The organism is Sinorhizobium fredii USDA 205 (assembly GCF_001461695.1).
Lineage (GTDB): Bacteria > Pseudomonadota > Alphaproteobacteria > Rhizobiales > Rhizobiaceae > Sinorhizobium > Sinorhizobium fredii.
In genome coordinates this window covers 1-56,416 of sequence record NZ_AUTC01000189.1, presented here as the reverse complement: position 1 = coordinate 56,416, position 56,416 = coordinate 1, and the positions used below count along the sequence as shown (strand labels likewise).

The window sequence follows — 56,416 nt, the reverse complement described above, 5'->3', positions numbered from 1 at the left end:
TCTCCCGAAATCCAAGATGACAAACGTGCGGGCCGCCCGGGCGTTATAGTGCGACGGTTGCATGCAGGCTTGGAGATTTGGGATGGGCGGAATGCCGACTTTGAAGCTGTACAACACGCTGACGCGGGAAAAGGCCGATTTCCGGCCGATCGACCCTCAGAACGTCCGCATGTATGTCTGCGGCCCGACCGTCTACGACTATGCTCATATCGGCAATGCCCGGCCGATCATCGTCTTCGACGTGCTGTTCCGGTTGCTTCGCCACGTCTACGGCGAAAGCCGCGTCATCTATGCACGCAACATCACGGACGTTGACGACAAGATCAATGCGCGCGCCCTGCGCGACTATCCCGGCCTGCCGTTGAACGAAGCGATCCGGCGCGTCACCGAGAAGACCGAGACGCAGTTCCTCGACGATGCGGCGGTACTCGGCTGTCTCGAGCCGACCGTTCAGCCGCGCGCCACCGAGAGCATCCCTCAGATGATCGAGATCATCGAGAAGCTCATCGCCAATGGCCATGCCTATCAGGCCGAGGGTGAAGTGCTCTTCGATACGCGGTCGATGCCGGACTATGGCCAGCTTTCCAGGCGCAATCTGGACGAGCAACAGGCTGGCGCGCGGGTCGCGGTCGAGGCCCACAAGAGAAATCCCGGCGACTTCGTGCTCTGGAAGCTTTCGCAGGAGCATGAGCCCGGCTGGGACAGCCCCTGGGGCCGCGGTCGGCCCGGCTGGCACATCGAATGCTCGGCGATGAGCGGCCGCTATCTCGGCGACGTCTTCGACATCCATGGCGGCGGGCTCGACCTGATCTTCCCGCATCATGAGAACGAGATCGCCCAGTCGCGCTGCGCGCACGGCACGGATGTCATGGCCAATGTCTGGATGCACAACGGCTTCCTGCAGGTCGAAGGCCGCAAGATGTCGAAGTCGGAGGGTAATTTCGTCACCATTTACGAGCTTCTGCACACGGAGAGGTTTGGCGGCCGCAAATGGCCGGGCGAGGTGCTGAGGCTGGCGATGCTGATGACGCATTATCGCGAGCCGATCGACTTCTCGATCAAGCGGCTGGAGGAGGCCGAGCACCTGCTCTCCCGATGGCCGGTGCCGGGCGAGGCGGCGGGCGAAGCGGACGCGGCCATCGTGGCTGCGCTGGCAGACGACCTCAACACCGTCGCCGCGATCCAGGCGCTGCATGCCCTGGCGCAGAAGGCCTCGGCGGATGCGCAGTATCTCGGCGCCTTCGCTGCAAGTGCCGCGCTCCTCGGCGTGCTGCCGAAGGAGATCGAACTCGACGAAGCGGTCGTCGAGGAGATCGACGGCCGCGTGCGAGCGCGCCTCGAACTGTTGAAGGCGAAGAATTATGCAGAGGCTGATGCCATCCGCGCCGATCTCCTGGCGCGCGGCATCCAGCTCAAGGATGGCAAGGATCCGGAAACGGGCGAGCGGGTGACCACCTGGGAAGTGAAACGGTCCCAGACCTGAGCATGCAGTAGGAGGAAGAGATGGCTGACGATTTCCATACCGGCGGATGCCAATGTGGTGCGGTCCGCTTCCGCGTCGAGGGCAAGCTCGGCGACGCATCGGTCTGCCACTGCCGTATGTGCCAGAAGGCGAGCGGCAATTTCTATCTGCCGCTCGTTTCGGTGCGCGGGGCGAAAGTCTCCTGGCCGCGGGGCGAGCGCAAGCGGTTCCAGTCATCCAATGCGGTCTGGCGCGGCTTCTGCGGCGATTGCGGCACGCCGCTCACCTTCGAGGCACCGGACGGCATCGCGCTGGCGATAGCCGCCTTCGACAGGCCCGAAGGCATAACACCGACGATCCAGTGGGGTACCGAGGCGAAATTGCCCTATGTCGACCACGTGCCGAGCCTTCCCGGCGAGGAGACGATGGCCGACGTCGATGCGGCTTCTTACCTGGCCCATCTCGAATCCTATCAGCATCCCGATCATGACACCGAAACCTGGCCCCCGGAGGAGAAACGATGAGTGACGCCACACGAACTGGAGGGTGCCAGTGCGGTTCGGTCCGTTTCCGCATCCGCGGCGACCTCGGACGCCCGTCGATCTGCCATTGCCGAATGTGCCAGAAGCAGTTCGGTTCGTTCTTTTCGGCCCTGGTGACGGCGCCAAAGGACGGGGTCGAATGGATACGCGACGAACCGAGCTATTTCCAATCCTCGGTGAATATCGATCGCGGCTTTTGCCCGAAATGCGGCACACCGCTGACCTATCGGCATCCCGGCGGCTTGGAAATCGCCATCGGCGCCTTCGACGACCGCTCCGATCTCGCACCGCAGATCCAGGTCAATTACCAGGCTCGCCTGCCTTGGGTCGAAACGATCTTCGATCAGCCGGTCCATGATGATCAGGACTATTATGCCCGGCAGGAGCGGATCATCTCCTTCCAGCATCCCGATCACGAGACGGAGCAGTGGCCGTCGGCAGGGCAGTGGACATCATGATCAGGCGCATCTTCACGGGCGGCTGCCAATGCGGCCAGGTGCGTTACCGTGCCGAGGGCACGCTCGACGATCCCCATATCTGTCATTGCCGCATGTGCCAAAAGGCGGCGGGCAACTATTTCCTGCCACTTGCCAATATCGCGCGCGAGAATTTGAGCATCACACGCGGCCAGCCTTCCTGGTTTCGCTCCTCCGATCTGGTGCGGCGCGGCTTCTGCCGCAATTGCGGTACGCCGCTCTTCTACGACATGCCGGATGCGAGCTTTTTGAACATCACACTCGGCTCGCTCGACGATCCCGATGACGTCCAACCCATCTATCAGTCCGGCGTCGAGTCGCGGATGTTCTGGTTTGCGCACCTGCCGAGACTTCCCGAAAGAGACACGGATGATGGCAGTGAAGAAGCCGCCGCGCGCCATCTGTGCGTGCTGGAATCGAACCGCCAGCACCCTGATTTCGACACCGTTCACTGGCCACCCGAGGAAGTTTTGCCGTGAGTGCTGCAGTCAGAACTCTTTATCCGGAAATTGAACCCTATGCCTCGGGTCGCCTCGACGTCGGCGACGGCCATGTGATCTACTGGGAAAAGGCAGGCACATCAGGGGCGAAGCCGGCTGTGTTCTTGCACGGCGGTCCTGGCGGTACGATCTCGCCGAACCATCGGCGCCTCTTCGATCCGGCGCTTTACGATGTCACATTGTTCGACCAGCGCGGTTGCGGCAAGTCGACCCCGCATGCGGAGATCAACGCCAATACGACCTGGCATCTCGTCGCCGATATCGAGCGATTGCGTGAACTCGCCGGCGTTGAGGAATGGCTGGTCTTCGGTGGCTCCTGGGGCTCGACGCTGGCGCTCGCCTATGCCGAAAAGCATCCCGAGCGCGTTTCCGAGCTGGTCGTCCGGGGCGTCTATATGCTGACCAGGGCCGAACTCGACTGGTACTATCAGTTCGGTGTCTCGGAAATCTTCCCCGACAAGTGGGAGCGCTTCATCGCCCCGATCCCGCCGGAAGAACGTCACGAGATGATGCGCGCTTACCACCGCCGCCTGACGAGCGATGACCGCGCGACGCGGCTTGCGGCAGCCAAGGCCTGGAGCATCTGGGAGGGTGAGACGATCACGCTACTGCCCGAGCCGGCGACCAGTACCCGGTTCGAGGACGAGGAGTTTGCCGATGCCTTTGCCCGGATCGAAAACCATTTCTTCGTCAATGCCGGTTGGCTCGACGAGGGGCAGTTGCTGCGCGATGCGCACAAGCTCCACGGCATCCCGGGCGTGATCGTCCACGGCCGCTACGACATGCCGTGCCCGGCCAGATATGCCTGGCAGTTGCACAAGGCCTGGCCGGAGGCCGAATTTCATCTGATCGAGGGGGCAGGCCATGCCTATTCCGAGCCGGGCATTCTCGATCGCCTAATCCGCGCGACCGACAAATTCGCCGGCAAGACCGAATAGCGGTAAACCCCGCACTGATTTCCAGACCTGCATTTTGGACCGAGCCATGACCAAGGAACGCATCTATCTCTTCGACACGACGCTTCGAGACGGGCAGCAGACGCCCGGCATCGACTTTTCCGTCGAGGACAAGATCGCCATCGCCTCGATGCTCGACGAATTCGGCATGGACTATGTCGAGGGCGGCTATCCGGGAGCCAATCCGACCGACACGGAGTTCTTCACGAAGAAGCGCACGCAGAAGGCCTCCTTCGTCGCCTTCGGCATGACCAAGCGCGCCGGCATCTCCGCCTCCAACGACCCGGGTCTCACTGCGCTGCTCGCGGCCAAGAGCGATGCCATCTGTCTCGTCGCCAAGAGCTGGGACTATCATGTGAAGGTGGCGCTCGGCTGTTCGAACGAGGAAAACCTCGAGAATATCCGCGCCTCGGTCGAGGCCGTTGTCGCCTCCGGCCGCGAGGCGATGGTCGATTGCGAACATTTCTTCGATGGCTACAAGGCAAACCCGGCCTATGCGATCGCCTGTGCGAAAACGGCGCTCGAGGCCGGGGCGCGCTGGGTGGTGCTCTGCGACACCAATGGCGGCACGCAGCCGCCGGAAATCCGGGAAATCGTTTCTGCCGTGATTGCATCCGGGGTCCCGGGCGCCAATCTCGGCATCCACGCGCACAACGATACCGGCCAGGCGGTGGCGAACTCCTTGGCCGCGGTCGAGGCCGGGGTGCGGCAGGTACAGGGAACGCTGAACGGCATCGGCGAACGCTGCGGCAATGCCAACCTGGTGACGTTGATTGCGACACTTGCGCTGAAGGAAACCTATTCGGAGCGCTTCGAGACGACCATCGACGCCGACAAGCTGCAGGAATTGACGACGCTTGCCCACGCCTTCGACGAACTCCTCAATCGCTCGCCGGACCCGCAGGCGCCTTATGTCGGCGCGTCAGCCTTTGCCACGAAGGCGGGCATCCATGCCTCGGCGCTGTTGAAGGATCCGCGCACCTACGAACATGTCGCGCCCGAGTCGGTCGGCAATCTGCGCAAGGTCATGGTCTCCGACCAGGGTGGCAAGGCAAACTTCATCAACGCGCTGAAGCGGCGCGGCATCACCGTCTCGAAGGACGATCCGCGGCTCGACAAGCTGATCGAGATCGTCAAGGAGCGCGAGGCGACCGGCTATGCCTATGAAGGTGCGGATGCGAGTTTCACGCTGCTCGCCAGCCGTATCCTCGGCACGGTGCCCGATTTCTTCCATGTGGAAAGCTTCCGGGTCATGGTCGAACGCCGTTTCGATGCGAACGGCAATTTGAAAACTGTATCGGAGGCCGTGGTCAAGGTCATCGTCGACGGCGAAGTGATGATGTCGGTCGCCGAGGGACATGGCCCCGTCAATGCGCTCGACCTCGCGCTTCGCAAGGATCTCGGCAAGTTCCAGTCGGAGATCGCCGATCTCGAGCTCGCCGACTACAAGGTGCGTATCTTGAATGGCGGCACCGGTGCCATTACCCGCGTGCTGATCGAATCGACCGACCGGACGGGCGCGCGCTGGTGGACCGTCGGCGTCTCCGACAACATCATCGATGCGTCCTTCCAGGCGCTGATGGACAGTATCGTCTACAAGCTGCTCAAGAATCGCGACCGGGTCGGGCTGATCGCTGCCGAATAGTCCTGCGCGCCCATCTTCAATATCGTTCACGCATCGGTTCACGGAAATGAATTGGTGCATCACCGTTCGTTGGAGTAGGAGGCAAAGAGGAGAGACGGCAATTCTGCGCTGACGACTGGCCGTCTATTGAGACCGGAGCGATCTCCGCTTGGCTGCGGTCGAGTTTTCAGGATCAGGATCATGGCCGAGCCGAACGCGAAACAGCCCGCAGAGAATACCGATTCCGCGAGAGGATTCGCCTTCGCGCTGACAGCCTATCTGCTCTGGGGTTTCCTGCCCTTTTTCATGAAGGCGGTGGCGCATATTCCTGCGCCTGAAGTTGTCGCGCACCGCATCGTCTGGTCGGTGCCGCTCGCTGGCCTCGTGCTTCTGTGGCTTGGCCGCACGCAGGAGATCAAGACTGCGTTGCGCTCGCCGCGCATGCTGAAGATGGCGACGCTGACGGCCGCCCTCATCACCGTCAACTGGGGCATCTATGTCTGGGCGATCGGTGCCGGCCGGGCGATCGAGACGGCGCTCGGCTATTACATCAATCCGCTGTTCTCGATTTTCCTCGGGGCTCTGCTGCTCAAGGAAAGGCCGAGTCCGACGCAGATGGTGGCGATCGCGCTCGCCGCGCTTGCGGTCGCCGTGCTCGCCTTCGACGCTGGCGGCCTGCCCTGGGTGTCGATCGGGCTTTGCATCTCCTGGGGGTTTTACGCCTTCTTCCGCAAGACGCTGCCGATCGGGCCGAATCAGGGCTTCTTCCTCGAGGTGCTTCTGCTCAGTGTCCCGGCGATCGGCTACATCATCTGGCTCGAGGCGACGGGGCAGGGGCACTTCGGCGACACAAACATGACCGACGTCGTCCTGCTTCTGTCCTGCGGTCTCGTCACCGCCGTGCCGCTGATGATCTATGCCAATGGCGCGAAGCTCTTGCGACTCTCGACCATCGGCATCATGCAGTATATCGCGCCGACGATGATCTTCGTGATCGCCGTTTTCGTGTTCCACGAGCCCTTTGGCGCGGCGAAACTGATTGCCTTCGCGCTGATCTGGGCGGCGCTCTTCATCTATTCGGGCGCGATGCTCGTCGAAAGCCGAGCCCGTCGCGCCGCGCAGCCGACTCCGGCGGAGTAGTTCATTTAGCCAGGCAAGGCTCTCGAGCGGGATGAGGAAAAGTGTGCGCGGTTTTCCGCCCGCATCCCGCTCTAACCTTTTAGATTAAAGTCTGGAAATGATCTCGGTTGCGCCTTCACGGTCGTTCGCGGCGGCGGTGGCGAGGATGCCGGGAACGATGTCTTCGACGCGGTCGATCACCAGCGGCTGGACCAGGTGGGCCGTGTGGACGAAGCCTTGCTCGCGCATATGCGTCAGGAGTTCGAGCATCGGCGCCCAGAAGCCGTTGATATTGCCGAACACCATCGGCTTGCGGTGGCGGCCGAGCTGCGCCCAGGTCATGATCTCGACGATCTCCTCGAGCGTGCCGATGCCGCCGGGCAGCGCGATGAAGGCGTCGGCACGCTCGAACATCGTGTGCTTGCGTTCATGCATGTCGCCGGTGACGATGAGCTCGTTGAGCTGGCCGAGCGAGTGGCGGGTCGCTTCCTTGTCCATCAGGAATTCGGGAATGATGCCGGTAACGTGACCGCCGGCCGACAGCACCCCGCTTGCCACTGCACCCATGATGCCGCGCGTGCCGCCGCCATAGACGAGCTGCAGACCGTGATCGGCGATCGATTTGCCCAGAAGACGCCCCGCCTCGATATGCGCGGGATCGCGTCCAGGCTGTGAACCGCAATAGACGCAAACGGATCGAATCGGGGCAGGGTGCTTGATCATGAAGGCAAAAAAGACATTGCAGCGCAGCATGGTCAAGGAAAATGCGCGAAAATCTGTCGCCCCATTGCTTGCCTGCGCAGTCGAAGCTTGTGCTTAACTACAGGAAACGTTAGCAATTTCAGCATTACATTGAAGAATTCGGACGGCCGACCGCCGTTGCGCTATAATGTAGCAAAGGCTTGCATGTTGCGAGCCGATAAGGGGCATGTGCGGAGCAACGCTCCGCTCCTGTGGAGAGTGGCATGATTAAGAACAAGGCCAGCTGGGTAGCCCTCGGTGTGCTGGCGATTGCGACTGCATTGATGGTCTTCGTGGTTCAGCCGAACCTCGATCTGAAGGAAGATGACAAGGATCGGGCCGCGCAACCGGCAGCAAGCGGCAGTGAGACCGCAGGAGCGGCCCCGGTCAAGGAGCAGGCGGCCGCGACCGCCGCCAGCGCCGCTCCCGCTGCGGCCGCCGATTTGACCATTCCCGGGTTTGATCTTCTTCGCGTCGAGCCGGACGGGTCGACCGTCGTCGCCGGCCGGGCCCAGCCGGGCACGAAACTAGAGATTCTGAGCGGCGATACCGTTGTCGGCACGGCCGATGTAAACGCCGCCGGGGACTTCGCCGCCGTCTTTGACAAGCCGCTTGCAACGGGTGACCACCAACTCACGCTCAGAAGTGTCGGTGCGGACGGCGCCAGCAAGACTTCGGAAGAGGTTGCGACCGTTTCCGTGCCGAAGGAGCCAGGCGGGCAGCTGCTGGCGATGGTCTCCAAGCCGGGCGAGGCGAGCCGGCTGATCACCACGCCGAAGGCCGATGCCAAGCCGACCGAGACTGCCGCGGTGCCCGCCACGCAGAACGGCGCGACCGAGGCGACGCCGGCGCCTTCCAATATCGTGCCGGGACTGCAGGTGACGGCCGTGGAGATCGAAGGCAAGAAGATATTCGTCGCTGGCAATGCGAAGCCCGGAGCGCTGGTGCGCATCTACGCCGACGAAAAGCTCGTCGGAGAGATGAAGGCGGACGACCAGGGACACTTCGTCGTCGATGGTTCGGTTGATCTCGCCGTCGGCAGCCACATCATCCGTGCGGACATGATGAGCGAGGACCCCACCAAGGTCGCGATGCGCGCCTCGGTGCCTTTCGACAGGCCGGCCGGCGCGCAGGTTGCTGCGATTGCCGGCTCCTCCGCGGGCTCCGCTGCCCCTGGCCTCGACGGCCTCAGGACGGAAGCAGGCAAGGCGGTCGCCCTGTTGAAGGGGTTGTTCGCCGATGGCAAGCAGCCCTCCGCCGAGCAGCTTGCCGCTGCTCGTTCGGCAACGGAATTTGCACTGAAATCGCTTTCCGAGTTCAAGCCGGCCGACAGTTCCGACGCGTCGCAGACGGCTACGGCGGCCGAGGCTTCGAAGGCCGCCGCCGAGGGTCTGAAGCTTCTTCGAAATTCGCCGCAGGACCCGGCAAGCATCATCGCGACGCTGGGCAAGGTTGACGGGGTCATCGGACCTGCCTTGCCGCAACAGGCAGCTGGAACTATGGTCGCGGCCTCTGCCAAGCCCCAGGCCACGGCGAGCGATGCGGTGGAACCACCGAAGACCGAGACCGCGGCGAATTCCGCAACACCGCCTGCGAGCGAGCAGGTGGCGGCATCGCCACCTTCCGAGGCGCAGCCTGCGACGATCGAGCAGCCGCCGCTCAAGGAAAGCAAGGAATCGGTGATCATCCGCCGCGGCGACACGCTCTGGCAGATCTCGCGGCGCGTCTATGGCGCGGGGGTACGCTACACGACGATCTATCTCGCCAACCGCGAACAGATCGACAATCCCGACCTGATCCGCCCCGGACAGGTGTTCGGGGTTCCGAACGAGGCCCTCTCCGACGAGGAATCGCGGCAGATCCATCGCAAGCGCGTGAGACACGAATAATTTCCTTCTTCCAACCGCAGTTCCATTGCGGTGGAGCGGGGGGAGACCTATTTGTAAAGGCAGGCGGCGTCCGTCAAAGGACGCCGCTTTTCATTGAGCCGGAAAGGGATCGCGGACGAGCTCAAGCGGTATGCTGACCTCTCGGTTGACGTCGCGCTCACTCTGCATCGCCGCGGTCCGGAAGTATTGGAAGCAGAGACACTTGGCACCCAAGAACCAGAAGAAGACGGTTTCCGCCGATGCCGCCAATCCATTCGGTACGATCGCCAATCTCTGGCCCTATATGTGGCCGGCCGACCGTCCTGATCTCAAGCTTCGCGTCATTTGGGCGACCATCATCCTTGTCGCCGCAAAAACTGTTCTCGTTCTGGTTCCTTATTTTTTCAAATGGGCAACGGATGCGCTGAACAACAAGCCGGACGCGCTCGGCTTCCTGCCGCAATTCCTGACTGGAGCCGTCATGCTGGTGCTCGCCTACAATCTGGCGCGCCTGCTGCAGTCCGGCCTCAATCAATTGCGCGACGCCCTTTTTGCGAGTGTCGGCCAGCACGCCGTCCGGCAGCTCGCTTACAGAACCTTCGTCCACATGCATCAGCTGTCGCTGCGCTTCCATCTGGAGCGGCGCACCGGCGGGCTCTCGCGCATCATCGAGCGCGGCACCAAGGGCATTGAGACGATCGTTCGCTTCACGATCCTCAACAGCGTTCCGACTTTGATCGAATTTCTGCTGACCGCGGTGATCTTCTGGTGGGGTTACGGCTTCAGCTATCTCCTCGTCACCGCCGTCACCGTCTGGCTCTACATCTGGTTCACGGTGCGCGCCAGCGACTGGCGCATCGCCATCCGCCGGTCGATGAACGACAGCGACACCGATGCCAACACCAAGGCGATCGATTCGCTGCTGAACTTCGAGACCGTCAAGTATTTCGGCAACGAGGAGATGGAGGCGAAGCGCTTCGACAAGTCGATGGAGCGCTACGAACGCGCCGCCACCCAGGTCTGGACCTCGCTCGGCTGGCTGAACTTCGGCCAGGCGCTGATATTCGGTGCCGGCACCGCGGTGATGATGACGATCTCGGCGCTCGCCGTCAAAAGCGGCGAACAGACCATCGGCGACTTCGTCTTCGTCAACGCGATGCTGATCCAGCTCGCCATCCCGCTGAACTTCATCGGATTCGTTTATCGCGAAATCCGCCAGGGGCTGACCGATATCGAGCACATGTTCGATCTCCTCGACGTTCAGGCGGAAGTGGTCGATCGTCCGGATGCGAAAGAACTCGAGATCGAGCGCGGCGCGATCGCTTTCAAGGACGTGCATTTCGCCTATGATGCAGCCCGCCCCATCCTCAAGGGAATTTCCTTCGAGGTGCCGGCCGGCAAGACGGTGGCGGTCGTCGGTCCGTCAGGAGCCGGAAAATCCACCTTGTCGCGGCTGCTCTACCGTTTCTACGACGTTCAGCGGGGCTCGATTACCGTCGACGGTCAGGATGTGCGCGACGTCACCCAGAAGAGCCTGCGCGGCGCGATCGGCATGGTTCCGCAGGACACGGTGCTCTTCAACGACTCGATCGCCTACAACATCCGCTACGGCCGCACAGCGGCCTCGGATGCCGAGGTCGAGGCGGCCGCGGAAGCCGCGCAGATCGCCGACTTCGTAGGCGGCTTGCCGGAGGGCTACCGGGCGATGGTCGGCGAGCGCGGACTGAAGCTTTCGGGCGGCGAGAAGCAGCGCGTCGCGATCGCGCGGACGATCCTGAAGGCACCGCCGATCCTTATCCTCGACGAGGCGACCTCCGCCCTCGACACGAAGACCGAGCAGGAAATCCAGGCGGCCCTCGATGTCGTGTCGCGCAATCGCACCACGCTGGTGATCGCCCATCGCCTGTCGACCGTCATCAACGCCGACGAAATCATCGTGCTCAAGGACGGCGTCATTGCCGAACGCGGCACGCATGGCGAATTGATCGACCGCGACGGCCTCTACGCCTCCATGTGGAGCCGCCAGCGCGAGGCGACGCAGGCCGAGGAGCAGTTGAAGCGGGTGCGTGAGCGCGACGATCTCGGCATCGTCGACCGCGGCGCGCCGGCGGCATGATGAGGGTCGCTGCCGGCCGCGCTGCCGCGACCGCCAATTGCCGTTCGCCGTTGCCGGGCCTGCGAATTCGCGCTAGTTCACGTGCGACGTCACATCTGGAGTAAGTTGATGAGCTTGGTCGAAACGGTCCGCAACACGCTGGTCCCGGTGCACAAGGAAGGCTATCGCTTCATTGCGATCTTTTTCGTCGTTTCCCTGATCCTTGGCTTCCTGTGGGAGCCGCTGATGTGGATCGGCTTTCTGTTGACCGCCTGGTGCGCCTATTTCTTTCGCGATCCGGAGCGCATGACGCCGATCGACGAGGATCTCGTCATCAGCCCCGCCGATGGGCGCGTATCGTCGATCGCCACCGTCACCCCGCCGGAAGAACTGGGGCTCGGCTCCGAGCCGATGCTGCGCATTTCGGTGTTCATGAATGTCTTCGACTGCCATGTAAACCGCGCCCCGATGAGCGGCACCGTCCGGCGCATTGCCTATCGGGCCGGCAGCTTCCTGAATGCCGAACTCGACAAGGCAAGCCATGACAACGAACGCAACGGCCTTGTCGTCGAAACGAGCCACGGCGCTATCGGCGTCGTCCAGATCGCCGGCTTGGTCGCGCGGCGCATTCTCTGCTGGACGACCGAGAATGCGTCGCTGGAAGGCGGCGAGCGCTTCGGTCTCATCCGGTTCGGTTCGCGCGTCGACGTGTTTCTGCCGGAAGGCGTGCAGCCGCGCGTCAGTGTCGGCCAGAAGGCTATCGCCGGCGAGACCGTGATCGCCGAATTCGGCTCGTCGAAGGGGCCGGTCATCAGCCGACGCGCGTGAGGAACCGAGATGGAAAATCCCCGGCAGGAAGATGCGGCCGAAAGCCCGGAAGCGGCGATCGACACGAACGACACGCATGACAAGGCCCGCGGCCCGCGGCTGCGGGAGATCCCGCTGCGCCTGATGGTGCCGAACACGATCACCGTTCTGGCGATTTGTGCTGGCCTCTCCGGCATCCGCCTCGCCTTCGAGAATCGTTTCGAACTCGCCGTCGCGATGGTGCTGTTTGCAGCATTCCTGGATGGCATCGACGGCCGCGTGGCGCGGCTGCTCAAGGCGACGTCGAGCTTCGGCGTCCAGATGGACTCGCTTGCCGATATCATCAATTTCGGCGTGGCGCCGGCCCTTGTCCTATATGTGTTCATGCTCGACCAGGCGCGCTCCGTCGGCTGGATCGCGGCGCTGATCTATGCGATCGCGGTCGGCTTGCGGCTCGCCCGCTTCAACGTCATGGCCGAACGTCCCGTCAAGGCAGCCTGGCAGTCGGAATATTTTGTCGGTGTTCCGGCGCCGGCCGGCGCCATGCTGGTGCTGCTGCCGGTCTATATCGGCCTCCTCGGGCTTGCGCCCGGCAGGATCTTTGCCCTGATAGCGTCGGTTTATACCGTGTTGATCGCCTTCCTGCTGGTCAGCCGTCTGCCGGTCTGGTCCGGCAAATCCGAAAACCGCGTGCGCCGCGATCTGGTGCTCCCGGCTATCCTGGTCGTCGTCCTCTACGTTGCGACGCTGATGACCTATACGTGGGAGACGATGGCCGTGACCGCGGTGGCCTACCTGATCAGCCTGCCGTTCGGCGCTCGCTCCTGGCAGCGAAAATATGGCGACTGGCCCGCGGGCCAGGGCGGCGATGGCCTGCCGGGCGACAGCGACTGATTGCAATGCATGACAAAAAAAGCCACCGCGAGACCCGGCGGTGGCTTTTCTTAAACATCCGCAGAGCCTGACTACTCCGGCATCCGGTAGTCGACGATCTTCTTTTCCCGGACGATGAAGAGCTTGCCGGTCTCGGTTTGCTCGGGAGCGAGCAGGGGCATCAGCGCGGCGGCGACCTCGGAGGGATGTGGCACCGTCGCCGGATCTTCTCCCGGTACGGCCTGAGCCCGCATCGCGGTCCGCGTCGCACCCGGATCGACGCTGAGGATGCGCAGCGGCAGACGCTGCGTCTCGTAGGCCCAGGTCCGCGCCAGGGCCTCGACGGCGGCCTTGGAGGCGGAGTAGGGGCCCCAGAACGGCTTGCACTTGTGAGCGGCGCTTGAGGAGAGGATGAGTGCCCGGCCGGCATCGGACTTGACGAGCAGTGGCTCGAGCGAGCGGATCAGGCGCCAGGTGGCGGTGACGTTGATCGACATCACCTTTTCGAAGACTTTGGCCTCGACGTGGCCGATCGGCGAGATCGTGCCGAGCACGCCAGCATTGGCGACCAGGATGTCGAGCTTGCCCCAGCGTTCGTTGATGGCGCCACCGAGCTTGTCGATCGCGGCCATGTCGGCGAGGTCGAAGGGAACCAGCGTCGCCGATCCTCCAGCCGCCTTGATGGCGTCGTCCAGTTCCTCCAGGCCGCCGACGGTACGGGCGCAGGCGATGACATGCGCGCCGGCCTTGGCGAGTTCGAGGGCAGTGAAATAGCCGATGCCGCGCGATGCGCCGGTAACGACGGCGATCCGGTCTTTCAGATTGAGCGTCATTGTGTTGTCTGGTTATCCGTTGCTGGCAAGAACCGAAAGTTTGCGGACGTTGCTCGCGCCTTCCTGGTCGAGCAGGCGGGTCGGATAATCGCCGGTGAAGTAATGGTCGGTGAACTGCGGCGCCTGCGGGTCGCGCGGGGCGCCGCCGACGGCTTGGTAGAGACCGTCGATTGTCAGGAACTCGAGCGAATCGGCACCGATGAAGCGACACATCGAGGCGAGATCGGCATGCTGGTTGGCCAGCAGCTTGTCGCGGTCGGGCGTATCGATGCCGTAGAAATCCGGATGGAAGATCATCGGGCTCGCGACGCGGATATGCACTTCGCGTGCACCGGCCTCGCGGATCATCTGCACGATCTTGACCGAGGTCGTGCCGCGAACGATCGAATCGTCGACGAGCACCACGCGCTTGCCGGCGATCATGGCGCGGTTGGCCGAATGCTTCAGCTTGACGCCGAAGGCGCGGATCTGCTGCGTCGGCTCGATGAAGGTCCGCCCGACATAGTGGTTGCGGATGATGCCGTATTCGAAGGGAATGCCGCTCTGCTGTGCGTAGCCGAGCGCCGCCGGAGTGCCGCCGTCGGGCACCGGAACGACGACGTCCGCCTCGACGGGCGACTCCTTGGCAAGATTGACGCCCATGTTCTTGCGCGCCACGTAGACGCTGCGGCCGCCGACGACCGAATCCGGACGGGCGAAATAGACATATTCGAAGAGGCAAAGCCGTTCAGGCCGCGGCGATTCCGGCTTGCGTGCGTCGATCGAGACCGAGCCGTCCGCCTGGATCTCGCAAATGACGACTTCGCCGTTCTCGACATCCCGGATGTACTTGGCGCCAATGATGTCGAGCGCGCAGGTTTCCGAACAGAAGATCGGCTTGCCGTCGAGTTCGCCCATGACGAGGGGGCGGATACCGATCGGGTCGCGCGCCGCGATCAGCTTGGTTCGCGTCATCGCCAGCATCGAATAACCGCCTTCCATCTGGCGGATGGCATCGATGAAGCGATCGGAGGAGGAGGCCTGCTTGGAGCGGGCGATGAGGTGAAGGACGACTTCGGTGTCCGAGGTCGACTGACAGATGGCGCCATCTGCGATCAACTGGCGACGCAGCGTCAGGCCGTTGGTGAAGTTGCCGTTATGGGCGATGGCGATACCGCCGACTTCGAGTTCGGCAAAGAGCGGCTGGACGTTGCGCAGCGCTACCTCGCCGGTCGTCGAGTAGCGCGTATGCCCGATGGAAACAAAGCCGGGCAGCTTGGCCAGCGTGGCGGGGTCGGTATAGTGGTCGCCGACGAGGCCCATGCGCTTTTCGGTGTAGAACTGCTTGCCGTCGAAGGTGACGATACCGGCCGCTTCCTGGCCGCGATGCTGGAGCGCATGCAGCCCGAGTGCCGTCAGCGTGGCTGCATCCGGATGACCGAGTATGCCGAACACGCCGCATTCCTCGTGCAGGGTATCGCCATCGAGTTCGTCGCGGATTTCACTGGATCTGAGATCGGTCATCGCAGTCGCCTTTGCTCCATGCCGGTGCGCATATCGTGGTCAGGCTGCCAATCGTCAAGCAATCTTAGCCGAAATGACTGGCAAGCGTTATTTCCAAATGGACAAAGCCCGCACAGCGGGCTTTGTTGCAAGATTTCCTCGTTACTCAGCCGTTCGTCGCCGGCGCATCCTCGGCGGGCGACTGATCCGGGGCGGCCGGCGGGGCATCGCTTTCGCCTTCGCCGGTCGTGTCCTTGCCGCGCAAGCGATCAAGAATGGTGGCGTCCGCCTCTTCCGGCAGCAGCGCCACCAGCTTGTCGCCGAGATTGTCGAGCAGCGGCTTCGATTTCGCCTGGGTGACCCAGCCCGGCTGCTGCGGAGGCGCCACCAGCCAGTTGAAGAACAGCATGGCGACGACGACGAGCAGGATGCCGCGCGCGGCGCCGAAGAGGAAGCCGAGCGTGCGGTCGAGCGCGCCGATGCGGCTGTCGATGATGAAATCGGCGATCCGCATGGTGATGAAGGAAATGATGATCAGCGCCACCAGGAAGATCACAGCAGCCGAGCCGATCATCGCGACCGTGTCGTTGGTGGTGTATTGCTTGGCATAGGGCAATAGGTAGGGATAGAGGAAATAGGCCGCTGCCGCTGCACCGACCCAGCTCGCGACCGAAAGGACCTCGCGCGAGAAGCCGCGCACCATGGCGAGAATGGCCGAAAACAGTGCGACGCCGAGAACGATACCGTCGAGAATTGTAATGGGCATGTTGTCCTTACTCCGACCCCCGTCTTGACTCGGGTCTTACCAAGCTTATTCGTCGCGGGCCGCGTCCGCACGCGCTCAGAACGTCTTTCCACCGCTATCGCCGAGCGCCACTGGAAGTACGCTTGGCGGCGCTCGGTGCTTCACTCCGCCTCGTCCGACTGCTGCAGGGCGCGTCGTGAACCAGCAATGCGCGCCACCAGGTCCGGCAGGCTCTCCATCTCGCTCCACCGGCCATTGCCGTTCTTCGGCAGGTCGGTTGTTGCAGACGGCAATACGGCCTGGGAGAATCCGAGTTTCTCGGCTTCCTTGAGACGTTGAGCAGTATGCGCAACCGGCCGGACAGCGCCCGACAAGCTGACTTCGCCGAAATAGACGCAATCGGCCGGAAGAGCAAGCCCGGCGAGCGACGAAACCAAAGCGGAAGCGACGGCAAGATCGGCAGCCGGCTCGGAAATTCGGTACCCGCCGGCAACGTTCAGGTAGACGTCGTGCTGGCCGAGGCGCACGCCGCAATGGGCCTCCAGCACCGCGAGGATCATCGACAGCCGCGCCGAGTCCCAGCCGACGACCGCCCGCCGCGGCGTACCGAGCGACGTCGGCGCGACCAGCGCCTGCACCTCGACGAGCAGCGGCCGGGTTCCTTCCATGCCGGCGAAGACCGCGGCGCCGGGCGATTTCTCGTTGCGCTCGCCGAGGAAGAGCTCGGACGGGTTGGCAACTTCGCGCAGGCCCCGGTCGGACATTTCGAAGACGCCGATTTCGTCGGTCGGGCCGAAGCGGTTCTTCACGGTTCGGAGGATTCGATAGTGATGGCCGCGATCGCCCTCGAAATAGAGGACGGCGTCGACCATGTGCTCGACGACGCGCGGGCCGGCGATCTGGCCCTCCTTGGTGACATGGCCGACCAGCACGACCGCCGTACCCGTCTGCTTGGCGAAGCGGATCATCGCCTGAACGCCGGTGCGCACCTGCGTTACCGTGCCGGGGGCGGAGTCGGCCGTGTCGCTCCAGAGTGTCTGGATCGAGTCGATGATCACCAGATCCGGGCGCTTGCCCTCGGAAAGCGTCGCCAGGATGTCTTCCACATTGGTCTCGGCGGCGAGCAGCACGTCGCTGTCGGCCGCGCCGAGCCGCTGGGCGCGCAGGCGCACCTGGGCGATCGCCTCTTCGCCGGAGACATAGATTACCCGATGCTTGCGGCGCGAAAGCGCTGCCGCCGCCTGCATCAGCACGGTCGATTTACCGATGCCGGGATCGCCGCCGACGAGCAGTGCCGAACCGCGCACGAAACCGCCACCGGTGACGCGGTCGAGTTCGGATATGCCCGTCTCGATGCGCGGCGCGTCCTCGATCTCGCCGGACAGCGTCGTCAGCGCCACCGGCCGCCCCTTCTTGGGGGCGCGCGTCGGACCGCCGCCGATGCCTCCCGTCGGGTCTTCCTCGATGATCGTGTTCCACTCGCCGCATCCCTCGCACTTGCCGGCCCAGCGGGAGTGCAGGGTGCCACAATTCTGGCAGACGAATTGAGTGCGAGCTTTCGCCATCGGAATCAGCTTTCGGCAAGTTGCAAGAGGCGGCGCGCGCCTCTCTCGGGAGAATCACTTCGAGCGGTCACATAATGACGCGAAATGCCGATTGGAAGGGTGATTTTCGATGCCGCACGAACGACGCTCAGACGCCGCCGACATAGGTTCGGCAATAGCGTTGCCCGAGGCTGGTCAGGAGTTCGTAGCCGATCGTACCGCCGGCACGCGCGACCTCGTCGATGGCGACGTTCGGACCGAAAAGCTCGATGTAGTCGCCGGCGCGCACGGCGCGTTCCGGCAGGTCGGTGACGTCGAACAGGCTGAGGTCCATCGTGACCCGGCCGACATGCGGGACCTTCTTGCCGTGCAGGAAGCCATAGGCACCCGACGGCGTCGCCTGCCTCAGCGTGACCCCGCCGCCCGACACCGAACGGTGATAGCCGTCGGCATAGCCGATCGCGACCGTCGCGATGCGGCTGTCGCGGGCAAATCGGGCCGACGCGCCGTAGCTCGCCGTTCCACCCGACGGAATCGTGCGCAATTGCAAAATGCGGGCTTCGGCCGTGACGACCGGCTTCATCGGGTTGAGGGCGCCGTTGACCGCTTCACCGCCATAGACCGCGATGCCGGGACGGGTGAGGTCGAAATGGTAGTCCTCGCCGAGAAAAACGCCGCCGGAATTCGCAAGGCTCGCGGGCACGCCTTCGAACGCGGCTGTCACCTCCCGAAAGCGCTGGAGCTGGTAGAGATTCATCGGATGTCTGGGATCGTCGCCGCAGGCGAGATGGCTCATCACCAGCACCGGCGAAAAGCTCGCCGGGCGGGCCGGATCGTGGGCGCGGGCGATGGCCTCCTCGACCGAGAGGCCGAGCCGGTTCATGCCGGTATCGACATGGAGAACGCAAGGATGGTCGCCCCGCTCGGAAAGCGCCGCCATGAAAACGGCAAGCTGCTCCTCCGAGTTGATGATCGGCACTAGGTCGTTGGCGAAGAAAAGCTCCTCATTGCCGGGCCACATGCCGGCGAGAATATAGATGCGGGCGTCCGGAAGGAGCGGACGAAGCTCGGCGCCTTCCTCGGCATCGGCGACGAAGAAATCCCGCGCACCTGCCGCGTAAAGGGTCGGTGCCGCATGCGCGACGCCGATCCCATAGGCATTGGCCTTGAGCACGGCAGCGGCACGCGCCTTGCCCGACCGCTCGTTCATCGCCCGCCAGTTGTCGGCGAGCGCCGTCAGGTCGATGGTAAGCCGGTTCGAGGCAGCGAGAAATTCGGGGCTGTGCATGGGCGAGCTCTTGAATGGCGATGGCTCAGCAATACATCCAAGCGCCCGATGCCGCAAACGGCTTCGGCGCGATACCGGGCTTGCCGGTATGATGAGCACTTTTATGCAAGACGAAGAAATTCCGCGCCGCTAGAATTGCCCGATGCATACGATCTCTCAGGAAGAGGCCATCGAGGCCATGCCGCTCAAGGGAGCCGAGCAGACCCGTTTCTGGCGGGATGCGCGGTTCAACGGCATGGAATGCCTGAGTGCGACCTTCATCACCCATGAGTTCGCGCCGCACGCGCACGACACCTTCAGCATCGGCGCCATCGAGGCGGGCTCGCAGATCAGCACCATCAAGGGCGAGCGCTCGCAGACGGGGCCGGGTGATCTCTACCTGATCAATCCCGATGAAGTTCATGACGGACATCCCGGCAATGACGGCTATCGCTACCGGATGATCTATCCGTCGGCGGCGCTTTTCGTCGAGATTCTCGAGGACATCACCGGCCGTCCCTTCCGCGGCACGCCCTGCTTTTCGCGGCAGTGGCTGACCGACACCGAACTCGCAGCCGCCTTCCGTCGTGCGCATCAGCTGCTGGAGGGAAAAACCGGAGCGCTCGAGGCCGACGAAGGCATGTTCGGATTCCTTGCGACGCTGTTCGAGCGGCACGGCAGCGCCATCATCGTTCCGGTCCGCACGCGCGAGAGTTCCGCCGTGCACCGCGCCCGCGACTACCTGCTCGAAAACTATTCGAGCGACATCGGTCTCGACGAGCTTGCCAAGGTGGCCGGCCTCAGCCGCGCCCATCTGATCCGGGCGTTCCGCAAGGAATTCCATATCACGCCGCATGCCTTCCTGACCGACAAGCGGGTGCGCGAGGCAAGGACGCTCCTGCGCCAGGGCTGGTCGCCGGCCGATACCGCCTATCATTGCGGCTTTGCGGACCAGGCGCATTTTACCCGCCATTTCAAGGCGCGCACCGGCGTGACGCCGGGGGCCTTCCGCGCCGGGTGATCACTTTCGTTCAAGACCGGCCGCCACCCTGCTTCTAGAACTCTGCAAACAATGCGGAGATCGTGGACGTGAAAAGGGTAGGGATATCTCAGGAGTTTTTCGGCGGCATGCGGGCGATGGCGCCCCTGACTGTCGCCGTCATACCGATCGGCCTGGTCTTCGGCGCGGTTGCCGCAAGCAAGGGCCTGAGCAGCTTTGAGGCGACGCTGATGAGCGTGCTTGTCTTTGCCGGCGGGTCGCAGTTCGTCGCCATGGACATCTGGACGCATCCGGCGTCGTGGGGCGCGCTCGCCTTTTCGGCCCTGCTCGTCAACATCCGCCATGTCTTGATGAGCGCTTCGATCGGTACCAAGATGCCGGCGTTTTCCGGCCCGGCAAAATATGCCGCGATGCTGCTGCTCGCCGACGAAATCTGGGCGATGGCCGAAGTCCGCGCCGGGGAGAACCGGCTCACCCCCGCCTGGTATGCGGGTCTTGCCGTGCCGTTTTATTGCGTCTGGGTTCTGGCAAGTCTTGCGGGTGCCGCCGCCGGCGCTTTCCTCGGCGACCCCGAGGCGATCGGTCTGGATTTCGCGTTTCCAGCGGTCTTCACCGTCCTGGTGATGGGCTTCTGGAAGGGGCGCGACACCGGCGCCGTCCTGGCCGCCAGCGCCACGGCGGCGGTCCTTGCCCATCAGTTCCTTCCGGGCGTCTGGTACATCGCGGCAGGTGCCGCGGCCGGCGTCGCTGCAACGCTCGTCACGAACCGGCATCAGGAGGCCTGCGCATGACGCTCGATCTCGATACCTTCCTCGCCATTGTCGCGATGGCCGTTGCCACGGTGCTGACACGCATGGCCGGACTTCTGGTGATCCGCTTTGTGGCGATCGGTCCGCAGCAGAAGCGCGCTTTGGAGGCGATCCCTCCCGCGGTGCTGATGGCGGTCATCGCCCCGACGGCGCTTGCCACCGGGCCGGCCGAGACTCTCGCGACCGTTGCAACGGCGCTCGCCGCAATGCGACTGCCGTTGCTAGCAGCCGTGGCGATCGGGGTGTTTGTCGTTGCTGTCGCGAGAGCGCTAATCGGGGCGTAAGGGTGGGGTCTAGATTTTTTGCCCCTCATCCGGCCTGCCGGCCACCTTCTCCCCGCAGGCGGGGCGAAGGAGACTCGCGGCGCCCTCGCGGAACGTCGGCCCGCTGCCACGATGGGGAGCGAAGGCGGTGCCTCTCGTCCCTTCGCCCCGCTTGCGGGGAGAAGGTGGCGGCAGCCGGATGAGGGGCAGAAAATACTTCCGCGCCCTCAATGCTCGTACTGGGTGAACGACGGATCGGCGAGGTCCGAGAAGCGGGTGAATTCCGACTGGAAGGCGAGTTTCACGGTGCCGGTCGGTCCGTGACGCTGCTTGGCGATGATCACGTCGGCCGTGCCCTTCACCCGCTCCATCTGCATTTTCCACTCTTCGTATTTCGGGTCGAGCTCGTCGCGGGGCTCCATGTTCTTCACATAGTATTCCTCGCGGAACACGAAAAGCACCACGTCGGCGTCCTGTTCGATCGAGCCCGATTCGCGCAGGTCCGAAAGCTGCGGCCGCTTGTCTTCGCGGCTTTCCACGGCGCGCGACAGCTGCGACAGGGCGATGATCGGCACGTTCAATTCCTTGCCGAGGGCCTTGAGCCCCGTGGTGATCTCGGTGATTTCCTGCACGCGGTTTTCGCCCGATTTCTTCGAGCCGGACATGAGCTGGACGTAGTCGACGACCAGGACGTCGAGGCCGCGCTGACGCTTCAGGCGGCGGGCGCGCGCCGCAAGCTGGGCAATCGAGATACCGCCGGTTTGGTCGATGTAGAGCGGCACCTTCTGCATCATCTGCGAGCAGGCGACGAGCTTCTCGAAATCGGCTTCGGAGATATCGCCGCGACGGATCTTCGAGGACGACACCTCGGTCTGCTCCGAGATGATACGGGTGGCGAGCTGCTCGGACGACATTTCGAGCGAATAGAAGCCGACGACGCCGCCGTTTCTCGCCTTGAAGGAGCCGTCGGGCTGCACTTCCGGTTCATATGACGCGGCGATGTTGTAGGCGATATTGGTGGCAAGCGAGGTCTTGCCCATGCCCGGACGGCCGGCGAGGATGATCAAATCCGAGCGCTGCAGGCCGCCCATCTTGCCGTCGAGCGAATGAATGCCGGTGGAGATGCCGGAAAGGTGCCCGTCGCGTTCGAAGGCCTGTCCGGCCATGTCGATGGCAAGCGCCACGGCGTCGTTGAAGGATTGAAAGCCGCCGTCGTAGCGGCCGGTTTCGGCGAGCTCGAAAAGGCGCCGTTCGGCGTCCTCGATCTGGCTCTGCGGCGGCATGTCGAGCGGCGCGTCAAAGGCGATGTTGACCATGTCCTCGCCGATGGTGATCAGCGATCGGCGGAGCGCCAGGTCGTAGATCGCCCGGCCGTAATCTTCGGCGTTGATGATCGAAACGGCTTCCGCGGCAAGACGCGCGAGGTACTGCGCAACCGTCAGGTCGCCGACTTTATCGTCGGCCTTGAGAAAGGTCTTGACCGTGACCGGGTTGGCGGTCTTGCCCATGCGGATGATTTCGCCGGCGACCTCGAAGATTTTGCGGTGCAGCGGCTCGTAGAGATGCACGGGCTTCAGGAAGTCGGAGACGCGGTAGAAGGCGTCGTTGTTGACGAGGATGGCGCCGAGCAGCGCCTGTTCGGCTTCCAGGTTGTTCGGCGCTTCGCGGTAATGCTGGTCCGCCTGATCCTTGGGCAAGGGAGCGAGCTTTCGCGCTGCGTCGTTCATGGTAGGTCCGTGTCCGCCTCTAGTTTCCGTGAGCCAATTGGTTTGCTGGCTGCCCTCGGCCACGTCTAGTGTAGCTGTGCAACAGTGCCGTAGCTTGCGACTCCGCCAGCGAATTTTGGCGGTTGTTCACACTGATTCACAGGGGGCGCGGGTGGACCCGAAACATGCCACGCCGGGCATTGCGCTCCTGCATGTTTCCTTGAATCGTGCCGATTTAAGGATAAAAACATGCAGCAATTCAAAGTGCTACAGCGACCTTTGTGCGCATGAAAAGACGCACGGCGCTGTAGGACCAAGGTCGGTCACAAATCTATCTGATTCGCTTTCGCGCGTCGTCCGGGAATCGCCTTCGCACACCGTTCGTGACGGCAAAAGAAAAGCCCGGATCGGGGATCCGGGCTTCTTGTTTCAGCTCCGTGGCTGAACCTTATTCTTCTTCGGCAGCGAACTCGGCTTCCGGATTGAAGAAGTCTTCCGGCTTCAGGGCATCTTCGTCGACGCCGTAGATCGCCTCGGCCGAGGTCAGGCTTTCGCCCTTCGCCTGACGCTCGGCCTCTTCGGCCGAACGCGCGACGTTGAGTTCGACGACGACGTCGACTTCCGCGTGCAGGTGCAACGTCACCTTGTGAACGCCGATCGACTTGATCGGCTGGTTGAGGTTGACCTGGTTGCGGTTGATGTTGAAGCCTTCAGCGGCCAGCACGTCGACGATGTCGCGTGCGGCAACCGAACCGTAAAGCTGGCCGGTTTCGCCGGCCGTGCGGACGATCACGAAGGATTTTCCGTCGAGCTTCTCGGCAACCGTCTGGGCTTCCGACTTGCGCTCGAGGTTGCGGGCCTCGAGCGTTGCACGCTCGGAATCGAAGCGGGCTTTGTTGGCGGCGTTGGCGCGCAGCGCCTTGCCGAGCGGCAGCAGGTAGTTACGGCAAAGCCGTCGCGAACCTTTACGGTTTCGCCCATCTGGCCGAGCTTGGCGATGCGTTCGAGGAGAATGACTTCCATGTTGAGTTTCCTTTCAGTTTGGCATTGTTCGTTGGTTAGCTTTTTCCCGCCGGTGTGACTGCGATGGTGCGTCGCGTGTCGGTCAATCCGGACAGGAGGAAGAAGACCGCCGGGATCGTGAAGACGAGCACCGACAGATAGGCGATCCACAGCACGGGAAGCCGCCAGGACTTGCCACGCGTGCGGAAATGGAATGAGGCGAAGCCCGAGAGCAGGAACCCCGCCCCGAAAGTCCCGCAGACGAGCGCGCCGATCGCCGCCGGCGCCCCGCCCAGAAACGTCAGGATGAGCCCGGCGAGGAAGACGAAGATGGCGTTGCGATGCATCCTGAGGGACGAGGGGATGTCCTCGCGCGGCCGGACGGATCGTCCCGACATCTGTACGATCCGCGTCGCGATGTAATAGGCCGCAAACAGCATGACCACCCAGATCGCGCCCTGCACAAGCGGCAGCGCCAGTGTGAACATCGACTTGAGTTGGGCAATGGCGGCCGCGTCGGGATTGTAGAGCGGCTCCTGGGCCTTCACCGCCTCGACGACCATGTCGACCATCAGGTCGGAGACGCTTGAATCATATCCGACGATGGTCGCGACGATGATCATGCCGAGGGTAACGAGTCCGGCGAGGTGGCCGAGGATGTCGGAGAGCGGATACCAGGCAAGCGCGCCCTCGGGGCCGCCGAGTTCCGGGGCCGGGCGCGCCAGATTGGCGAGATGGCTGAGCCAGCCGGCCGGAACCAGCGTGACGACCAGGATGAGCAGCGCGAAATAGGACGAAACCAGGCTTGCCGCCGTAACGCCCGCCGCGATGATCGCGGTGACCGCCGCGGCGTTGCCCCAGCCGAGCCCGGCAATCAGGATCGGCAGTGCGGAAGCGGCATAGAGAACGATTGCAAGGGACGACTGCGTGTTCGCGCCCATCGAAAGAAGGGCGGCGGCGATACCGGCAAGCGCGCCGGTGATCAGCGATGTCCTGTTCCAGTTCTGCACGTTCGCTGTCCTGCTTCAAACGCAGTTAGGGGCGCGCTCTTTGCCTGCCCCAACATGGGATTTTGGCGCATTCCGCGCCGGTTCCGATCCGCGCCCACCGCGGAAGGGAGGCGTCAAGCCGCTCACCCGAAGGAAGCGCCTTGACGCGGAGTCAGCTACCGTTGAGTCAGACGCCCAACGGAGAGTCAGCCTTACGATACGACGTAGGGCAGCAGGCCGAGGAAGCGTGCACGCTTGATCGCCTGGGCGAGCTCGCGCTGCTTCTTCTGGGAAACGGCCGTGATGCGGGAAGGAACGATCTTGCCGCGCTCGGAAATGTAGCGCTGCAGGAGACGAACGTCCTTGTAGTCGATCCGCGGCGCGTTTGCGCCCGAGAAGGGGCAGGTCTTGCGGCGGCGGTGGAACGGGCGGCGGACCGGAGCGGAAGAAACTTCAGCCATTGTCTTTATCTCCTAAAGTTTCTGATTACGCGCGGTCTTCGCGCGGGCGGCGCGGACGGTCGTCACGATCGCCACGGTCCGGGCGCGGACCACGGTCACCGAAACCACCACGATCCGGACGGTCGCCGTCGCGGCGCGGACGGTCGTCACGGTCGCGCTTCTGCATCATCGCGGACGGACCTTCCTCGTGCTTCTCGACGGCGATCGTCATGTAGCGCAGGATGTCTTCGTTGATGCGCATCTGGCGCTCGACTTCGTGAACTGCCGGTGCCGGAGCATCGATGTCCATGAGGACGTAGTGAGCCTTGCGGTTCTTCTTGATGCGGTAGGTGAGGGACTTCAGGCCCCAGTTCTCGACACGACCGACCTTGCCGCCGTTCGCTTCGAGGACACCCTTGTACTGTTCGACCAGGGCATCAACCTGCTGCGGCGTGATGTCCTGCCGGGCGAGGAATACGTGTTCATAAAGAGCCATTGTGGCTTGCCTTTCTTGCGTTAATCAGCCCGGACCTCGGCGGCTAAGCCTCAACGACTGTTCTTATTGGCTGCGATGAGCCGGCAAGAAAGTGTTGTATCGAGACGGTCGAGAGCGGAGACACGGGAGGCCGGAACTCTTGTCGTTCCTGGCGGCCTCCGGGATGGAAGCCGGCCCTCCGTTCAGCCACCAGCCAGAAGACCGGGCGTTTCGAACAGCGCGCTTATACGGATTTTCGGCCGAAATGCAAGGCGCGATTGGAAGATCGTGCGCTGCCCTCGATTTCTGGAAGCGCCCGCGGCACCAAGCTGCGGAACAATCGCTCCCCTTCCTTGTTGGCCAGGGTTGGAAAACTGCAGGAGAAGACGATGCACCATATCGATCCAAAGATGCAGGAGTGCATAGAGAATTGCCTCGCCTGCTACCGCGCCTGTCTTTCGACGGCAATGAACCATTGCCTGGAGGCGGGCGGCAAGCACACGGAGCCGGATCATTTCCGGCTGATGATGGCCTGCGCCGAGATATGCCGGACTTCGGCGCATTTCATGCTGATCGGAACGCCCCATCACCGGCATGTCTGCGGCGAATGCGCAGAGATCTGCGCCGAATGCGCGGCCGACTGCGAACGCATCGGCGGCATGGCCGAATGCGTCGACGCCTGCCAGCGTTGCGCCGAAAGCTGCCGGCAGATGGCAGCCTGAGGCGCGGTTTACCGCCCAGAGGAGCTCGGCGTCGCTCAGATCGGCGCCGGATAGAGCCGATGCAGGCGGCGGATGCCGTTCAGCACGTCCTGCGAAAGCGCGATGTCGGCGGCGCTGATATCGGTCTTCAGCTGCTTGATCGATGTTGCGCCGATGATGACGGAAGCCATGAAGGGGCGCGTCAGGCAGAAGGCGAGCGCCATCTGCGCCGGGTCGAGGCCGTGCTCGCGCGCCAGCGCCACATAGGCGGCGACCGCCGGCTCCTGGTGCGGCGTGAAGCGGCCGCCGAGGTCGCCGTTGATCGACAGGCGCGACCCGGCGGGCCTGGCTCCGTCGAGATATTTGCCCGTCAAGAGACCGGCGGCGAGCGGCGAATAGGCAAGCAGCCCGACATCTTCATGATGTGACAGTTCGGCGAGATCGAGGTCGTAGGCGCGGTAAAGCAGGTTATATTCGTTCTGGACGGTGGCGACGCGCGGCAGGCCATGTTTCTCCGACAGGTCGAGCATCTTCATCGCGCCCCAGGCGGTATCGTTCGAAAGGCCGATGGCGCGGATCTTGCCGGCCTTCACAAGGTCGCCGAGCTTGTCGAGAATGGCCCTCAGGTCGGCGGCGACATGTGCCTTGTCCTGCCGCGACGGGTCGTAGGACCAGGCGTTGCGGAAGTGATAGTGGCCACGATTGGGCCAGTGGAGCTGGTAGAGATCGACATAGTCGGTCTTCAGCCGCGTGAGGCTGGCATCGAGGGCTTCGGCAATTCCTTCCGGCGTCATCGGCCCGCCGTTGCGGATATAGGGTCGGCCGGGGCCGGCGACCTTGGTGGCAAGCACCACATCGTCACGCCGGCGGCGGCCAGCCAGCCAGTCGCCGATGATGCGCTCGGTATTGCCGTAGGTTTCGGCCGACAGCGGCGTCGTCGGATAGAGTTCGGCGGTGTCGATGAAGTTGACGCCGCACTCAAATGCATAGTCGAGCTGCCCGTGGGCTTCGATCGGCGTATTCTGCGAGCCCCAGGTCATGGTGCCGAGGCAGATTTCGGAAACCTTGATGCCGGTGCGGCCGAGCGTGTTGTAGCGCATGAAGTGACGTTCCTTGTGCTGGCGAAGGCGCGTCGGTGGGAGGGAAAGACGCGCCGCCCTCGAATAGGGTGATGCCACAACCCGGAGGATATCGAACGGATGCGGCGATGCGGGGCAAACTTACGCCTCGATTGACGAAGATCAAGGGCAAAAGCCCGCAACCGGCGAAGCTCCGCGCTTGACTCGCCGTTCAGGAATGTGAATGGAGAGGAAAACACGGGTGGGGTAGGAAGTTGAGGCGGTTGCGCCCGCATTCCGCCCGGATACCAAGAGAGCAGATGGCGACGGGCCGGAAAATTGCCCGTCGAGATCCAGGGAAGGGCACTCCTGATGAGCATTGCATTCACGTTTCCCGGTCAAGGCAGCCAGGCTGTCGGCATGGGCAAGGACCTGGCCGACGCCTTTCCGGAGGCCGCTGCCGTCTTCGCCGAAGTCGACGACGCGCTTGGCGAAAAGCTCTCCGACACTATCTGGAACGGTCCGGAGGAAACCCTGATACTGACGGCGAATGCACAACCGGCGCTGATGGCGGTTTCGATCGCCGTGATCCGCGTGCTGGAGGCCAGGGGGCTCGATCTCGGAAGCAAGGTCTCCTTCGTGGCCGGCCATTCGCTCGGCGAATACTCGGCGCTTTGTGCGGCCGGGACCTTTTCGCTTGCCGACACGGCGCGGCTGCTGGGCATTCGCGGCAATGCGATGCAGGCGGCCGTCCCGGTCGGCAAGGGCGCGATGGCGGCGATCATCGGCCTGGAGCATGACGATGTCGAGGCGGTCTGTCGTGAAGCGTCGTCGCTCGGCGCCTGCCAGATCGCCAACGACAACGGCGGGGGGCAGCTCGTGATCTCGGGCGAGAAGCAGGCGGTGGAAAAGGCGGCCGCACTCGCCACGGAAAAAGGCGCCAAGCGTGCTTTGATGCTGCCGGTCTCCGCACCCTTCCACTCCTCCCTGATGGCGCCCGCCGCCGAAGCCATGCGCGAAGCCCTTGCCAAGGTCGAGAAGCGCGATCCGGTCGTACCGGTCGTCGCCAATGTCCTGGCCGCCCCGGTCAGCGATGCCGGCGAGGTCGCCCGGCTGCTGGTCGAGCAGGTGACCGGCCAGGTGCGTTGGCGTGAGACGGTTCAATGGTTCGCCGCCAACGACGTGACGACGCTCTATGAGATCGGCTCGGGCAAGGTGCTGACCGGCCTTGCCCGACGCATCGACAAGACCGTCAACGGCATTGCCGTCAATACGCCCGCCGATATCGACGCGGCGCTTGCCGCCCTTCTGGCCTGAGCACCTCAATTACAAGGGAGAAATCCATGTTCGATCTTTCCGGCCGCAAGGCTCTCATTACCGGCGCATCCGGCGGCATCGGCGAGGAAATCGCCCGCATGCTGCACGCTCAAGGCGCAATTGTCGGCCTCCACGGCACCCGCGTCGAGAAGCTCGAGGCGCTCGCCAATTCGCTTGGCGAGCGCGTGCAGATCTTCCCGGCAAATCTTTCCGATCGCGCCGAAGTCAAGGCGCTCGGCGAGAAGGCGGAGACGGAGCTCGGCGGGGTGGATATCCTCGTCAACAATGCCGGCATCACCAAGGACGGCCTTTTCGTCCGCATGAGCGACGAAGACTGGGACAATGTCCTGGAAGTCAACCTGACGGCCGTCTTCCGGCTGACCCGCGAGCTGACGCATCCGATGATGCGCCGGCGCTTCGGCCGCATCGTCAACATTACCTCGGTCGTCGGCGTCACCGGCAATCCGGGCCAGGCCAATTATTGCGCGTCGAAGGCGGGCATGATCGGCTTCTCCAAGTCGCTCGCCCAGGAGATCGCCACCCGAAACGTCACGGTCAATTGCGTGGCGCCGGGCTTTATCGAGAGCGCGATGACCGGCAAGCTGAACGACAAGCAGAAGGAAGGCATCATGGCGGCCATCCCGATGCGCCGCATGGGAAGCGGTGCGGAAGTCGCCTCCGCCGTCGCCTATCTGGCCTCCAACGAGGCTGGCTACGTCACCGGCCAGACCATTCACGTCAATGGCGGCATGGCGATGATCTGACCCAGGACTTCCGGCGACCGGGTGATGCAACCTGCAACCGGCCGCCGGAGCCTTGGTCAGCGCGTTTGCGCGTTGATGCCAAATGCCTGAAATTCAATGTTGAGCAAGCGAATGTCGGGCATTTTCGGACTTTGCGGCAGACTTAAACCGTGTTAATCGGGCCATGACTGTGCGCAGTCGACCGGTCCGGCCAGGTTGTCCGGCAGCCCCTGCTGTCACGGGTTTCGGCGTTTCGGTTGAATGGATTGCCCGGTGGACCATCTTGGTCTATCAGGCGGGAATGAGTACCGGCGCCAAGAATGGCGCCGCAGAGAAAACGAAGGTCGAGGAACTCCGACATGAGCGATATCGCAGAACGCGTGAAGAAAATTGTTATTGATCATCTTGGCGTCGATGCCGAAAAAGTTAGCGAAGGCGCAAGCTTCATCGATGACCTCGGCGCGGACTCGCTCGACACGGTCGAACTGGTCATGGCTTTCGAAGAGGAATTCGGCGTCGAGATTCCGGATGACGCGGCAGATTCCATCCTGACCGTCGGCGACGCCGTCAAGTTCATCGAAAAGGCTCAGGCCTAATCGTTACTGCGGCCTCAAGGCCGCCGGCGGGCCGCAAGTTGCGGCCCGTACAGCCCTGGGGATGTGGGCTGGCCCGCCTGGACTGCGGGTCGCGATCAGCAAAGAGCTCCCGCCTTTCCCTCTGATCGTCGAAGCTGCAAGGGATGCAGGGATAGGGCTCGTCGTATGCGTTCGGGTTCTGCTCCGGAATGGAACAATCAGGGTGGGTCACGGGCATGAGACGTGTCGTTATCACCGGTACCGGCATGGTATCTCCTTTGGGTTGCGGAACCGAGGTTAGCTGGTCGCGTCTTCTTGCCGGCGGCAACGCCGCTCGAAAGGTGACCGAGTTCGAGGTCGAGGACCTCCCCGCCAAGATCGCCTGCCGTATCCCCTTCGGTGACGGTTTCGACGGAACCTTCCATGCCGACGACTGGATGGAGCCCAAGGAGCAGCGCAAGGTCGATCCCTTCATCACCTATGCGATGGCCGCCGCCGACATGGCGCTCGCGGACGCTGGGTGGAAGCCGGAAAGCGACGAGGACCAGATTGCCACCGGCGTGCTGATCGGCTCCGGCATCGGCGGCCTGGAAGGCATCGTCGAGGGTGGCTACACGTTGCGCGACAAGGGACCGCGCCGGCTTTCGCCCTTCTTCATCCCCGGGCGCCTGATCAATCTTGCCTCCGGACAGGTTTCCATTCGTCACAAGTTGCGCGGTCCGAACCATTCGGTGGTCACGGCCTGTTCGACCGGCGCGCATGCGATCGGCGATGCAAGCCGCCTCATCGCGCTCGGTGACGCCGACGTCATGGTGGCGGGCGGAACCGAATCGCCGATCTGCCGCATTTCGCTGGCGGGCTTTGCCGCCTGCAAGGCTCTCTCGACGCAGCACAACGACGATCCGCAAAGGGCATCGCGTCCCTATGATGCCGATCGTGACGGCTTCGTCATGGGCGAGGGCGCCGGCATTGTCATCCTCGAGGAACTCGAGCACGCCAAGGCGCGCGGCGCCAAGATCTACGCCGAAGTGGTCGGCTACGGCCTTTCCGGCGACGCCTTCCACATCACCGCCCCCTCGGAGGACGGCGACGGCGCCTACCGTTGCATGCAGATGGCCCTGAAGCGCGCGGGCCTGACGGCCGCCGACGTCGACTATATCAACGCTCACGGCACATCCACGATGGCCGACACGATCGAGCTCGGCGCGGTCGAGCGGCTGGTCGGCGACAGCGCTTCGAGGATCTCGATGTCTTCGACGAAGTCGGCGATCGGCCATCTTCTCGGGGCTGCAGGTGCGGTCGAAGCGATTTTTTCGGCGCTGGCGATTCGCGACAACGTCGCTCCGCCGACCCTCAATCTCGACAATCCGTCGGTCGAGACCAAGATCGACCTGGTGCCGCATGTTGCCCGCAAGCGCGAGATCAACGTCGCTCTGTCGAATTCCTTCGGTTTCGGCGGCACCAATGCATCGCTGGTGCTGCGCCGCTACAAGGCCGACTGATGTCGCCGGGCCGGCTCCGGTAGCGGGAACGAAAAAACCGCTCGCGCTACCGGTCTCCTATGGCGCTTTATCCCGCTTTTTGCCGCAATGCTCCCTACAAGCTGTCGGCGGGAGATGTCGTGTCGTCGTCGCCCCGATTGGCTATGTTCGCACAAGGCACATCTGGCTTGTAGACCGTCTATTGCTCTGACACATTCGTGCACGTTTACGCTTGCTGCCGGTCTAAGCCGAAATTCGCACCGGCGGCGGCTCGATTGAATTGCGGGTTTCGGATTCGGGATAATCGTGAGCGACTCAAACGAGAACAGCGCGGCGCAGTTCGGCCGCAATGAAACCGGGAGCAACGGGCCGATCATTCCGAAATCGGCGAATGAGGCGCTGAGGCCGGAGCGGGTACCGGAGCCGCCAAAGCGGTCCCGGAAAGCGCGCAGCCAGGTGGTCATCTTCCTCAATTTCCTGATGACCGTGGTCGTCTTCGTGGCGCTGGCGGCGGCGGGCGCCGTCTACTACGCGATGCATGCATACGAGAAGCCCGGCCCCCTGGAGGCGAACCAGAACTTCATCGTGCGCAGCGGCGCCGGCATCATTGAAATTGCCGAGGGCCTGGAGCGCAACAACATCATCACCGACAGCCGCGTGTTCCGCTTCGTCTCCGAAGCCTATCTCGACAATGAGACGTTGAAGGCCGGTGAATACGAGATCAAGGCGCATGCGTCGATGCAGGAGATCATGGAACTCCTGAAATCCGGCAAGTCTATCCTTTATGCCGTGTCTCTGCCGGAAGGGCTGACGGTAAAGCAGATGTTCCGCAAGCTTTCGGATGACCCGGTGCTCGTCGGCGATCTGCCGGCGGACCTGCCGGCCGAGGGCACGCTTAAGCCGGACACCTACAAATTCACACGCGGCACGAAGCGGGCCGAAATCGTCCAGCAGATGGTTTCGGCGCAAAAGGCTCTTGTCGAGCAGATCTGGGAAAAGCGTGATCCGGAGTTGCCGGTCACATCGGTCGAGGAGTTCGTCACGCTCGCCTCCATCGTCGAGAAGGAGACCGGGCGTGCGGACGAGCGGCCCCGGGTCGCCTCCGTCTTCATCAACCGGCTGGAAAAGGGCATGCGCCTGCAGTCGGATCCGACGATCATCTACGGCATCTTCGGGGGCGAGGGTAAGCCCGCCGACCGGGCGATCCTGAAGTCCGACCTCGAAAAGGAAACGCCCTACAACACCTATCTCATCAAGGGGCTGCCGCCGACACCGATCGCAAATCCCGGCAGGGCAGCGTTGGAAGCCGTGGCCAACCCCTCGCGCACGCCCGAGCTCTATTTCGTCGCCGACGGGACCGGCGGGCACGTCTTCGCAGCGACGCTCGATGAGCACAACGCGAATGTGCGGCGGTGGCGGAAACTCGAGGCCGAAAAGGCGGCCGAGGCGGCAAAGGCGGCTGCGGATGCTGCCACGGCACCCGACGCGCAATAGAGACAGGCTGTATTGTGGACGATCGGCCGACGGCGCGGATATCCCTTGCGGGGTGCCGCGCCGTCGCCCTATTGCTTCTGCACGACAGAGCCGCGCGTCCTTTCGAAGGTGCGAGGTCGCTGTAGTCTTAGAAACGCTGGGTGTTCATGTCCGTGAATCGGCATGCGATTCAGCGGGCGCACGCAGCAGCGAATGGAGGAAACCATGCCGCTCCAATCGATGACCGGCTTTGCCAGGAGAGAGGGGAGCAGCGGCCGCTATCGCTGGGCCTGGGAGTTGCGGTCGGTCAATGGAAAGGGGCTCGATGTGCGGCTGCGCCTGCCGCAGGGGCTGGAACGTTTCGAGCCCGAATGTCGGCGTCTCGCTCCGCAGTATTTCTCGCGCGGCAATCTGCAGATCGCTCTCTCTGTCAGCGGCGGCGAGACGGCCGTCGAAGCCGTGATCAACCGGGGTGCCCTGGATGCTGTCCTGAAACTGCGCGAGCAATTGGGCGACCTCGTCGATCCGACGCCGCTCAGGTTCGATACGCTTCTGTCGCTCCGCGGTATCATCGATCTTCGTGAGCCGGAGGAAAGCGAGACTGAGCGCTCCGCCCGCGACGCCGACATCGTCAAGGGGCTGGAATTGTCGCTCGCCGATCTGATGGCCATGCGCAAGGACGAGGGAACTGCGCTCGAAAAGGTTCTGTTGGCGCAGGTGGAGCGCATTGAAGAGCTGACGGCGACCGTGGAGAACGACCCCTCAAGGAGCCCTTCGGCGATTGCCGCACGATTGGCACAGCAGGTCGCGCTGATCATGGACAATGCGTCTTCGATCGATCGCGAAAGATTGCATGCTGAGGTGGCACTGCTCGCGACAAAGGCGGATCTCAGGGAAGAGGTCGACCGGCTCCGTTCGCATATCGCCGCCGCCCGCGAGCTCTTGACGAAAGGCGGCCCGGTTGGACGCAAGCTCGATTTCCTTGCACAGGAATTTAACCGGGAATCGAATACGATCTGCTCGAAGTCGAACGCCGCCGCCGTCTCGGCCGCGGGCATCGAATTGAAAGTTGTGATCGACCAGTTCCGCGAACAGGTTCAGAATCTGGAGTAAGACATGAAATCGGCGGCTGCTTCGCCCATCAAGATCGCCCGTCGCGGATTGATGCTTGTGATCTCGTCGCCTTCAGGCGCCGGAAAATCGACGATCGCGCGCAATCTCTTGCGGGATGATCCGGAACTAAGCATTTCGGTGAGTGTAACGACGCGCCAGAGGCGGCACAGCGAAATCGAGGGCCAGCATTATTACTTCAAGACCGTCCGCGAATTCGACGCCTTGAGGGCGACGGACTCGCTTCTCGAATGGGCCGAGGTGCACGGTAACTTTTACGGAACGCCGCGCGACGCCGTCGAGGCGGCTATGGCCGAAGGCCGCGACATGCTTTTCGATATCGACTGGCAAGGTGCGCAGCAATTGCAGGAAAAGATGGCGGGCGACGTGGTCTCGATCTTCATCCTGCCGCCGTCCATGGCAGAGCTGCAGTCGCGCCTGCATCGGCGCGCCGAAGACACCGAGGAAGTGATCGCGACGCGGCTCGCCAACTCGCGCGCGGAAATCGAGCACTGGAGGGAATACGACTATATCGTCGTCAATGACGATCTGGACCGCGCCTTCTCTTCTGTCCGCTCGATTATCGAAGCCGAGCGCCTGCGCCGCGACCGGCGTCCCGGCCTGTTCGAATTCGTCAACGGTCTTCTGACGGAAAATCCGTTCTAATGCATGTCGCCCAAAAATGTGCAGCGGTCTTGGGATGACGACATGCACAAAAACAAGAAACTAAAGCGCGCCGCGTGAATACGTTCGAATGCGACGCTTTAGGGTCCCGGCACCGATCACGGTTGCCGTTCAAAGGCAATTCGCCAGCCGGCAGAACTCTTCGACCGTCAGCGTTTCGGCCCGCCGTTGCGGGTCGATACCTGCCTTGCCGAGCAGCGCTTCGCCGCCGATCGGCTTGAGGCTTTGGCGCAGCATCTTGCGGCGCTGGCCGAAAGCCGCCTGCGTGACCTTCTCGAGCGCCGAGACCGCGCATGGGATCGGATTGTCGGTCGGCTCGAGATGCACGACCGTGGAGGTGACCTTCGGAGGAGGGGTGAAGGCCTGCGGCGGCACGTCGAAGGCCAGGCGCGCCTTGGTCCGCCAGCCGCAGAGGACACCGAGGCGGCCATAATGATCGTCGTCGGCTCCCGCGACGATCCGCAAGGCGACTTCCCGCTGGAACATCAGGGTCATCGACTGCCAGAAAGGTGGCCAACGCTCGGGTAGCAGCCAATTGACGAGAAGCTGCGTGCCGACATTGTAGGGCAGGTTGGCGATGATACGCACCGGACCCTCGCCGAGGCTCTCGAAATCGACCTTCAGGGCGTCGCCTTCGACGACATCGAGCCGGCCGGGATAGTGGCCGCTGATTTCGGCCAGCGCCGGCAGGCAGCGCGGATCGCGTTCGATTGCCACGACCTTCTTTGCGCCGAGCGCCAGGATGGCGCGCGTCAGCCCTCCGGGACCCGGGCCGACCTCGATGACGGTGATGTCGTCGAGAGGACCGGCCGTGCGGGCGATCTTCTGGGTGAGGTTGAGGTCGAGCAGGAAGTTCTGCCCGAGCGCTTTCTTTGCATCCAGCCCATGGCGCTGGATGACGTCGCGAAGCGGCGGCAGACCGTCGAGTGCTGCCATCAGCCCTGTGCCTTCCCGGCATTGGCCGCAAGCTCCGCGGCAAGACGCAACGCCGCCTGCAGGCTGTCCTCGCGGGCAACGCCCTTGCCGGCGATCGCAAAGGCGGTGCCGTGGTCCGGCGAGGTTCTGATGAAGGGCAAGCCGAGCGTCACATTGACACTGTCATCGAAGCCGAGCGCCTTGGCCGGGATCAAAGCCTGATCGTGATACATGCAGATCGCCACGTCATAGGTCTGCCTTGCCCGATCGTGGAACATCGTGTCGGCCGGAAGCGGCCCGACGACGTCGAGACCTTCGGCGCGGAGCCGGTCGATCACCGGACGGATGACCGCGTCGTCCTCGAGCCCGAGCGCACCGCCTTCGCCGGCATGCGGGTTGAGGCCGGCGATGGCAAGACGTGGCGTCGTGAGCCCGAAGCGGCTCTTCAGATCGGCGGCGGTTATCGTGGAGGTCCGGTAGATCAGGTCCGGCGTCAGCGCGGCGGGAACATCCTTGAGCGGAATATGGATCGTCACTGGAACGGCGCGCAGCTTCGGTCCCGCCAGCATCATCACCGGCAGAAGGGACGCTCCGGTCGCCTTCTCCGCCAGATCGGCGAGATATTCCGTATGGCCGGGGAAGCGGAAGCCTGCCTCGTAAAGCACAGCTTTGGCAATCGGATTGGTCGTCACGGCCGAGGCCTCACCGGCCATGACGAGCCGGACAGCCTTATCGATCGCACCAGTGACGGCAGGCGCATTCTCAGCGCTCGGGCGGCCGGCGACAACGGGCACAGGGCAGCGGATCGGCAGTACCGGCAGGGCGTTCGCGAAGACGGCGGCTGCGTGGAGGCAATCGGTCTCCTCGATCCGCACCGTTTGCCCGAGCGCCTTGGCGCGTGCCGAAAGCACCGCGGGGTCGCCGATGAAGAGGAAAGGCGCAGTCGCCTGCGCCTCTCTCCTTGCCCATACGGCAAGAGTAATATCCGGGCCAATACCGGCCGGGTCACCCATCGTCAGGGCGATCGGCCTGCCGCTCGTGTCGCTCATGGTGGCCCGTGTTATTTGTCGACGATCTGCGCCTTGGAGCGCAGTTCTTCGAGATACTTCTCGCTGTTCGGATCTTCGCCGCCGGCCTTCTTCTTGCCGATGTCCTCGGCACGGAAGACGACTTCGGCGGCGGCATCGTCATTGACCTGGCGCTTCTTGCAGATTGCCAGATATTCGACGCCCTTTTCGGTGACGCGCGTGCCGGTCGTCATGCCGTCCCCCGCCTTTTCGACGAGCGGCTTCCAATCCTCCGGCAATTGCTGGGCAAGCACGCGGCCGAGACTGCGGATCGATACGTCACGGTAGTTCGCGGCAAAGACCTTCGACGTTTCGCAGCCCGGGAACTTCGAGCGCGAGGCATTGGCTTCGGCCTGGCGCTTGGCAGTGATCGCGCCGCGCTTCGATTCCGGGATGACGAAGATGACCTGCTGCAGGAAATACTCCGTCGTCACCGGCTTGTCGCCGCCGCCTTCCATCATGCGCTTGACCAGATCGCCCCCGGAAAGGCGGCTGGCGCTGCCATAGCGGAAGTTGACAACCCGCGGCCAGCTCATCTGCACGGCGATATATTGCTTGAAATGCTCGGAGCCGACGCCGGACTGATCGAGGATCTTGCCGAGTTGCTCGGTCGACAGCTTGTTGCCGGCGGCAAACCGCGCATAGGCGGCGTCGACCTCCTGGGTGCTCACCGATTGCTGGACGCGCGCGATCTCGGCACGCTTCAGCACCTCGTCGATCAGCTGCTTCTTGGCTTCGCCTGCACCGCCGCCCTGGCGCTGCAGGCGAAGGAACGCCACGCGCTTGGCGATATCACCCGAAGTGATAACGGTATTGTTGACGATCACACTCACTCCGCTCGCCGCCTGAACGGCCGCACCCGAAGCAATGCTCAGCACTCCGGCGACCGCCAACGCGGAGAGCGCCCTCACGATCGAGAATTTCCCGCCCATTGTCATTTCCCTGCTCATCCCGCGTCGATTGCTGGCAGCCGTTGCCACAGCCTCAATCGTCCGCCTTCCCACTATCAATTTGTGGGAAATGCATAATACATGCGGCTAAACGATGACAAGAGCGCGTGATCAATCGATCGCGCCGTATTTATGCGGCGTCGAGATGGCGCTCACGATAGAAGGAGAGAACGGGGAAGGTCTCAGAAATAGTCCAACTCTTCGAATCTGGTCTCGCCCACATTGATGTCGCCGAGCGTACGGAAGCTGATGCGGGCACCGATCGACCAGTCGTTGGCGACCGTGCTGTCCGTATCCCGCTCCGACTTGTAGACGATCGAGAACAGCGTGTCCTGGTCGTCATAGGTCAGTCCCACGCCGTGGCGGGAGACCACGCCATTATTGATGTCATAGGTCAGCGCGCCGAACACCGACCAGAAGTCGTGGAATCGGTAGGCCGCCGCCGTCTGGATTTCATCCTGGTCGGATTGCGATCCGTAGAGCGGTTGTGCCTCGATCCGCGTGTAGGTGAAGGCGGCCTGCCATGTCAGCCCGAGATAGCCGACCGTCGCGTCGGCGCGGCGGAAATCGAGATCCTTCTCGTCCAGTCGACCGGAGAGGCTTGCCATCAGGCCCGAAGGAGCGTCGACGCCGACCATCGCGACGTAGTCGGACCGGTCCGTCTCCAGGCCCGAATCGGCGCCGACCTTGACGAGATCGTCCGTCGCGAAGGAGTTGAGGCCCCCCAGGTGGAACGATTGTCCCGCAATGGCGCGCAGGCCGTAGCCGCTGTCGAAGCTTCCGGTATAGCGGATGCCGACATTGGCGCGCGTTCCGCCTTCGATGCGGTCGAAGCCGGAAAACTTGTCACGATCGAAGAGGTTGGTGGCATCGAAGACGAAGCTCTGGGCATCTTCGTTCGGCAGTGCGCCGGCATATTGTTCGTTCGGGCGGGCGTAGAGCTGCGCGATCGGCTCCAGCACGTGGCTGCTCGTTTCACCGGCGAAAAGGATCGGATAGCGGGCCTCGAGACCCGCGGTGAGCATGCCCCGCGTCACGGCATCGCTGCTGGTGAATTCGCCGGTGTAGCCGATGGGGTCGTCGACATTGACGCCCACGGCATCGCCGCGCGCCGCAAGCAGCGGCGTCAGCGCGAGCCCCCCGGGCACGATGAACGTCTTTTTCCATTCGAGTTCGCCGGTCAGTCGGTGAGAACTGCCCTCGAGCCCGCGGAAGCGGTCCACACCGAATACAGTCGTATCCCGGTCCAGCCGGTTGCGCTTGACGTTCGTGAAGTTGAAGTCGGCGTTGAGTTCGCCGCCCAGCACCGGCTCGGGCGCGGTGTAGGAATAGTCTAGAACCTGCGCGATCGGCTGCTGGTTTTCCGCGATGCTGTTCGGATCGGCGTCCTGGATGTCGAAATAGAAGGCGCGCAGGTCGAAATAGTTGCGCTTGCCGAGGCCCGACAGATAGGCCTGGTTGACATAGGTCGTGCCGTCGAACGACGAAAGGTCATAGGTTTTGGCGAAGTTGTTGTCCGATTGGACGAGAACGTTCCAGCCGAAGGTCCAGCGCGGATTGATCTCGAAACGGCCCTTGGACGCCACCATGCCGCGCCCGGTCTCCTCGGCATCAACCGTTCCAGGCGTGAACTGGTCTCGGTCCATCTGGCTGATGCCGGCGACGTTCAGCGTGTGCATGCCGTTGTGGAACCGCTGGCGGAACTCGCCTTCGAGCAGGAAGCCCTGGCGCGTCAGCCCGGTCGCGGTGACGGTCGCGTCCATATAGGGCGAGATCGCCCAATAATAGGGGATGCCGACGCCGGCGCCGAGTTTCTGAGCGTAACGGAATGTCGGGAAGAGGAAACCGCTCTTGCGCTTGACCGTATGGTCGGGGATTTCCATCGCCGGTATGTAGGCGATGGGTTTTCCGAATAGCTCGAAATAGGCGTGTTCGAGCCGAATCGTGCGGGTGCGGCCGTTCTGAACGACCCGCTGCGCCTTGATGTGCCACAGCGAGCGGTGCTCCGGCTTGGTCGAGCACGGCGTGCAGGCGGTATAGACCGCCTTGTTCAGAATGAATTCTTCGCCGTTGCGCCGTTCGCCGCTTTCGGCCGCGAGCCGGGTAAGGTCGGTCGTCTCGATTCGCAACGCGGTGACGAAACCGTTGCCGAAATCATCGGTGACATCCATTTTGTCGGCATAGACGATGTTGCCGCCTGGCTCGATCAGCTGGACTTCCCCGGTCGCAAGGATGCGACCGCTCTTTTGATTGTAGTCGACCCGGCGGGCCACCATTTTGTAGCCGCCATATTCGATCTGCACGTTGCCGCGCACGGTGACGATTTCCGTGTCGCGGTTGTAGACCAGCTCGTTGGCGGTCAGCAGGAGTTTCGCGTCAGCCGGAATGCTCGGCTGCAGCTCATCGATTCGGGTCGTGGTGTCCTGCGCCATGGCCGGCGCGTGCATTCCGATGGCAAGCACATGCAACGCCACGCCCGCAAGAAGGGCGGCGTTGGTAAGCTTCACAGGTCCGCGGTTGCCTGCCGCCACTAGCCATCCTCCTGATGCAATAGAATCGTCGAGCCCAGCGCCATCGCTACAACAACTGGCAACCAGGCTGCAACGAACGGAGGCACAATACCGCTGCTCCCGAATGCTTTGACAAGCACGGTGACGACATAAAGCACGAAGCCTGAAAGGATTCCACCGAGAATCACCGAGCGCGATTGGTTGAACCGGCTAAATTTCAGTGACACGCAAGCGGCGATCAAAGTCATTGCAACGAGAAGCAGCGGCAGCGACAGGAGCGAGTGCAGCTGGGTCTCCATTGCGTCGGTCGAGAAGCCGAAGGATCGGGCCACCTCGATTTTGTGCGGCAGGTCGAAAAACTGAATGGAATCAGCCTTTGCCAGGCGTTCCTGGACGAAATCGGCCTTCAGATTCGTACGAAGTTGTACCGTTTCCAGTCGTCGAGGCAGGCGCCCGTTGCCGCTTTCGGTGACTCCGTTAAGGAGCCAGTAACCATCTTCCAGTTTCGCCGACTTCGCATCCTGCCTCAGGGTGATCGTTCCCTGTGGATCAAAGTGGATGACGGTGACGTTAATGAGTTCCGTGCCGCCGTTCTGAACGGACCGGGCACCAATGATCGTGTCCGTGCCGTCATAGATCTGTCTGAGCCACGGAATCGAATTGGATTGCGCCGAGCGAGACGAGCCCCATTCCGCCTCCAGCGCTTCGGCCCTCTTTGTCCCCCAGGCGGCAAGCGGGTTGAGCGCGATGACGGCGAGAACGCCGACGAGAAATGCGCCCAGCACGAAGGGTCTCAAGAACTGCCACACGGAAATGCCGGCGGCCCGGGTGACGACCAACTCGTAGCGGCGGTTGAGCGAAATCAGCGCCGCCATAGCAGAAAAGAGCGCCACGAAGGGGACCGTCTGCTGCAGGATGGTCGGGATGCGGAACGACGTCATCAGCAGCGCGCCGGTGACCGTGTAATGCGGCAAGGCCGACATACGGCTGGCGAGCTCGCTGAAATCGATGATGAAGATCAGCGCGAAGATGCCGACCAGGAACCAGAACGTTGTAACGATGTAACGTTTGAAGAAATAGCGTCCGAGGGTGTTGAGGATCATGACGGCTGCTCCCCATCGACGCCGGCCGGCCGCACGAGCCGAAGCCGCAGCATGAGATCGGTGAGCTTTTCCTTCCAGGTCATCGGTATGTCTAGGCGGCGGTTGCTGGCAAGCTGGCGTATCGCCAGGGCGCCGGTCACCAGAGGCACTAGGTACATGAGCGGCACGAACCAGATGGAATCTTCCGCGCTGTTGCCGGCGTAGAAGGTCATCCAGCGGATGACGAGAGCCGCACCCACAGCGCTGATCGTCGGATGCACGCGCGCCTCCCGGTGCGAGCGGGCATCGCTGCTGACGACGAGTGCGATCAATCCGAAGAGCAGCGGGTAGGTCCACTCGGAGAGGCGGCGGTGCAGTTCCGCCGTAAAGGCCAGCGGCGAGCGCTTGTAGGAAGGATCGTTCGGATCGGGATCGATGAGATAGAAGAGGTCTCGATCCTTGGCCCGGATGGTAGCCTCGCCCGCCGTTCTGGTCATGTCGGTGAGATCGAAGGCATAGGAATCGAACTTGATGACGGAGACGCCGCCGTCCGGCAATTTGCGATGCACTTCGCCGTCCTTCATAACGAGCGCCGAGCGCTCCTCGTCGACCGCGCCCTCGCGCGCATAGTAGACGAGCTCGAAATTCGGGTTGCGCGAATCGGCGACGAAGATGCCATGCAGAACGCCGCCGCTGCGCCGGGCGGCGACCTGCACGTAAAGTCCGTCGGTGATTTTCCGGAAGGCGTTTTCCTGCACGACGGAGGAAAGCAGGTCGGCATGCGCCGTCGCAATCATCTTGCGCACGGCAACGCGCGAATAGGGCTCGACGAAATTGTCGATGACGAAGGATAGGACGCTCAGCCCGACAGCGAGATAGATCACCGGCCGGATGACTGACATGCGCGAGCTGCCGGCTGCGTTGAGCACGGTCAGTTCCGAATCCGTGTTCATCACGCTCAGCGTCTGGGTGACGCCGATCAGCAGCGCGAAGGGCAGAATGATCGGAACGACCGAAGGCAGGATCAGCGTCGCAAGCTTGAGGAATGCGAAGATCGACTGGCCGCTGTCCGTGACGAGGTTGACGTTGGTCAGGGCCTGCGTGGTCCAGACGATACCGAGGAGCGGCAGGAGCGTTGCCAGGAACATGATCGTGGCGCGCCGGAAGATGTAGCGTTCGATCAGCTTCATACCCGTTTCCGACCTAAATCCTGCTCTTCATTCAAGCCGTCCATGGGTATACGGGCCTCGTATTCGCTGGTCCGGCCGAACCGGTCTCCGTTTCCTGCATCGAAACTCGGAGTCTCGAACAACAGGGATAACATAAGGCGAAGAACTGCGGTTAACCGCATGTAAACATGTGCGGGCATCTTGCCAAGCGTCTCAAAAGCGAGAAGGGTGCACGCCACGGTTTTGAACATGGCCGACGTCGCGAATGTCCGCCACTGTAGCCGTCCGGTAACAGCCAGACGGAAGCCCACCAGAAATCTCCGGAGTCCTTTATGCCGATGACGTTCGAGTTCACTTTCAGCAAATCCCACCGCCCGGCGGGGGGCTCGGCGGTCCTCCTGCAGGTCGCGGGCGCGAAGGAACCGGCTGGTGTCGCTGTCGTCGATCCCGAGGGCGTCCTGCCGAAGGCGGCGAAGATCGGCAAGTTCAGCGGCAAGGCGCTGTCCTCCCTCGACATCGTTGCGCCACACGGTTCGCCGGCGGATCGGATCATCCTTCTCGGCCTTGGTGACGCGGCGGCCCTGACGAGCCATGATTGGCTGAAGGCCGGCGGCGCCGTGGCCGCGAAGCTCCGCTCCGCCGAGAAGGCGACCATCTTTCTCGATGCTCCGGGCGTAGAAGTGACAGGCAAGGCGGCGGCCGACTTCGCGCTCGGCATGGAAATGAACGCCTATGCGTTCGACAGCTACAAGACGCGCAAGTCCGACGACGAATCGAAGACCGTTCAGAAAGTCGTGAAGGTCACCATCGTCACCGGCATGGTCATTGCCACCAAGAAGGCGTTCGCCACCGTCCAGTCGATCGGCGAGGGTGTCTTTCTGGCGCGCGACCTCGTCAACGAACCCGCCAATGTGCTTGGCCCGGTGGAGTTTGCGGCGCGCGCCAAGGAACTGGAGAAGCTTGGGGTCGAGGTTGAGACCCTGACCGAGCGGGAAATGAAGAAACTCGGAATGGGTGCGCTGCTCGGCGTTGCACAGGGATCCTCCCGCCCGCCGCGGCTGGTCGTGATGCAGTGGAAGGGCGGCAAGGCGAAGGACAAGCCGATTGCCTTCATAGGCAAGGGTGTCGTCTTCGACACGGGCGGCATCTCGATCAAGCCAGCCTCCGGCATGGAGGAGATGAAGGGCGACATGGGCGGTGCTGCCGCCGTCACCGGTCTCATGCATGTGCTGGCAGCTCGCAAGGCGAGCGTCAATGCCGTCGGCATCATCGGATTGGTGGAGAATATGCCCGACGGCAGCGCGCAGCGGCCAGGCGATATCGTGACGTCTATGTCCGGGCAGACGATCGAGGTGATCAACACCGATGCCGAAGGCAGGCTCGTTCTGTGCGACGCGCTCTGGTATTGCAACGATCGCTTCAAGCCGAAGGCGATGATTGATCTGGCGACGCTGACCGGCGCGATCATGGTGGCGCTCAGCAATCATTATGCCGGCCTGTTCTCGAATGATGATCGCCTCGCCGAACAGCTGCTGAAGGCCGGCACGACGACGCAGGAACGCCTCTGGCGGATGCCGCTCGGCAAGGAATACGACAAGATGATCGACAGCAAGTTCGCCGACATGAAGAACACCGGCGGACGGCACGGCGGCTCAGTGACGGCGGCGCAGTTCCTGAAGCGTTTCGTCAAGGACACGCCCTGGGCGCATCTCGACATCGCCGGTACGGCCATGGGTTCGCCGACCGATGAGATCAACCAGTCCTGGGGCTCCGGCTTCGGCGTGCGCCTCCTCGACGAGCTGGTTCGCGCAAACTACGAATCCTGATGCCCTGACGGGTTCCGGGAGAGATCGGCATGACCGAAATCCTTTTCTACCACCTGACCGAATCGAAGCTTGAGGACGCCCTGCCGCCGCTCCTGGACAAGAGCATCGAGCGCGGCTGGAGGGTGGCCGTGCAAACGGCCGACTCGGAAAGGCGCGACGCGCTCGACACGCATCTTTGGGTCTATCGCGACGACAGCTTCCTGCCGCATGGCACCGACGCGGAGGAGTTCGCGGCGGATCAACCGATCCTGATCGCCGCCGACAATGGCAATCAGAACGGGGCGACGGTGCGCTTCCTCGTCGATGGCGCCGAGCCGCCGCCGGTCTCCGATTACGAGCGCGTCGTGTTCATGTTCGACGGCTACGACGAGCAGCAGCTGGAGGCGGCGCGTGGCCAATGGAAGCGGCTGAAGGGCGAGGGGCACAATCTCACCTATTGGCAGCAGAACCGCGACGGCCGTTGGGAGAAGAAGGCCTGAGCGCCTCTTCCAAAATACAGAAGGCCCGCGAAAACCGCGGGCCTCATCATTTCACATGAATGAAAGCTCAGTCGTAAAATACCTCGACGAATTTCCGCCGGCCGAGCATGAAGGCGTCGGCGACATGCCGCAGCGGCGACAGGTCCACGTCCGATCGGCCCGCCTTGATAATCTCGGCAAAGCGCCGATAGAGCATCGGATATTCCTGTTCCGGCTCTTCATGAACAATCTTGCCGTCGACGGCGAGCTTGGCGCCGCCTTCGGAGAGAACCATCTCGCCGGCCTCGGTGTCGGCGACGATGTCCCAGCTCTGCTTGCCCGTCTGGCGCCAATCGAACTCGGCCGAAACGTCGAGCTTCTGGGCATCGCTGAATGCGATCGACGCGGCGATCGGTGCATCGCGGTTCTCGGGAAACTCGAGCGTCGCCGAGGTTATGAAGATCGGGCGCGGCAGGATATGGGTGATGATCGACAGGGCGTTGATCCCCGGATCGAAGACGCCGAGGCCGCCGGCCGCCCAGATCCATTCCTGGTTCGGATGCCAGTGCCGGACATCCTCCTTCCAAATGATCTTGACGTTGCGGATCGTCGTCGACGCAAGAAAGGCCTTGGCGGCTTCGACCGCCGGCGCATAGCGCGAATGCCAGCTCGCGAAGAGCGAAAGCCCTTTCGCCGCCGCCAGCGCCTGAAGGTCCGCCACCTCGCTCAAGGTCGCGCCCGGCGGCTTCTCGAGAAAGACGTGCTTGCCGGCTTCGAGCGCGGTGCGGGCCGCCTCATAGCGGTATTGCGGCGGCATGCAGAGGGAAACGGCCTCGATCGCCGGTACGGCTTCGAGCATCGCTTCGATCGACTTGAAATTGTCTATGCCATCGACCGTTCCATGGCGGCTCGCCGCTGCGATCAGTTGATAGTCGGCATTCTTGGCGAGCGCCGGCAGGTGCTGATCGCGGACGATCTTTCCGACGCCGACAATGGCAATTCGAATGGGAGACATGGGTGCTTCGCTCTTAATTAGTATGACTTATTGTCGCCGTTGTAGCAGATTGGGGGCAGTGGGCAAGCCGGATGCCGCCTTGAAAATAAGCTGGCACCTCAGGGCAGAAGATGCAAACAAATCTGTTACGCCTTCGATCAAGACAGTTTCGCTGGCCCGCGCAGCAGAGGGACAATTGAGGAATTGCCATGCCGATTATTCGCCGCGCGACGCGGGCCGAGCTTGACACGATCATCGACTGGGCGGCGAGGGAGGGATGGAATCCCGGTCTTGAAGACGCGAATGCGTTCTGGGCCGCCGATCCGGAAGGCTATTGGGTTGCGACCGAAGAAGAAAACCTGGCGGCCGCCCTCTCCCTTGTGCGCTACGGCAGCCAATATGCCTTTCTCGGCCTTTACATCGCCGAGCCGGCCCTTCGGGGCAGGGGTATCGGCCTCGCTCTCTGGAAACGGGCGATCGCCAGCGCCGACGGCCGTGTCATCGGCCTCGACGGGGTGGTGGCCCAACAGGACAACTATCGAAAGTCGGGCTTTGCCTGGTCGCATGCGAACGTCCGCTATGGCGGCGCCGTCGATGTGTCCGAGCCGCCGGGGACCCAACTCGTCGATGCGGCCCCGGTGCATGTCGCGGCCCTGACCGATTATGACCGCCGCTTCAATCCGGCGCGCCGCGACGCCTTTCTGTACGAGTGGACGAAGCAGTTGCCGACACGGCGAAGCGTGCTTCTCCTAAGGGATGGCGCGATCACCGGCTACGGCACGATCCGCGCCTGCCGCGAAGGGTTCAAGATCGGCCCGCTCTTTGCCGACAACGAGACCGGTGCCGATGTCATCTTCCGCAAGCTGGCGGCAGGCGCAAAGGGGGCAAGGGTTTACCTCGACATTCCCGATCCGAATGCCTCGGCGCGGGCGCTTTGCGAACGCTACAACATGAAGCCGGTTTTCGAGACGGCGCGGATGTACCGTGGGCCGGCGCCGGACCTGCCGCTTCCGCGGATCTACGGAATCACCACGTTCGAACTCGGCTGATCCGGGTCGAGAATCACTCGGTATGGCCCGAAAGAAGCAGCCGCCAGCTAGCTCGCCATCGCCTCCTCGTATTCGGCCGAAAGTTCGAGCCATTGCTCTTCGGCCACAGCGAGCTTCGCCGCAGCGTCGGACCGCTCCTTTGCCCGTTGTGCTGCCTTCGCAGGCGCTTTTTCGTAGAGGGTCGGATCGGCCAGTTCGGCATCGAGGGCCTGAATCAGTTTCTCCAGTTTTCCCGTCAACGATTCGATCTCGTTGATCTTTTTCCTGAGCGGCGCCAGCGACGCGCGCTTGTCGGCATTGGCCTTGCGCTGGTCGGCCTTCGACAGACCGTCATCCGAACCGTTGGTCCGGAGTTTCTCGTCCTTCGCCTTGGGGCTGCCGACGATCACACTTCGATAGTCGTCGAGGTCGCCGTCGTAACTCGTCACCGTCCCGTCTCGCACCAGCCATAGCCGGTCGGCGGTCGCTTCGATGAGGTGCCGATCATGCGAGATCAGGATGACGGCGCCGGAATAGTCGTTGAGGGCGGTGATCAGCGCGTTGCGGCTGTCGATGTCAAGATGGTTGGTCGGCTCGTCGAGGATGAGCAGGTTCGGTTGATCGAAAGCGGCGAGTCCCATCAGGAGCCGCGCCTTCTCGCCGCCGGAGAGGTCCTTTGCGGGGGTGTCCATCTTTTCGGTCGAGAGCCCCATCTGCGCGACGCGCGAGCGGACCTTGGCTTCCGGAGCATCCGGCATGCGGCGGCGCACATGCTCCACGGCGCTCTGCGTCGGGACGAGGTCGTCGAGCTGATGCTGGGCGAAGAAGCCGGTCTTCAGGCCCGGCGCGATCCGCGCTTCGCCGGCTTCGGCCTGGAGGCGGCCCGAAATGAATTTCGCGAAGGTCGACTTGCCGTTGCCGTTCGAGCCGAGCAGCGCGATGCGGTCGTCCGCGTCGATGCGCAGGTTGAGCCTCTTGAGGATCGGCTTGCCCGACTCGTAGCCGACCGCGCCGCCCTGGATAGCGACGATCGGCGAGGCGACCTGCTTCTCCGGATCGGGGAAGGAAAAGCCTTGGACATGCTCCTCGATGACCGCCGCGACGGTACCCATGCGTTCCAGCGCCTTGATGCGGCTTTGGGCCTGCCGGGCCTTGGTCGCCTTCGCCCTGAAACGGTCGATGAAACTCTGCAGATGCTTGCGGGCCGCTTCGTTCTTGGCTTTCGCCTTCATCTGCAGTTCTTCGGCTTCCGCCTTCTGCCGCTCGAACTGGTCATAGGAGCCGCGATAGAAGGTGAGCTTCTTCTGGTCCAGGTGAACGATGGCGTTCACCGCCGTATTCAACAGGTCGCGGTCGTGGCTGATGATGATGACCGTATGCGGATAGCGGCGGATGTAATCCTCCAGCCACAAGGTTCCTTCGAGATCCAGATAGTTGGTCGGCTCGTCGAGCAGCAGCAGATCCGGCTCGGAAAACAGCACGGCTGCAAGCGCAACGCGCATGCGCCAGCCGCCGGAGAAGGAGGAGGCGGGACGCTGCTGCGCTTCGTGATCGAAGCCGAGCCCGGCGAGAATGCTCGCCGCCCGCGCTTCCGCCGAATGGGCGCTGATATCGGCAAGCCGCGTCTGGATGTCGGCAATCCGATGCGGGTCGGTGGCGATTTCGGCCTCGGTGAGAAGGGCGGCGCGTTCCTTGTCGGCCTTCAGCACGATCTCGATCAGCGGCTCTTCCGTGCCCGGCGCCTCCTGAGCCACCTGGCCGATCCGCGCGTTCTTCGGCAGGGAGACGCTGCCAGCCTCGGCGGCGAGTTCGCCGATGATGATCCGGAGGAGCGTCGATTTGCCGGCACCGTTGCGGCCGACGAGGCCCGCCTTCGTGCCCGCCGGAAGCGTCACGGATGCGGCTTCGATGAGAAGACGGCCCGCGACGCGGGCGGAAAGACCGGTGATCTGGATCATTGCGGCCTTTTGCCCGGAGTCTTATCCGATGGCAAGGGTCATTGGATGAGCGTCGCGGCTGCCCCATAAGTCCGGAGCGGGCGGTTTCAAGGGCTTATTGTTATCAATTCCTGGACGACGTGTTCCGATAATCAATGCTTCTAATCCTCATCATGAGGTCCCACATCTATCAGCGAAGAGCGCAGGAACTGCTCTTCCGGTCATCCGGTTCGGATCGGACGCCATCGGCAAGGCCGCCGCGTTCGAAAAGACTGATCCGATCGCAGGTGGTCGCGACCAACCCATCGTTCAAGTGAACGACCTGACCAGGAGTTTGAACATGAGAAATGCAGTCCACACCGCTCTCGCCGCCGCCCTTGTCGCCACTGCTGTTCTGGGCGGCGCCTCCGCCGCTTTTGCCGGCGGCAGCTATTACGAGGGCATCAGCCCGACTCCGCTTTACACCGAGCGGGCTCCGAAGGCAGGCGACGAGGCGGCGGTTCGCCGCACGAACGGTTCTATCGACCGTACCTCCACCGGATCCGTCTCCGAATATGCCGTTCAGCCGAAGTTGGTCCGCGGCGGAGAAGGTGAATATTATCAAGGCATAAGCCGCTGATGCGGAATCTATAGCGTAGCTTAAATCCTCCCAGACTGACTGCTCCTCCCATGGCCCGGTCCCCTTGCGGGGCCGGGCCATTTTCGTCTCCATTGCGATGATTTGTCCGGCACGGAATGGCGCGTGCCGCGATTTGTCGCAGACCTTTCGGTGCGAGCCGCAAGATAAGCTCGGCGCTTATACTTGACGGCAAGAGTCAGCAATAATATGCCGCCTCGCTAAAATGGAGGTGGCTTTGGGCGCTGGCGATTTGTCGATATTCCCGTTCTGTGTTGCGCACCTGGCCGCCCAGGGCGAGAAGCCGGCGCTCGTGTTTCCCGGCGGCCGGGTCGTCGCCTATCGCGAACTCGCCGCCCGCGTCGATCGCCAGGCATCCTATTGGCGCGACGGGCGCGGACTGGTGATGCTCGAGGCCGATCTCTCGGAGCATGCGATCGTCGCCTACCTTGCCGCGCTCGATGCCGGACACGCCATTGCGCTGCAGGTTGCGGCCGCCTTGAAGGCGGATCGCGAGATCTTCAAGCCGGATTTCTGCCATCGCCGGATCGACGGGCGCTGGCGTACGGAGAGGCTGGAGGGAGACCCGGTGGCTCCCCATCCCGATCTCGCCGTCCTGCTCTCGACCTCGGGAAGCACCGGCCAGGGCAAATATGTCCGGCTGTCGAGGACGAACATCGAGGCCAACGCACGCTCCATCGCCGAATATCTCGGCCTGACGGCGGCGGATCGAAGCTGCCTCATCCTGCCGCTGCACTATTCCTATGGCCTATCGGTCCTGAACGCTCACCTGGCGGTCGGGGCAAGCCTCTACATTCCCGGCGGATCCATTCTGGACGAGGGCTTTCTCGACGGTCTTGCCGAGAGCGGCAGCACCAACCTTTCCGGCGTTCCCTATTCCTACGACCTTCTGGAAAGGGTGGGCTTCCGCGAGCGGGAGTTTCCTCGACTTCGATTTATGAGCGTGGCCGGCGGACGCCTGGGGGCAGAGAAGGTTGGCCTCTACAACGAGCATTTGCTTGCACGCGGCGCTTCCCTTTTCGTGATGTACGGACAGACGGAGGCGACCGCCCGCATGGCCTACGTGCCTCCGGATCGGCTGCGCGGCAGGGAGGACCGGATTGGTGTCGCGATACCGGGCGGCAGCCTGACGATCGAGGATGAAAGCGGGCGACTGATCACCGGCTCGGAGGAACCCGGCGAACTGATCTATCGCGGCGCGAACGTGATGATGGGTTATGCCAGCGCGCGGGCCGACCTCGCCCGGGGCGCCGAGCACTCCGAATTGCGTACCGGCGACCTGGCGGTGCGGGATGCCGACGGCTTCTTCCGCATCGTCGGGCGGACGAAGCGGATATCGAAGATCGCCGGGCTGCGCATTGGGCATGATGGTCTCGAAGCGGCTCTGGAGCGGCACGATATCGCCGCTGCGGTCATCGGTAGCGACGTTGAAATCCACGCCTTCTTCGTTGGAGAGCACGATCCGGAAGACGTTCGCCAGCGGCTTGCCTCCGCCAGCGGATTGACGCTGCTGCAGGTCCGGGCGACGCGCGTCGACGCGCTGCCGCGCCTCGCATCGGGCAAGGTCGACTACGAAGCTCTCCGCCAGAGGAGCCCGCTCGCCGGCGGCTCTTCGAACACGGATGGGGTGAAAGCCCTGTTCGAGCAGCTTTTCTACCCGCAGAGAGTTCGGCCGGAGGACAGCTTCCTGTCGCTCGGCGGGGATTCGCTGCGTTTCGTCCAACTGTCGATCGGTCTCGAAAAAATCCTCGGTGAGGTGCCGGAGGCCTGGGAAAAAATGCCGGTCAAAACATTGGCGGCGATGGTGCGTCAGGAGCGCAAAACACCGCAGATCGGCACCGACTTCCTGATCCGGGCGCTGGCCATCCTGCTCGTCGTGCTTCATCACGAGACGCTCTGGCCGATCCCGGGCGGCTCGGCGACGATGGTGATCCTCGCCGGATTCGGCCTGGCGCGATTCCAGAGCGGCGCGCTCTTGTCAGGCTCCCTAAGACAACTTCTGCGGCCGCTCGCGCAGATCCTGGTTCCATATTATCTGATCGTCGCGGGCTACGCTTTTGCCTGGGGGGAGGTGCCCTGGGCCTCGGTCTTCCTCGTCGGCAATTTTGCCTTCGCCGATCCCGAGCGCCACAGCATGGTGCCTTACCTCTACTGGTTCATCGAGGCCTATTGCCAGATGGTGCTGGTGTTCGCCGCCCTGTTCGCCGTGCCGCCCGTCCGGCGCTTCGCCGTCGTCCGGCCCTTTGCGGCGGGCATGGCGCTGCTCGCTGCCGCTTTCGCCGCCCGCTTGGCGCTGCCGCCCTTTTGGGAAATCGGCAATCGCCAGATCTTCACGCTGCCCTGGATCTTCCACCTGGCCGTGGTCGGCTGGTGCGCTGCGTTGGCCCAGAACTGGGCGCAGCGGCTTGCGGTCATGGCGGCGGGAACGGCTATTTATGTGTATCTCGGACTTTACGAAGGGGTCTGGATCGGCACGAAGATCAAGTATCTGCTGCAGATCGTCGTTCTCGCGGCGCTGCTGTACCTGCCTCGCATTCGTCTGCCGCAGTGGGCCGTGCAACTTGTCCTGCCGCTCTCGGCGGCTGGCTTTCACATCTACATCCTGCACCGCTTCGTGCCAGAGCTCCTGTTGGCGCAGGCACAGCCATTCCTTCCGCCGCTCGTCCTTTCGCTCTGCTCGATCGCTGGCGGCGTTTTGCTGGGGCTTGCGGTCTGGTCGGGGCAGCGCCAGCTGTTCAAATGGCTTGTGCGTGCCAGGGCGGGGGCTCTCCCGACCCATTGGCCGGCCGGGCTCAAGTCGTGGCTCTCTTCAGGCCATCCACTTCTCGCCCTCGGTCCACAGAAAGAAAACCAGGTCCAGCGTCAGTGACGGCCGTCCCAGTGCGGTCAAGGTTGCGTGCGCCTGCCCGCGGTGATGGGTCTGGTGGTTGAAGAAGTGGGCGAGCGCCGGACCGAGCCTCTGGGTGATCTTATCCGGCGTGGTAAGCCGCGAATAGGTGAAGTGCGCGTTGAGCCGCGCTTCATCGAGGCTGTCGATCCATGCGATGATGCGCTCGTCTTCCGCCATCCGTGCCGCCGTCAGCGCGTTGAGATCTTTGCAGAGGATCGCATCGAGCCTCGTGGGGGCCTCGCCTTCCTGCGTGAACCGCTTCATCCAGATCCGGTCGGCGGCGAGGACGTGGTTGAGCGTTCCGTGCAGCGAGCCGAAGAAGGCGCCCTTGTCTTCCCGGTACTCCGCCTCGGAGAGTTCCGCCGCGGCAGCGTAGATGCGCCGGTTGGCCCAGCGGTTGTAGTCGGCGAACATCCGATAGTGATCGAGCATCAGCTTTTCTCCCGTGCTGTCCAGCCAGCCTACAGCGCCGCGCGTCTAATAGGACGCGCTAAGGTCGCTGTAGCCTTTGAAATGCTGCATGATTTTGTCCTTAAATCGATTCCGATTTAAGGAATCATGCAGTAGCGCGGATTGTTATTCGCGTGTCGAATGCAACTCATGAAATTTACTGATTTGATTGGCCGATCTCCGTCCCGTCTTATGCGCCGATCGACGTCCGATCAGGAGATGAGATGACCCGCAAACTCTATGCGCTCTGTGGTACGGACCGGACGCGCCCCTTTTCGCCGCATGTGTGGAAGACCAAGCTGTCGCTCGCCCACAAGGGCCTCGCCTTCGATGTGGTGCCTGTCGGCTTCACCGAAATCCCGATGCTCGAGCAAGGGGTGACGAAGATCGTCCCGCTGTTCCGCGACGGCGAAAAACTCGTCAGCGACAGCTTCGACATCGCCCTTTACCTGGAGGAGGCCTATCCCGACCGCCCGACGCTGTTTCGGGGCGAGGGTGGCAAGGCGATGGCCCGCTTGGTCGAAGGCTGGTCGCAGATGACCCTGCATCCGGCGATCGGGCGCATCGCCATCATGGATATCCATGACAGCCTCGAACCGGTGGACCGGGCCTATTTCAGGCAAAGCCGCGAGAAGCGCTTCGGCACATCGCTCGAGGCGACCGCGGAGGCGGGGCGGGTGGACCTCGAAACCTTCTCGGCCACGCTCGAGCCGCTTCGACACATGCTGAAGTTCCAGCCCTTCATCGGCGGCGACGGCCCACTCTTTGCCGACTACATCGTCTTCGGTGCCCTGCAATGGGCGCGCATCGTCTCGCCGCATCGTCTGCTTGCCGCCGGGGATGTCGTTTCGGACTGGTTCGAGCGTTGCCTCGATCTTCATGATGGCCTCGGTCGTTCCGTGACAGCGGCGTGAAACTCTCATCGGCAGCGGCGAATCATCGCCGCGCCCCCTTGTTTTGCGCGACATTGGCGGCTAATGAACCGCCACTTTCTCAAGAGCAAGGGAATTGAGCCAATGGCGATTGAACGTACCTTTTCGATGATCAAGCCGGATGCGACGAAGCGCAACCTGACCGGCGCCATCACCCAGATGCTCGAAGACGCCGGCCTGCGTGTCGTTGCGTCGAAGCGCGTCTGGATGAGCCGCCGCGAGGCCGAAGGCTTCTACGCCGTCCACAGGGAGCGCCCCTTCTTCGGCGAGCTGGTCGAGTTCATGTCCTCCGGCCCGACCATCGTTCAGGTGCTCGAAGGCGAAAACGCCATTGCCAAGAACCGCGAAGTTATGGGCGCCACCAATCCGGCCAACGCTGACGAAGGCACTATCCGCAAGGTTCATGCGCTGTCGATCGGCGAAAACTCGGTTCACGGTTCGGATGGCCCGGAAACCGCTGCCGAAGAAATCGCCTACTGGTTCGCCGGCACCGAGATTGTTGGCTGATTCATTTGCTTCGCTTCGGCCCCTAAGGGCTTGAAACGACTCTCTGAAACCGGGGCGGAGACGCCCCGGTTTTCTTATGCATGTCGCCCAAAAGTGTGCAGCGTTTTGGGACAACGACATGCATGACGCACCTCATGTCGGGCAGGCGGCCGTGTCGAAATGCGTCGGCGCCAACCCGTTCCTGAAGACTTCCGGGTTCTTGTCATAGGCCGGCCCCACGACCAACGGCCTTCCCGGCAAGACACTTTGGTCGACATCGGAAATCACCGTTGTTTCCAGCTTCTGCAGCGTCGCCCCGTCCGGCCCCTTGACCTCGATCGTCACCGCATAGGGCCGCTCCTTCTTGACGCAGGTGATATCGGGGCTCTCCAGCACCACCTTGTCCAGCTTCGGGAAGAGCTTGCGCGTCAGCGTCAGCGGCTGGCCGCCGGCCGGGTTCTCGAAAGTCGCCACGACGACGCTGCCGTCCGGCACCGGTTCCGCCTTGTTGAGCGTGATCGTATAGGTGGCATAGGCCAGCCTGTAGTTGAAGACGAACATCTTGCCGGTCAGCTTCAGCGGGTCCGGGCCGGTTTCGCGCTGGCAGCCGGCAAGCGCCGCCGCTGCGATCAGGGTGGACAGGACGATTCTTCTCATGGCTGGGTTTCCTCCCTGTTGCGGCGGTAGTGGCGTTTGGCCTTCGTGCGGTTGCCGCAGACCGCCATGTCGCACCAGGTCCTGCTCCTGTTGCGGCTGCGGTCGAGGAACAACCATTCGCAGTTCGGGCAAATCTTCAGGCGATCGGGCTCCGGATTGGCAACGAGGCTGAGCGCCGAATGCGCGGTGGCGACGTCGAGCGCGATATATTTGCCGCTATTCGCCGGCTGACGCACCACGGCGGCGATCGCTTCAAGCAGATCGGCGAGGAGCTCCGGCCGGTCGTCGGCGCGCACCTGCGCCCGGAAATAGCGGTCCGTCGCCTCCCGCAGGCCGATCAGCGATTGCCGGCTTCCGGACCCTACCGGCCCGATTATACCGAACCGCTCCTTCTCGGCGCCGTAGAGATTGGCCGCTTCGGCGAAACTGTCGATCGCCGCTCCATCGGCGAAACGATCGATTCTACGCTCCGGGTGCAAGCGCAGAACCACCGAGTTTGCGACGTCCAGCGCCAATGCGCCGCCTGAGAATCTATGTGCGGTCCAGGTGAAGCTCATACGAAAATCCTAACTAGTAAAACCTATTTTACCAGTTATATTGCTTCTGTCACTAGAGCCGCAGAGGAAAGTTGGCTTTCGCTTTTGGCCTCGGCGTTTCGCAATTGAAATTGATGCGGTTTCGTTGGATCGTCGCGATCCCGAGCGCCGCGACCGATCGGATAAGTCATGGCCTATTTCCTTCAGCAGATTGCCAACGCCGTTCCCGTGGCAGCGCTTTATGCGGCGCTCGCCTTCGGTTACGCGATTGCCTTTGCCGTGACGCGGCGGGCCGATCTGACCTATGGTGCGCTCTTCGCCTTCGCCGGCCAGACATTCGTGCTTTTTGCTGATTTCGGCTGGAACCGACTGTGGCTGGTGTTGCCTGCGGCACTCGGCGTCGGCGCGGCGGCGGCGCTGACATTCGGGCTTGGCGCGGGGCTGGTCGCCGGCCGCTACGTCATGCGACCACTGGCTTTCTCCTCGGCGAACTCGGTGGTCGTCGCCTCGCTAGGCACCCTCATCTTGCTCATGGAAACAGCGCGTCTCGCGTCAGATACGAGAAGCCTCTGGCTGCCGCCCTTTTTGAACGAGGTCATCGTCTTCTGGCCGGATCCGGAATTTCCCGTGACGTTGACCGCGCTCCAGCTTCTGAACACGGGTTTGATGGCGGTGCTGGTCGCCGGCGGTCATTGGCTGCTGACGCATTCCTATGTCGGCCGCTACTGGCGGGCCGTCTCGGAGGATCGCGAAGCGGCCGCCCTTTGCGGGGTCGATCCGTCCACCGTCTACATTCTCGCCTACGGCGTCGCGTCGCTGGTTGCGGCCTTTTGCGGGATTCTTGCGGCTTCCTACTACGGCAACATGGATTTCGGCATGGGCCTCAGCTTCGGCGTCAAGGTTCTGTTCATCGCAGCGATCGGCGGCCAGACGGCGCCACTCTATGCAGCCCTCGGCGCGGCCGGTATCGGGCTCCTCGAGACGATGTGGAGCGCCTACGGGCCGATCCTATGGCGGGATTTCGCGATCTTCGGCTTCCTCGTCGTCGTCTTGGTCGTGACGCGGCGGGAAAAGATGATCCCCTGATTAGAGCCTTTCCTGGTTAAATTGAAGCATTCTGCCGGAGCAGGTT

52 protein-coding genes and 1 pseudogene are annotated in these 56,416 nt (G+C 63.0%); 30 read left to right on the top strand and 23 right to left on the bottom strand.

Annotated features, from left to right (window positions below):
* The first annotated feature begins 82 nt into the window (after nucleotides 1-82).
* From cysS to rarD, 7 genes are all read left to right on the top strand, one after another.
* Nucleotides 83-1,483, top strand: coding sequence for a cysteine--tRNA ligase (gene cysS / locus N181_RS26955; RefSeq protein ID WP_037391174.1), 1,401 nt, complete (start codon nucleotides 83-85; stop codon nucleotides 1,481-1,483).
* A gap of 20 nt (nucleotides 1,484-1,503) precedes the next feature.
* Entirely contained in the window at nucleotides 1,504-1,986 is a 483-nt protein-coding gene (locus N181_RS26950; RefSeq protein ID WP_037391173.1) for a GFA family protein, read from the top strand.
* Nucleotides 1,983-2,462: a GFA family protein gene (locus N181_RS26945; protein ID WP_014327805.1), complete on the top strand. Its 480-nt coding sequence runs from the start codon at nucleotides 1,983-1,985 to the stop codon at nucleotides 2,460-2,462. The genes N181_RS26950 and N181_RS26945 overlap by 4 nt, the downstream gene beginning before the upstream one ends.
* A complete protein-coding gene (locus N181_RS26940; protein WP_014327806.1) occupies nucleotides 2,459-2,959 on the top strand; it encodes a GFA family protein in 501 nt (166 codons plus the stop codon). Before N181_RS26945 ends, N181_RS26940 begins: the two co-directional genes overlap by 4 nt.
* On the top strand, nucleotides 2,956-3,918 hold the full coding sequence (pip, locus tag N181_RS26935) for a prolyl aminopeptidase (RefSeq protein WP_014327807.1): 963 nt from the start codon (nucleotides 2,956-2,958) through the stop codon (nucleotides 3,916-3,918). Before N181_RS26940 ends, pip begins: the two co-directional genes overlap by 4 nt.
* A gap of 46 nt (nucleotides 3,919-3,964) precedes the next feature.
* Complete coding sequence (gene cimA / locus N181_RS26930; RefSeq protein WP_014327808.1) at nucleotides 3,965-5,581, top strand: citramalate synthase; 1,617 nt, start codon at nucleotides 3,965-3,967, stop codon at nucleotides 5,579-5,581.
* Between the two features lie 180 nt (nucleotides 5,582-5,761).
* Nucleotides 5,762-6,700: an EamA family transporter RarD gene (gene rarD / locus N181_RS26925; RefSeq protein WP_037391171.1), complete on the top strand. Its 939-nt coding sequence runs from the start codon at nucleotides 5,762-5,764 to the stop codon at nucleotides 6,698-6,700.
* Nucleotides 6,701-6,784: 84 nt separating this feature from the next.
* On the opposite strand, the gene N181_RS26920 is transcribed toward rarD, so the two are convergent.
* Complete coding sequence (locus tag N181_RS26920; RefSeq protein WP_037391182.1) at nucleotides 6,785-7,402, bottom strand: LOG family protein; 618 nt, start codon at nucleotides 7,400-7,402, stop codon at nucleotides 6,785-6,787.
* 242 nt (nucleotides 7,403-7,644) lie between these two features.
* Here N181_RS26920 and N181_RS26915 point away from each other — a divergent pair, with 242 nt between their 5' ends.
* The 4 genes from N181_RS26915 (at nucleotide 7,645) to N181_RS26900 (ending at nucleotide 13,084) form a co-directional block, all read left to right on the top strand.
* A complete protein-coding gene (locus tag N181_RS26915) occupies nucleotides 7,645-9,309 on the top strand; it encodes a LysM peptidoglycan-binding domain-containing protein (RefSeq protein ID WP_014327811.1) in 1,665 nt (554 codons plus the stop codon).
* A gap of 202 nt (nucleotides 9,310-9,511) precedes the next feature.
* Nucleotides 9,512-11,404 carry an ABCB family ABC transporter ATP-binding protein/permease gene (locus N181_RS26910; RefSeq protein ID WP_037391163.1) on the top strand — a complete coding sequence of 631 codons (1,893 nt, stop codon included), beginning with the start codon at nucleotides 9,512-9,514 and terminating at the stop codon, nucleotides 11,402-11,404.
* Nucleotides 11,405-11,512: 108 nt separating this feature from the next.
* The gene (locus tag N181_RS26905) at nucleotides 11,513-12,211 is read left to right on the top strand and encodes a phosphatidylserine decarboxylase (protein WP_014327813.1); all 699 of its coding nucleotides are present in this window, start codon (nucleotides 11,513-11,515) and stop codon (nucleotides 12,209-12,211) included.
* Between the two features lie 9 nt (nucleotides 12,212-12,220).
* On the top strand, nucleotides 12,221-13,084 hold the full coding sequence (locus N181_RS26900; RefSeq protein ID WP_014327814.1) for a CDP-alcohol phosphatidyltransferase family protein: 864 nt from the start codon (nucleotides 12,221-12,223) through the stop codon (nucleotides 13,082-13,084).
* A 71-nt stretch (nucleotides 13,085-13,155) separates the two neighbouring features.
* Here the strand turns inward: N181_RS26900 and N181_RS26895 are convergent, their stop codons facing one another.
* From N181_RS26895 to alr, 5 genes are all read right to left on the bottom strand, one after another.
* Nucleotides 13,156-13,896, bottom strand: coding sequence for an SDR family NAD(P)-dependent oxidoreductase (locus N181_RS26895; protein ID WP_014327815.1), 741 nt, complete (start codon nucleotides 13,894-13,896; stop codon nucleotides 13,156-13,158).
* Nucleotides 13,897-13,908: 12 nt separating this feature from the next.
* Nucleotides 13,909-15,399 carry an amidophosphoribosyltransferase gene (purF, locus tag N181_RS26890; protein ID WP_037391162.1) on the bottom strand — a complete coding sequence of 497 codons (1,491 nt, stop codon included), beginning with the start codon at nucleotides 15,397-15,399 and terminating at the stop codon, nucleotides 13,909-13,911.
* A gap of 145 nt (nucleotides 15,400-15,544) precedes the next feature.
* Complete coding sequence (locus tag N181_RS26885) at nucleotides 15,545-16,144, bottom strand: CvpA family protein (protein ID WP_014327817.1); 600 nt, start codon at nucleotides 16,142-16,144, stop codon at nucleotides 15,545-15,547.
* Nucleotides 16,145-16,284: 140 nt separating this feature from the next.
* Nucleotides 16,285-17,688: a DNA repair protein RadA gene (gene radA, locus N181_RS26880; RefSeq protein ID WP_014327818.1), complete on the bottom strand. Its 1,404-nt coding sequence runs from the start codon at nucleotides 17,686-17,688 to the stop codon at nucleotides 16,285-16,287.
* 127 nt (nucleotides 17,689-17,815) lie between these two features.
* Entirely contained in the window at nucleotides 17,816-18,955 is a 1,140-nt protein-coding gene (gene alr, locus N181_RS26875; protein WP_060564021.1) for an alanine racemase, read from the bottom strand.
* Between the two features lie 142 nt (nucleotides 18,956-19,097).
* Here alr and N181_RS26870 point away from each other — a divergent pair, with 142 nt between their 5' ends.
* The 3 genes from N181_RS26870 (at nucleotide 19,098) to N181_RS26860 (ending at nucleotide 21,027) form a co-directional block, all read left to right on the top strand.
* Nucleotides 19,098-19,955, top strand: coding sequence for an AraC family transcriptional regulator (locus tag N181_RS26870; protein ID WP_014327820.1), 858 nt, complete (start codon nucleotides 19,098-19,100; stop codon nucleotides 19,953-19,955).
* Nucleotides 19,956-20,071: 116 nt separating this feature from the next.
* Nucleotides 20,072-20,725 carry an AzlC family ABC transporter permease gene (locus N181_RS26865; RefSeq protein WP_048655341.1) on the top strand — a complete coding sequence of 218 codons (654 nt, stop codon included), beginning with the start codon at nucleotides 20,072-20,074 and terminating at the stop codon, nucleotides 20,723-20,725.
* A complete protein-coding gene (locus tag N181_RS26860; RefSeq protein WP_014327822.1) occupies nucleotides 20,722-21,027 on the top strand; it encodes an AzlD family protein in 306 nt (101 codons plus the stop codon). The genes N181_RS26865 and N181_RS26860 overlap by 4 nt, the downstream gene beginning before the upstream one ends.
* 206 nt (nucleotides 21,028-21,233) lie before the next feature.
* Here N181_RS26860 and N181_RS26855 read toward each other — a convergent pair whose 3' ends face one another.
* From N181_RS26855 to rpsF, 5 genes and pseudogenes are all read right to left on the bottom strand, one after another.
* A complete protein-coding gene (locus tag N181_RS26855) occupies nucleotides 21,234-22,733 on the bottom strand; it encodes a replicative DNA helicase (protein ID WP_014327823.1) in 1,500 nt (499 codons plus the stop codon).
* Between the two features lie 427 nt (nucleotides 22,734-23,160).
* A pseudogene (rplI, locus tag N181_RS26850) lies at nucleotides 23,161-23,735 on the bottom strand (50S ribosomal protein L9).
* Nucleotides 23,736-23,770: 35 nt separating this feature from the next.
* A complete protein-coding gene (locus N181_RS26845; protein WP_014327825.1) occupies nucleotides 23,771-24,724 on the bottom strand; it encodes a YybS family protein in 954 nt (317 codons plus the stop codon).
* A gap of 191 nt (nucleotides 24,725-24,915) precedes the next feature.
* Nucleotides 24,916-25,164 carry a 30S ribosomal protein S18 gene (gene rpsR / locus N181_RS26840; protein WP_012707461.1) on the bottom strand — a complete coding sequence of 83 codons (249 nt, stop codon included), beginning with the start codon at nucleotides 25,162-25,164 and terminating at the stop codon, nucleotides 24,916-24,918.
* A gap of 25 nt (nucleotides 25,165-25,189) precedes the next feature.
* On the bottom strand, nucleotides 25,190-25,639 hold the full coding sequence (rpsF, locus tag N181_RS26835) for a 30S ribosomal protein S6 (protein WP_012707462.1): 450 nt from the start codon (nucleotides 25,637-25,639) through the stop codon (nucleotides 25,190-25,192).
* A gap of 368 nt (nucleotides 25,640-26,007) precedes the next feature.
* Here rpsF and N181_RS26830 point away from each other — a divergent pair, with 368 nt between their 5' ends.
* The gene (locus N181_RS26830; protein WP_014327826.1) at nucleotides 26,008-26,340 is read left to right on the top strand and encodes a four-helix bundle copper-binding protein; all 333 of its coding nucleotides are present in this window, start codon (nucleotides 26,008-26,010) and stop codon (nucleotides 26,338-26,340) included.
* Between the two features lie 35 nt (nucleotides 26,341-26,375).
* Here the strand turns inward: N181_RS26830 and N181_RS26825 are convergent, their stop codons facing one another.
* On the bottom strand, nucleotides 26,376-27,419 hold the full coding sequence (locus N181_RS26825; RefSeq protein WP_014327827.1) for an aldo/keto reductase: 1,044 nt from the start codon (nucleotides 27,417-27,419) through the stop codon (nucleotides 26,376-26,378).
* Nucleotides 27,420-27,749: 330 nt separating this feature from the next.
* Between N181_RS26825 and fabD the strand changes: the two genes are divergently transcribed.
* The 7 genes from fabD (at nucleotide 27,750) to gmk (ending at nucleotide 34,742) form a co-directional block, all read left to right on the top strand.
* The gene (gene fabD, locus N181_RS26820) at nucleotides 27,750-28,694 is read left to right on the top strand and encodes an ACP S-malonyltransferase (RefSeq protein WP_014327828.1); all 945 of its coding nucleotides are present in this window, start codon (nucleotides 27,750-27,752) and stop codon (nucleotides 28,692-28,694) included.
* A gap of 26 nt (nucleotides 28,695-28,720) precedes the next feature.
* Nucleotides 28,721-29,458 carry a 3-oxoacyl-[acyl-carrier-protein] reductase gene (gene fabG / locus N181_RS26815; RefSeq protein ID WP_014327829.1) on the top strand — a complete coding sequence of 246 codons (738 nt, stop codon included), beginning with the start codon at nucleotides 28,721-28,723 and terminating at the stop codon, nucleotides 29,456-29,458.
* Between the two features lie 338 nt (nucleotides 29,459-29,796).
* Nucleotides 29,797-30,033, top strand: a complete 237-nt coding sequence (locus N181_RS26810) for an acyl carrier protein (protein WP_003531676.1) — start codon at nucleotides 29,797-29,799, stop codon at nucleotides 30,031-30,033.
* 215 nt (nucleotides 30,034-30,248) lie between these two features.
* Entirely contained in the window at nucleotides 30,249-31,514 is a 1,266-nt protein-coding gene (fabF, locus tag N181_RS26805; RefSeq protein ID WP_060564019.1) for a beta-ketoacyl-ACP synthase II, read from the top strand.
* A 285-nt stretch (nucleotides 31,515-31,799) separates the two neighbouring features.
* Entirely contained in the window at nucleotides 31,800-32,987 is a 1,188-nt protein-coding gene (mltG, locus tag N181_RS26800; RefSeq protein WP_014327831.1) for an endolytic transglycosylase MltG, read from the top strand.
* Between the two features lie 204 nt (nucleotides 32,988-33,191).
* Nucleotides 33,192-34,079, top strand: a complete 888-nt coding sequence (locus N181_RS26795; protein WP_014327832.1) for a YicC/YloC family endoribonuclease — start codon at nucleotides 33,192-33,194, stop codon at nucleotides 34,077-34,079.
* 3 nt (nucleotides 34,080-34,082) lie between these two features.
* Complete coding sequence (gmk, locus tag N181_RS26790; protein ID WP_014327833.1) at nucleotides 34,083-34,742, top strand: guanylate kinase; 660 nt, start codon at nucleotides 34,083-34,085, stop codon at nucleotides 34,740-34,742.
* Between the two features lie 129 nt (nucleotides 34,743-34,871).
* Here gmk and rsmA read toward each other — a convergent pair whose 3' ends face one another.
* The 6 genes from rsmA to lptF all read right to left on the bottom strand — a co-directional run bounded on the left by rsmA (nucleotide 34,872) and on the right by lptF (nucleotide 42,474).
* Nucleotides 34,872-35,696: a 16S rRNA (adenine(1518)-N(6)/adenine(1519)-N(6))-dimethyltransferase RsmA gene (gene rsmA / locus N181_RS26785; RefSeq protein WP_037431273.1), complete on the bottom strand. Its 825-nt coding sequence runs from the start codon at nucleotides 35,694-35,696 to the stop codon at nucleotides 34,872-34,874.
* Nucleotides 35,696-36,724 (bottom strand): 4-hydroxythreonine-4-phosphate dehydrogenase PdxA, encoded by a 1,029-nt coding sequence (gene pdxA / locus N181_RS26780; protein ID WP_014327835.1) that lies wholly within the window; start codon nucleotides 36,722-36,724, stop codon nucleotides 35,696-35,698. The genes rsmA and pdxA overlap by 1 nt, the downstream gene beginning before the upstream one ends.
* 11 nt (nucleotides 36,725-36,735) lie before the next feature.
* Nucleotides 36,736-37,680, bottom strand: coding sequence for a SurA N-terminal domain-containing protein (locus tag N181_RS26775; protein WP_014327836.1), 945 nt, complete (start codon nucleotides 37,678-37,680; stop codon nucleotides 36,736-36,738).
* 194 nt (nucleotides 37,681-37,874) lie between these two features.
* A complete protein-coding gene (locus tag N181_RS26770; protein WP_037391155.1) occupies nucleotides 37,875-40,223 on the bottom strand; it encodes an LPS-assembly protein LptD in 2,349 nt (782 codons plus the stop codon).
* The gene (gene lptG / locus N181_RS26765; RefSeq protein WP_037391153.1) at nucleotides 40,223-41,305 is read right to left on the bottom strand and encodes an LPS export ABC transporter permease LptG; all 1,083 of its coding nucleotides are present in this window, start codon (nucleotides 41,303-41,305) and stop codon (nucleotides 40,223-40,225) included. The genes N181_RS26770 and lptG overlap by 1 nt, the downstream gene beginning before the upstream one ends.
* Complete coding sequence (gene lptF / locus N181_RS26760; RefSeq protein ID WP_014327839.1) at nucleotides 41,302-42,474, bottom strand: LPS export ABC transporter permease LptF; 1,173 nt, start codon at nucleotides 42,472-42,474, stop codon at nucleotides 41,302-41,304. The genes lptG and lptF overlap by 4 nt, the downstream gene beginning before the upstream one ends.
* A gap of 311 nt (nucleotides 42,475-42,785) precedes the next feature.
* On the opposite strand from lptF, the gene N181_RS26750 reads away from it, so the two are divergent.
* Together N181_RS26750 and N181_RS26745 are read left to right on the top strand one after the other, a co-directional pair.
* Nucleotides 42,786-44,279 carry a leucyl aminopeptidase gene (locus N181_RS26750; protein ID WP_060564017.1) on the top strand — a complete coding sequence of 498 codons (1,494 nt, stop codon included), beginning with the start codon at nucleotides 42,786-42,788 and terminating at the stop codon, nucleotides 44,277-44,279.
* Nucleotides 44,280-44,308: 29 nt separating this feature from the next.
* A complete protein-coding gene (locus N181_RS26745; protein ID WP_037391147.1) occupies nucleotides 44,309-44,758 on the top strand; it encodes a DNA polymerase III subunit chi in 450 nt (149 codons plus the stop codon).
* Nucleotides 44,759-44,825: 67 nt separating this feature from the next.
* On the opposite strand, the gene N181_RS26740 is transcribed toward N181_RS26745, so the two are convergent.
* On the bottom strand, nucleotides 44,826-45,752 hold the full coding sequence (locus N181_RS26740; RefSeq protein WP_037391146.1) for a Gfo/Idh/MocA family protein: 927 nt from the start codon (nucleotides 45,750-45,752) through the stop codon (nucleotides 44,826-44,828).
* Nucleotides 45,753-45,940: 188 nt separating this feature from the next.
* Here N181_RS26740 and N181_RS26735 point away from each other — a divergent pair, with 188 nt between their 5' ends.
* Nucleotides 45,941-46,780, top strand: a complete 840-nt coding sequence (locus N181_RS26735) for a GNAT family N-acetyltransferase (protein WP_037391143.1) — start codon at nucleotides 45,941-45,943, stop codon at nucleotides 46,778-46,780.
* 47 nt (nucleotides 46,781-46,827) lie between these two features.
* Here the strand turns inward: N181_RS26735 and abc-f are convergent, their stop codons facing one another.
* On the bottom strand, nucleotides 46,828-48,717 hold the full coding sequence (gene abc-f / locus N181_RS26730) for a ribosomal protection-like ABC-F family protein (RefSeq protein WP_037391140.1): 1,890 nt from the start codon (nucleotides 48,715-48,717) through the stop codon (nucleotides 46,828-46,830).
* Nucleotides 48,718-49,036: 319 nt separating this feature from the next.
* On the opposite strand from abc-f, the gene N181_RS26725 reads away from it, so the two are divergent.
* Together N181_RS26725 and N181_RS26720 are read left to right on the top strand one after the other, a co-directional pair.
* On the top strand, nucleotides 49,037-49,315 hold the full coding sequence (locus N181_RS26725; RefSeq protein WP_037391139.1) for a hypothetical protein: 279 nt from the start codon (nucleotides 49,037-49,039) through the stop codon (nucleotides 49,313-49,315).
* A 223-nt stretch (nucleotides 49,316-49,538) separates the two neighbouring features.
* Complete coding sequence (locus N181_RS26720; protein WP_037391136.1) at nucleotides 49,539-52,202, top strand: AMP-binding protein; 2,664 nt, start codon at nucleotides 49,539-49,541, stop codon at nucleotides 52,200-52,202.
* Here N181_RS26720 and N181_RS26715 read toward each other — a convergent pair.
* Nucleotides 52,143-52,655, bottom strand: a complete 513-nt coding sequence (locus tag N181_RS26715) for a DinB family protein (protein ID WP_037391134.1) — start codon at nucleotides 52,653-52,655, stop codon at nucleotides 52,143-52,145. The genes N181_RS26720 and N181_RS26715 overlap by 60 nt on opposite strands.
* A 242-nt stretch (nucleotides 52,656-52,897) precedes the next feature.
* On the opposite strand from N181_RS26715, the gene N181_RS26710 reads away from it, so the two are divergent.
* Both N181_RS26710 and ndk read left to right on the top strand, forming a co-directional pair.
* The gene (locus N181_RS26710; RefSeq protein WP_037391133.1) at nucleotides 52,898-53,587 is read left to right on the top strand and encodes a glutathione S-transferase family protein; all 690 of its coding nucleotides are present in this window, start codon (nucleotides 52,898-52,900) and stop codon (nucleotides 53,585-53,587) included.
* Between the two features lie 102 nt (nucleotides 53,588-53,689).
* On the top strand, nucleotides 53,690-54,112 hold the full coding sequence (gene ndk, locus N181_RS26705; protein ID WP_014327849.1) for a nucleoside-diphosphate kinase: 423 nt from the start codon (nucleotides 53,690-53,692) through the stop codon (nucleotides 54,110-54,112).
* A gap of 132 nt (nucleotides 54,113-54,244) precedes the next feature.
* Here the strand turns inward: ndk and N181_RS26700 are convergent, their stop codons facing one another.
* Both N181_RS26700 and N181_RS26695 read right to left on the bottom strand, forming a co-directional pair.
* On the bottom strand, nucleotides 54,245-54,748 hold the full coding sequence (locus N181_RS26700; protein WP_014327850.1) for a hypothetical protein: 504 nt from the start codon (nucleotides 54,746-54,748) through the stop codon (nucleotides 54,245-54,247).
* Nucleotides 54,745-55,305 (bottom strand): CGNR zinc finger domain-containing protein, encoded by a 561-nt coding sequence (locus N181_RS26695; RefSeq protein ID WP_014327851.1) that lies wholly within the window; start codon nucleotides 55,303-55,305, stop codon nucleotides 54,745-54,747. Before N181_RS26695 ends, N181_RS26700 begins: the two co-directional genes overlap by 4 nt.
* 168 nt (nucleotides 55,306-55,473) lie before the next feature.
* Here N181_RS26695 and N181_RS26690 point away from each other — a divergent pair, with 168 nt between their 5' ends.
* The gene (locus N181_RS26690) at nucleotides 55,474-56,370 is read left to right on the top strand and encodes a branched-chain amino acid ABC transporter permease (RefSeq protein ID WP_014327852.1); all 897 of its coding nucleotides are present in this window, start codon (nucleotides 55,474-55,476) and stop codon (nucleotides 56,368-56,370) included.
* Nucleotides 56,371-56,416 lie beyond the last annotated feature (46 nt).

Coding starts and splice junctions, on each gene's coding strand:
- cysS (WP_037391174.1), top strand. CDS start 83: ATGGGCGGAATGCCGACTTTGAAGCTGTACAACACGCTGACGCGGGAA.
- N181_RS26950 (WP_037391173.1), top strand. CDS start 1,504: ATGGCTGACGATTTCCATACCGGCGGATGCCAATGTGGTGCGGTCCGC.
- N181_RS26945 (WP_014327805.1), top strand. CDS start 1,983: ATGAGTGACGCCACACGAACTGGAGGGTGCCAGTGCGGTTCGGTCCGT.
- N181_RS26940 (WP_014327806.1), top strand. CDS start 2,459: ATGATCAGGCGCATCTTCACGGGCGGCTGCCAATGCGGCCAGGTGCGT.
- cimA (WP_014327808.1), top strand. CDS start 3,965: ATGACCAAGGAACGCATCTATCTCTTCGACACGACGCTTCGAGACGGG.
- rarD (WP_037391171.1), top strand. CDS start 5,762: ATGGCCGAGCCGAACGCGAAACAGCCCGCAGAGAATACCGATTCCGCG.
- N181_RS26920 (WP_037391182.1), bottom strand. CDS start 7,402: ATGATCAAGCACCCTGCCCCGATTCGATCCGTTTGCGTCTATTGCGGT.
- N181_RS26915 (WP_014327811.1), top strand. CDS start 7,645: ATGATTAAGAACAAGGCCAGCTGGGTAGCCCTCGGTGTGCTGGCGATT.
- N181_RS26905 (WP_014327813.1), top strand. CDS start 11,513: ATGAGCTTGGTCGAAACGGTCCGCAACACGCTGGTCCCGGTGCACAAG.
- N181_RS26900 (WP_014327814.1), top strand. CDS start 12,221: ATGGAAAATCCCCGGCAGGAAGATGCGGCCGAAAGCCCGGAAGCGGCG.
- N181_RS26895 (WP_014327815.1), bottom strand. CDS start 13,896: ATGACGCTCAATCTGAAAGACCGGATCGCCGTCGTTACCGGCGCATCG.
- purF (WP_037391162.1), bottom strand. CDS start 15,399: ATGACCGATCTCAGATCCAGTGAAATCCGCGACGAACTCGATGGCGAT.
- N181_RS26885 (WP_014327817.1), bottom strand. CDS start 16,144: ATGCCCATTACAATTCTCGACGGTATCGTTCTCGGCGTCGCACTGTTT.
- radA (WP_014327818.1), bottom strand. CDS start 17,688: ATGGCGAAAGCTCGCACTCAATTCGTCTGCCAGAATTGTGGCACCCTG.
- alr (WP_060564021.1), bottom strand. CDS start 18,955: ATGCACAGCCCCGAATTTCTCGCTGCCTCGAACCGGCTTACCATCGAC.
- N181_RS26870 (WP_014327820.1), top strand. CDS start 19,098: ATGCATACGATCTCTCAGGAAGAGGCCATCGAGGCCATGCCGCTCAAG.
- N181_RS26865 (WP_048655341.1), top strand. CDS start 20,072: ATGGCGCCCCTGACTGTCGCCGTCATACCGATCGGCCTGGTCTTCGGC.
- N181_RS26860 (WP_014327822.1), top strand. CDS start 20,722: ATGACGCTCGATCTCGATACCTTCCTCGCCATTGTCGCGATGGCCGTT.
- N181_RS26855 (WP_014327823.1), bottom strand. CDS start 22,733: ATGAACGACGCAGCGCGAAAGCTCGCTCCCTTGCCCAAGGATCAGGCG.
- rpsR (WP_012707461.1), bottom strand. CDS start 25,164: ATGGCTGAAGTTTCTTCCGCTCCGGTCCGCCGCCCGTTCCACCGCCGC.
- rpsF (WP_012707462.1), bottom strand. CDS start 25,639: ATGGCTCTTTATGAACACGTATTCCTCGCCCGGCAGGACATCACGCCG.
- N181_RS26830 (WP_014327826.1), top strand. CDS start 26,008: ATGCACCATATCGATCCAAAGATGCAGGAGTGCATAGAGAATTGCCTC.
- N181_RS26825 (WP_014327827.1), bottom strand. CDS start 27,419: ATGCGCTACAACACGCTCGGCCGCACCGGCATCAAGGTTTCCGAAATC.
- fabD (WP_014327828.1), top strand. CDS start 27,750: ATGAGCATTGCATTCACGTTTCCCGGTCAAGGCAGCCAGGCTGTCGGC.
- fabG (WP_014327829.1), top strand. CDS start 28,721: ATGTTCGATCTTTCCGGCCGCAAGGCTCTCATTACCGGCGCATCCGGC.
- N181_RS26810 (WP_003531676.1), top strand. CDS start 29,797: ATGAGCGATATCGCAGAACGCGTGAAGAAAATTGTTATTGATCATCTT.
- fabF (WP_060564019.1), top strand. CDS start 30,249: ATGAGACGTGTCGTTATCACCGGTACCGGCATGGTATCTCCTTTGGGT.
- N181_RS26795 (WP_014327832.1), top strand. CDS start 33,192: ATGCCGCTCCAATCGATGACCGGCTTTGCCAGGAGAGAGGGGAGCAGC.
- gmk (WP_014327833.1), top strand. CDS start 34,083: ATGAAATCGGCGGCTGCTTCGCCCATCAAGATCGCCCGTCGCGGATTG.
- rsmA (WP_037431273.1), bottom strand. CDS start 35,696: ATGGCAGCACTCGACGGTCTGCCGCCGCTTCGCGACGTCATCCAGCGC.
- pdxA (WP_014327835.1), bottom strand. CDS start 36,724: ATGAGCGACACGAGCGGCAGGCCGATCGCCCTGACGATGGGTGACCCG.
- N181_RS26775 (WP_014327836.1), bottom strand. CDS start 37,680: ATGACAATGGGCGGGAAATTCTCGATCGTGAGGGCGCTCTCCGCGTTG.
- lptG (WP_037391153.1), bottom strand. CDS start 41,305: ATGATCCTCAACACCCTCGGACGCTATTTCTTCAAACGTTACATCGTT.
- lptF (WP_014327839.1), bottom strand. CDS start 42,474: ATGAAGCTGATCGAACGCTACATCTTCCGGCGCGCCACGATCATGTTC.
- N181_RS26750 (WP_060564017.1), top strand. CDS start 42,786: ATGCCGATGACGTTCGAGTTCACTTTCAGCAAATCCCACCGCCCGGCG.
- N181_RS26745 (WP_037391147.1), top strand. CDS start 44,309: ATGACCGAAATCCTTTTCTACCACCTGACCGAATCGAAGCTTGAGGAC.
- N181_RS26740 (WP_037391146.1), bottom strand. CDS start 45,752: ATGTCTCCCATTCGAATTGCCATTGTCGGCGTCGGAAAGATCGTCCGC.
- N181_RS26735 (WP_037391143.1), top strand. CDS start 45,941: ATGCCGATTATTCGCCGCGCGACGCGGGCCGAGCTTGACACGATCATC.
- abc-f (WP_037391140.1), bottom strand. CDS start 48,717: ATGATCCAGATCACCGGTCTTTCCGCCCGCGTCGCGGGCCGTCTTCTC.
- N181_RS26725 (WP_037391139.1), top strand. CDS start 49,037: ATGAGAAATGCAGTCCACACCGCTCTCGCCGCCGCCCTTGTCGCCACT.
- N181_RS26720 (WP_037391136.1), top strand. CDS start 49,539: ATGGAGGTGGCTTTGGGCGCTGGCGATTTGTCGATATTCCCGTTCTGT.
- N181_RS26715 (WP_037391134.1), bottom strand. CDS start 52,655: ATGCTCGATCACTATCGGATGTTCGCCGACTACAACCGCTGGGCCAAC.
- N181_RS26710 (WP_037391133.1), top strand. CDS start 52,898: ATGACCCGCAAACTCTATGCGCTCTGTGGTACGGACCGGACGCGCCCC.
- ndk (WP_014327849.1), top strand. CDS start 53,690: ATGGCGATTGAACGTACCTTTTCGATGATCAAGCCGGATGCGACGAAG.
- N181_RS26700 (WP_014327850.1), bottom strand. CDS start 54,748: ATGAGAAGAATCGTCCTGTCCACCCTGATCGCAGCGGCGGCGCTTGCC.
- N181_RS26695 (WP_014327851.1), bottom strand. CDS start 55,305: ATGAGCTTCACCTGGACCGCACATAGATTCTCAGGCGGCGCATTGGCG.
- N181_RS26690 (WP_014327852.1), top strand. CDS start 55,474: ATGGCCTATTTCCTTCAGCAGATTGCCAACGCCGTTCCCGTGGCAGCG.